We start from the raw sequence: 55,324 nt of genomic DNA, 5'->3' as shown, positions 1-55,324 counted from the left end.
AACCCGGCAAATGCCGGCGATCGTGGCGGGGAGCCAGAGATCAGGGGTCAGCAGAAAGTTGACGAAGGAACAGAACGATGGCTAGCAACTCGATCCTGACTAACCCGGAAGCCCTGGTCGCTCTTCGTAATCTGGAGCGGACCAACAATCTCCTCGCCACCACGCAGAATCGCGTCTCCACCGGCCTCAAGGTCACCGGAGCGATCGATGATGCCTCCAACTTCGCGATTGCCCAGGGCATCCGCGGCGACATCAAGGCGCTCGGCGCGATCAGCCAGGGCCTGAACAACTCCAAGGGCATCGCCAACGTCGCGATCGCCGGCGCCACCAGCATCTCGGACCTGCTCCAGACGGTGCGCCAGAAGCTGACGGAACTGTCGAACGAAGGCATCACCACGACCCAGCGGCAGATCCTGACCAACGATTTCACCGAACTGCTCTCGCAGGCGGCCAACTTCATCGACAACGCGGTGTTCAACGGCGTCAACCTGCTGGATACGGCCGGTGCCGCGCCGACCATCAACACCCTGTCGAACCTGGCGGGCGGTACGCTGACCCTGACCAACGCGGACCTGCGAACTCAGGTGCTGTCGCTGGCGGCCGTCGGCCTCGGCACGGCGAACGCGGCTCAGGGTGTGATCGCCAATGCCTACTCCAACCTGGAGTCGGTGGTGAACGCGGCGCTCGGCTCGCTCGGTGCGGAAGCCCGCGCCCTGGATCTGCAGACCACGTTCCTCGACCAGATCACCGATGCGACGGAAGAAGGTCTCGGCAACATCGTCGATGCCGACATGGCGCGCGAGAGTGCCCGACTGACCGCCTTGCAGGTGCGCCAGCAGCTCGGCGTCCAGGTTCTCGGCATCGCGAACCAGGCACCGCAGATCCTGCTCGGCCTGTTCCAGTAATCGGTGCCGGCTCAACCGGCACCGCTTGACCGCGTCCCGCTGCCGGATCGGGCAGGGTGGGCGACGGTCTCGACGGAGGACTAAGGAATGCGGGGATACGGTGCATACAAGAATACACAGGTGGCGACCGCCGTGCAGAACGGACGGGACCTGGAGTATCGCCTCCTGGCCCAGGTTACCGGCGGCCTGATGAAGGCCCGCGACGGCAAGGTCACCATCCAGGAGAAATACAACTGGATCCTTCAGAACGAGAAGGTCTGGGGTGTCTTCCTGGCGGATGTGAACGACCCGGCCAACGCTCTGCCGCAGCAACTCAAGGGCGGCATCGCAAGCCTGGCGCTCTGGGTCATGAAGGAAACCAAGCTCGTGATGTCCGACGACAGCGCGCCCTTGGACGATCTGATCGAGATCAACCGCCAGATCATGGCGGGCCTGAAACCCGAGCCACAATCGATGGCCGGCTAATCCAGGAGAGCGACACAGGGGGCGGCACGTTTCTTGCTTGTCAGTTTCCGTGTCAATCGTAAGGACCCGTCATGAGCCTCCTTTCCGCCCTTACCACCGCGACCAGCGGTCTGAATGCGGCCCAGGCAGGGATCGACATTGCTGCGCGTAACATCACCAACGCGAATGTCGATGGCTACACGAAGAAGACTCAGACCCAATCCACGCGGATCATCGACGGGCAGAGCAGCACGGTCCGGCTGGAGGAGATCACCCGCCTGGTGAACTCCCAGCTTCAGACCGACGTGCGCAACCAGACCTCCACGGTGGAGGAGCTGAAGGTCATCGACGATTTCCTCGGGCGCCTTGAGCTGGAGTTCGGCCGCCCGGAGGACAATGCCTCGATCTCGGCAAAAATTACCGACCTGAAGAAATCCTTCCAGGTCCTCGCGACCAACCCGGACGCGTCGACCGCCCAGTCGGACGTTCTGCGCGCGGCGACGGCCGTGGCGGAAGCGTTCCAGTCCCTGTCGGGGGCGGTCCAAGATCTTCGGGCCGAGGCGGATACCCGCATCGCGGAGTCGGTCGACAACATCAACGAGGCCCTGGCCAACATCGAGAAGATGAACGGCGAGATCGGCGCGCGCAGTGCCGTCGGCGAGTCGACGGCGGATCTGGAGGATGAGCGGGACCGCTGGGTCGCCAAGCTCTCCGAAGAGATGGATATTCAGACCTTCGACCGGCCTAACGGTACGATCGCCGTCATGACCGGCGGCAGCGACTTCCTGCTCGACCAGACCGCGGTGACCCTGACCTTCAACCCGACGAACACCGTCGGGCCGGACGTGGGTCTGAATGCCGTGTTCCTGGACAACGGGTTCAACGCGCCGTTCTCGATCAACGGCAGCATCAACAGCGGCAAGCTCGGGGGCCTGCTGGAACTTCGGGACACCGTTCTTCCGCTGGCGCAGGACCAGCTGGACTCGCTGGCCTTCGAGCTGGCCCAGCAGTTCGATACCATCAACGTCGGCGGCAATACCGCGAACATCGACCTGTTCGTCGATGCCGGCAACGCGATCCCGGGTGGCGATCAGGGCTTCTCGGCCCAGATCCAGGTCAACCCGACCGTTACCGCGACCCCCACCATTCTGCGTGACGGCAACGGCGGCACCTTCGTGTCGAGCGGGGTGAGCGACAACTCGCTGGCCCTGGCGGTCATCGACATGTTCGACACCGCCCAGGCCTTCGTGGCGGTCAACGGGCTCAACGGCACGGCCACGATCGAAGAATTCGCCGCCGACCTGGTATCCTATCAGGCCAATCAGAAGGCGGATTACGAAAGCCAACTCGGATTCCAGGATCAGGTCCGCAATCTCCTGGAAGAACGGCTTCGTGACGAGAGCGGTGTCAATGTCGACGAGGAACTCGCCAGCCTCATTCAGTTGGAAAGCGCGTTTGCGGCATCAGCGCGGGTGTTGTCGTCGGTGCAGGATGCACTCGACGAACTCCTGGCCGTTGTTCGATAACCGCGGAGAGGGCTAGATCATGCGTATTTCGACTCTGAGCCAGAACCTGAGGATCGACACCTCGATCACGTCGATTCAACGCCGGATCGCGGATGCCCAGCAGCAGATCTCCACAGGCAAGCGCAGTCAGGTCTACAGCGGCTTCAGCGGGCAGGACACGCGCCTGCTGATCACCCTGAAGGAGCAGCGGACGTCGGCGGACTCCTATATCAACTCGATCAACAACACGAAGGTGAAGACCGAGACGATCGACGCGACGCTGCAGCAGATGACGTCTGTCGCAGAGGATCTGCGCACACAGCTCTACGAGCAGGTCGAGGGTCTGTTCGAGCAGTCCTCGCTGGCGTTGTCGACCTTCGCCACCGCGGCGATCAACCAGATGTCGAACCTTCTGAACCAGACGACGGATGGCAAGTACCTGTTCAACGGCACCGATACGGACACCCAGCCGATCATCGATCCGGCGACCACCCAGGGTGCCTATGCCCAGCCGGCGCTCGCCGGCGGCTCCGCCGGCATCATCGCCGCCGCGGAGGCGTTCTTCGACGTGGACGCCAACTGGAACAACGTGACGACCCCGGCGCCAGGCTCGCTGTCGGTGCGCGTCGATCAGGGGGTCGATCTGGACTTCGGCGAGTTGGCGAATGACAGCGCGACCTTCGAAGAGGTCTTCGACGTGCTGTATGCCTTCTCCAACACGACTTTCACCGCAGGCGACGACGCCGAATACCGTAACCTGGTGAACTGGGGCCTCGGCAAGATCGAGGCCGCTATCGACCTGATGAACGACATGGTCGGGCAGAACGGCGTCGTGGGCAGCGAGATGGCCACCCGGCAGGAGGCCCACAAGGAGACGATCCTGCTGCTGGAGACCCAGATCGGCAAGATCGAAGATGTGGATCCCTACGAGGCGGTCGCCGAGTTCCAGACGTTGCAGGCCCAGCTTGAGGCGTCGTTCCAGACCACGGCCGTGTTGCGGAACCTGAGCCTTACGAAGTTCATTTAAGAGAGTCTTCCACGATCGATTTTCCGTCGACAGACATCGACGCACGCGTGGTCGGCCAAGCCGAATGGCTTGCAGCCTGACTTCTGAGTATTATATAAGTTAAATTAGTGTGAAGTATGGCATCGCTCCAGAATGGAGGAGCCCGTGGATATACGCAGTGTAACCGGTATAGCAGGCGCGGCAAGCGAGCCGCGGTCGGTTGCGCGCGAGTCCGCGACGTCGGGTACGTCTAACCGTGCCTCCATCGCGGGCGGCTCCTCGGACTCCCGCCAGTCTCCAGCCGCCGAATCCGTCAGCGCATCGTCATCCGGCCAGTTCTATGTCAGCCCGTTCCTGACGTTCGATTCGCGCTCCCTCACCGTGATTTTCCAGGTTCGCGACACGGAATCCGGGGACGTCACCCGGCAGTTCCCCGCCGAGTCCGCGGTCGAGCGCTACCGCCGTGATCCCTCCGCCCGCCCCTTCGTTCTTCCGGAAGCTGAGGCACGCCCGGATGAGCAGACCGGCCCGCCGCCGCCGACCATCGGCGGCCCGGTGACCCAGGCTCTGCGCGAGCAGGAAGCGGCGGATCCGGTCACCTCGGATCCGACCGCGCCGGATACCGGCGGCCCGTCGGGAGCCGAGGGCGCGGATACCCAGACCGGACAGTCCGGTCCTGCGCCGGCGGCGCCCACTGGCCGGACCCGCATCGACCTTGTTGCCTGATACCCGCCGTACCGGTCCCTGACCCGTATTGAGATTGCCTTTGATTGCGTGCTCCGTCTTGACAATATGTGGTACGTTTTCAGCTACCCGTATCCATCCGTGGCGGAGTGACTCTGCATGACCGTTGACGACGACCTGCAACCCAAACTCGTCGCCGCTGTCCGCCTTCACGAGGCGGGTGAGTTCGAGCAGGCTCGCGATCTCTATGTCGAGATTCTCAACGCCGATCCCCAGCATGAGCGCGCGCTGCATCTGGCCGGTTTGCTGTGTCTCCAATGCGGTGAGTTCGAGGGCGCGAAGGGGCTGCTGGCGGCCGCCGCGGATATCGATCCGACCAACGCAGCCTATCCCAACCATATCGGTACCGCCGATCTCAAGCTTGGCGACCTCGCGGCTGCCGATCGCCAGTTCGACAAGGCGATCGCCCTCGACCCGCACTATGTCGAAGCGCATTTCAACAAGGCCCTGACTCAGCGCGGCATGGACGACCTGCCCGGCGCGGCGGCCAGCCTCGAGCGGGCAATCGAAGCCGACCCGTCGGCCTCGGAAGCCCTGGTGTGGCGCGGCATTGTCGGCCGCGAGATGGGGGAGGGGGCCGACGCGGTCCAGTTCCTGATCAAGGCGGTCGAAATCAACCCGGACAATGTCAACGCCCTGTATCAGCTCGGTGAAGCGTTCGTCGATCTCGGCGAGCTGGAACAGGCGGAGAAATGTTTCCGCGCGGCCACCGATCGGGCGCCGAAGGTGACGGCCTTCCGGGGCAAGCTCGCGAGCTGTCTGGGGCAGTTGGGGCGGATCGACGAAGCGATGGCGGAGTTCGAGGGAGCCCTCGCCGGCAATCCCGACGATGCGGCCCTGCTGGGTGGACTGGCCTGGCTCAAAGCGGAGACAGGGGAGTTGATCGACGCCCGCAAGGCGGCGGTCCGCTCGATCGAGCTCGACCCGCAGAGCATCGACGGGCACTTCGCCATGGCGCGGATCCACACGCTCGCGGGCGAGGCAGATCTTGCCGAGGCGTCGCGGTCGCGGGTGCGCGAGCTGGCGCCGGACAACGCCCGCTATCTGGCTGAATTATAACCCTCGATCTGGCTGAAATATAAACTGAGCCCGACAATCCGACGGCGCACCGTCCGGCCGGCAGAATCTGCCGGGCGGTACGGGCGGATCGGACGGCGGTATCGCGTCAGAGCGTGCGGCTCATGAGCTGGCCGGAACTGCCCGAGGCAGCGTAGGCGCCATAGCCGCGCTGGATCGACGCCTTGCGGCCGGTATGCGCGGGAGCGTTCTCGGGCAGCCCCCGGGCCTTGCGGACGCTGCTGATGATGAGGTTGACCATCTTGTCGGTCGCATCCTGGGCCGCTTTCAGGGCCAGCATGTTCTCCGACAGGGTCTCGCGGAACACCTGATACAGGGAGCGGAGTTCGGAGCGCTCCTCGGTCGACAGAGTCTCCACCGCGCTCAGGTTCTCCTTGATCGCCCGCTGGTGGATCTCGAAGGCCTGGCTCAGCTTGACCTTGTGGCGCTGGATCTTCTCCACCTGATCGTACTGCTTGTTGCGCACCAGCTCGGTCTCCTGGCGCATCAGCGCCATCAGCTGCGTCATCGATTCCACGAAATGCTGGATCAGTTCACGGGGGTCCATCACACGGCCTCCTGCAGCGTCAGCAGTTGTCTTTCAATGGTATCCGCGAGGCCGATACCGCCCCGCGAGGCGAAGGACTTGGTGATTTCCTCGACGTAGAAGTCGCGCCAGGTCTCCTCGGCTTGCCCGCCGCCGAAGACGCCGTCGCTGCTGATGCCCTTGAACATGTGGCCCATCATCTGGGACAGGAACTGGGCCTCGAACTTCTCGGCGGTCGCCCGCACGGCCTCATTGTCCTTGGCGCGGGCGGCGGCCTGTATTTCGGCGGCGGTATGCGCCGTGTTGTTGCGGCTGCGGGTCATCGCCAGATCGGCGGTGCCGAGATTGGCCATGGAAAGGTTCGCGGTCATCGGTCCGTCCTCCCTCAGAGCACTTCGAGTTCGGCTTGCAGGGCCCCGGATGCCTTGATCGCCTGCAGGATCGAGATCATGTCGCGCGGACCCACGCCGAGGGCGTTCAGGCCGTCGACCAGTTCCTGCAGGGTCACCGTGGTCGGCAGCACCGTCAGGCGGTTGTCGCTCTCGTCGTCGATCTCGATCTGCGTGCGCGGCACCTCGACCGTCTCGCCGGTCTCGCTGAAGGGCTGCGGCTGGCTGACCTGCGGGGTTTCGGTGATGCGGATCGTCAGGTTGCCCTGGGCGATGGCGACGGTGTTGATGCGGACGTTCTCGCCCATGACGATGACGCCGGTCTGCTCGTCGATCACCACCTTGGCGATGTTGTCCGGGGTGACGCGGAGCTGCTCGATATCGGTGATCAGGGCGACCGCGTTGTTGCGGTAGGCATCGGGCACCAGCATCCGCACCGTGCCCGAGTCAACGGACTGGGCGATCGGGCCGCCGACGAAGGCGTTGATGGCCTGGGCGATGCGGCGCGAGGTGGTGAAGTCCGGATTGCGGAGCGCGATGCGCACCGTCTCCATCATGTTCAGCTTGAAGTCGATCTCGCGCTCGACGATCGCGCCGTTGGCGATCCGGCCGCCGGTGGGCACGCCGCGGCTGATCGAGGCGGCCTGACCCTGGGCGGAGAAGGCGCCGGTGGCGACCGGGCCCTGGGCCACGGCATAGACCTCGCCGTCGGCACCGACCAGCGGGGTCACCAGCAGCGTGCCGCCGAGCAGATCCTCGGCGTCGCCGATGGCGGAGATGCTGACGTCGATCCGCGTGCCCTGGGTGGAGAAGGGGGGCAGGGTCGCGGTGACCATGACCGCGGCCACGTTGTCGGTGCTCAGGCTGCTGTCGCGCGAGTTGACGCCGAGGCGCTCGAGCATGCCGACCAGGCTCTCACGGGTAAAGATTGCCGAGTTCAGCGAGTCACCGGTGCCGTTCAGGCCGACCACGAGGCCGTATCCGATCAGCATGTTCTCGCGCACGCCCTCGAAATCGACGATGTCCTTGATTCGCGTCTGGGCGCCCGCGGCGGTGGCCGTCAGCACCAGGGCGGTCAGCCCGGTCGCGATGCCTTTCAGGAAGCGTGTCAGCGTCATCGTCTCTGTCCCCGCGTTTCGCGCGTCTCGGCTCGAGTATCGTTTCTGCCGGGTTCTCCGGTCTGGCCATCTCTATGCGAGTTTCGTGCCAACCCGTGGTCCGGGCCGCTCCGCCGTTCGATGTCGCCGGTTCGTCTGCCGGTCGTGGTCGTGATATAAGGCAATCTATCCCTGGCGATGCGGTCTGATAGGGCCTGCGACGCCTGCATTTGCTCTGACGGTGAAAGAATTGCAGGATATAGGCCAGCGCCGCGTCGCGACCGCCACGGCAATTGAGGCTTCTCATGAAAGTTGATCCCACCAAGGTCAGCGGCGTTTCCCAGGCGAAACGCACGAAGAAGTCGTCGTCTACGGGCGGGTCGGCCTTTGCCGACATGATCTCGGAGACCGACGCGCCGGAGCGGGCCAGCGGCCCGGCGCCGACCTCGTCGGTCGACTCGGTTTTCGCCCTGCAATCGGTCGGCGACCGCGAGGGCAACGCGCGCAAGGCCAAGGAACGGGCCGAGCTCATGCTGTCTCGGCTGGAGGATCTCCGCGACGGCCTGCTGATGGGAATGGTGCCGACCGATCGTCTGCATGACCTGGCGACGGCGGCGCGCGAGCAGCGCGAGGAAATCGACGATCCGCGCCTTTCCGAAATCCTCGACGACATTGAACTCCGCGCACGAGTCGAGCTTGCGAAACTGGGTCGAAGCGTGTAACCCCACGCGCGTCGTCGTCGGCGGTATCGGCGCAAAGGCTCCGCCCATCGGCGATATCGGCAGGTTCCCCCGGAAAGCGATCCGCTTGTCGGGTTCTCCGAGGGAGCCGGCTGTGGTCGAAGACGCGTGGAGGATTTCGGATGAGCGTTACCTTGCCGCCGGACTATCAGCCGTCGGATGAAGAGGAGTTCATGAATCCGAAGCAGCTGGAATATTTCCGCCAAAAGCTGCTGCGTTGGAAAGCCGACCTCGTGAAGGAGGCCGGCGAAACCCTGAGCAACCTGACAGAACAGAATTTACAGCAGCCGGACATGGCGGACCGGGCCTCGCTGGAGACCGAGCACTCGATTGAACTGCGGACCCGTGACCGCGAGCGCAAGCTGATCAGCAAGATCGAGGCGGCGCTGAAGCGGATCGAGGACGGCACCTACGGCTACTGCGAGGAAACCGACGAGCCGATCAGCCTGCGCCGTCTGGAGGCGCGGCCGATCGCGACGCTGAGCCTGGAGGCGCAGGAGCGCCACGAGCGCATGGAGCGCACGCACCGCGACGACTGACTGATCCGGGCCCGCATCGGATCGCAGGAACACGAAGGCCGCCTCAAGGGCGGCCTTCTGTTTTCGAGGGTGGCGCCTTTGGGTGCCGCCGGGGTCGGATCAGCCTCAGAACGGCATGATGATGTCGAGTACCTGGCTGCCGTAGCGCGGCTGCTGGACATCGGTGAGCTGGCCGCGGCCGCCGTAGGCGATGCGGGCTTCGGCCATCTGGTCGTAGCTGATCGTATTACCGGAGGTGATGTCGGCCGCGCGGATCACGCCGCCCACGACGATCTCGCGCACTTCGAAGTTAACGCGCACTTCCTGCCGGCCGTAGAGGACAAGATTGCCGTTCGGCAGTTTCTGCGTGATCACCGCGGCGATGCGGATATTGATTTCTTCCTCGCGGTCGACCTCGCCGCTGCCGACGTTGCTGGAGTTGGAGCCGAGATCGACGAGGTTCTCGCCGGTCACCGACTCGGGGAAGACCTGGCCGAGAGAGCCTTCGTAGCCGAACAGGCCGCCGAGGCTGGCCCCCTCGCTGTTGGCACGGGTCCGCGTCGTGGTGTTCGTGACCGCGGCCTCATCGTTTATCTGGACCACGACGGTGATGATGTCGCCGATATCGCTGGCGCGCTGGTCCTTGAAGAACGCCCGGCTGCCTTCCTGCCACAGCGAGTTCGCCTGACGGGTCGCCACCACAGGTGCCGGCATCGGCATGCTGATCGGCTGGTAGCCCGGCGACTGGGTCGGATCCTGGATCCGCGACATCTCCGGCGCCTGGCCCAGGTTGGAAAGGCGGTCGATCGCGTTGCAGCCGGAGAGCAGGACCGCGGCGGCGGCGATGCCGAGCAGCGGGCGGATCCGGATGGGCGAGGATAGGCGGGTCATTTCTTCATCCTCCAAAGGGCGCTTCTGCACCCGGGTATCAAAAGCCGTGCCAAACACGGTCGCGGTCGCGGTTTCGACGGGCTCAGCCGTTCAGGGCGACCAGATTGGCCAGCGAAGCGGGCTCGACGATCGCCATGTCCGGGCCGATCACCCGGGCTTCGACGACCTTCTGGCTCTGGACGTTGGTCACGCGGATCACCGCGTTGCGGGTGCCGGATTCCAGGGCCTTGCCGCGGGCGGTGAGCGTCATCGTGCCGGTGCGCACCGTCAGGGTGATCAGCTCGCCCTTGGTGACCAGCAGGTTCGGCTTCAGGTCCGTCAGCCGGACCGGCACACCGGCGGTCAGCGGACGACGCGCGGTCTGTCCGACGATGTCGTCGCGCTGGGTGACGGTGGTCACGCTGGCGCGGCGGGCGGCGACCCGCTCCCAGGAGATCATGTCTTCGGTGATCACCTGGCCCGGCATGGCGTGCCGGCGGAGCATCGGGACTTCGACCATCGCGACGACCTTGCCGCTCATCTGGGTCATACGGCCGCCATTCGCGCTGACCGTCGCATCGAAGCGCTTGCTGCGCGGGTCGTAGCTGATCGAATGGATGTCGAGCTGCATGCCCTCGTTGGCGGCGATGAACATGTTCGACGAGCGGCCGAAGAGGTCGAGATCGAACTCGTCCTCGACATATTCGGTGGCCAGGCGCTGGGCGATCTTGTCGGCGATCGTCTCCATCGGAACCTCCAGGCTGGCCCGGGTCACGACGACGGCGATCTTGGAGCGTTCCGGCCGCCAGTTCAGGCCGAACGCCTGCGCGTACTGCCAGATCTGCCGGGCGCCGAGAACCATCCGTTCGCCCGGGGCGGGCGCGTCGGCGAGCCGCTGATCGAAGCCCTCGGGCAGGTTGGCAAAGACGTCGGAGAGCATCAGGTCGGCATGATCGAGCACGACCTTGTCCTTGAGGATCAGCGGCAGGTTCTGCCCAGCCTGCAAGGTCTGCCCAGCCCGCGGGGTCTGGCCGTTCGCCGCGAAGCCGGTCGACGGCAGGCCGAGGCCGGCCGCCAGCGCGGCGGCGAGGGTCAGGTGGGTGAGGGCGTGTCGCATCCGGATCATGGGGTTTCTCCAGTCGTCCCGGTCCCCGCCGTGCGGGGACCGCATGCTCAAAGAGGGGCGTCAGAGGACGTTATCGGACGTTATTGACCGTCGACATCATCTGGTCGGAGGTCTCGATGACCTTGGAGTTCAGCTCGTAGGCGCGCTGGGCGGTGATCAGGTTGGTGATCTCCTGCACCGGGTCGACGTTCGAGGATTCCAGGAAGCCCTGCTGCAGGCGGCCGAAGCCGGCGGCACCGGGCGCGCCGGCGCCGGGGGCACCCGACGCGGCGGTCTCCAGCAGGAGGTTGCCGCCGATATTCTCGAGGCCGGCCGGGTTCTGGAAGATCGCCAGCTGCAGCTGGCCGACATTCTGCTCGTCGACCTGGCCGTCGATCTGGGCGAAGACCTGACCGGATTCGTTGATCGTCACGCCCAGGGCATCGGCCGGAATGGTGATGCCCGGCTGCACGGTGTAGCCGTCGGGGGTCACCAGGCTGCCGTTCTGGTCGAGCTGGAAGGAGCCGGCCCGGGTATAGGCGGTGTTCCCGTTCGGCATGGTGATCTGGAAGTAGCCTTCGCCGCGGATCGACAGGTCGAACTGGTTGTCCGTGAGGATCAGCGCGCCCTGCTCGTTCACCCGGTAGGTCGCGGCGGTCTTCACGCCGAGGCCGAGCTGAATGCCGGAGGGCACCACCGTACCGGCGTCGGAGGAGGCCGTACCGACCCGGCGCTGATCCTGGTAGATCAGGTCCTGGAACTCCACACGCTGACGCTTGAAGCCGGTGGTGTTCATGTTCGAGATGTTGTTCGAGATGACCTCGACGTTCATCTGCTGGGCGTTCATGCCGGTGGCGGCGATGTTCAGCGACTGCATAGTTCTACTCCCTGGATGACCGCGTCGGGTCCTGTCTCGTCTGGTCTGGGGCGGGGCTCAACGCGGCCGATCACCCGTAAATTCGATTAAACGGAGCCTTGCACAGGGCGTGCCAGACGCTTGACCGCGTCCTGCTCGCGCTCGCTTTCCTTGGAGATCAGGTTCTTGACCGCCTCGTACATGCGGCTGACTTCGATCATCGTGGTCAGCTCGGCGATCGGGTTCACGTTCGAGGATTCGATCAGGCCCTGCTGCACGTCGCTGTTTTCGGCGGGGCGCGGCAGCTCGTCGGACTCGAACAGGGTGTCGCGGGTCTTCTTCAGGGCGATCGGGTTGTCGAACTCGACCACGGCGATGCGTCCGAAGACCTCGTCGCCCAGCTTCACGCTGCCGTCGGTCTCGATGATGATCTTCTCGTCGGACCGGGGCACGAAGATCGGCTCGCCTCCCGCATTGAGCACGAGATGACCCTGGTTGGTGACGAGCTGGTTGAACTCGTCCAGGGCGAACGTGCCGTTGCGCGTGTAGAACGTGCCGGTGCCGTCATCGACCTGGAAATACCCGGGCCCGTCGATCGCCAGATCGAAGGTGTTCCCCGTCTTGCGCATGGCGCCCGGCTGGTGGTCGGTCGCCGTGCCCTTGTCGATGACGAAGTCGTTGGTCTGGGCGAACGGGACCTTGGTCTCGTAGGCCTGATAGATCATCAGCTCGCGCTTGAAGCCGGTCGTGTTCATGTTCGCGATGTTGTTCGCGACCTGGCTCATCTGCCGGCGCAGTGCCGCTTGGCGCGACAGGCCGATATAGATCGAGTTCTCCATCACTCTCTCCTTGCGTTCGCAGGCCCGTTTCGGGCTCTTGTCTGCTGGCCGTCGGGTCCAGCCCGCGGTCTCGGAGATCGGATATGCAGGCTCCGTGCCAACCGCGGACGAGCGCTACGCAGGGAGCGCATCGCGGCGCCGAAGGCCGGGAATGGACTGGCCTTTTACCGACGGCCCCATTTCTGTAGAATCAGGGTGAGTCGGCATTGCGGTTGCATAGGCTGATCGGACTGGCAGGGTCGTCCCGCGGCATGCGTGGCGGCAGGATGTGCCGGTGGCTCCGCGGCGACGACCGCCGGATCCGGTGAACACCAGGGCCCGATGAATCGGCCCGAGGGAGTGTCTGATGGCTGATGAAGCCCTCGACGATATGGATGGTGCCGGCGAGGGGCCGGAAAAGAAACGCGTCAGCGGCAAGCGGCTGATCATCTTTGCCGCCATCATCGTGCTGTTCCTCGTAGGCGGGGGGGTCGGTGCCGCGTTCATGCTCGGCCTGTTCGGCGGCAGCGAGCCGCCGCCGGCCGAAGCCGCCACCGAAGGCGAGGCGGCGGCACCCGCGGCACCGCCGCCGCCGCAGGACACCCGCGCCTTCTTCTTCGAGGTGCCGGATCTGATCGTGAACCTGAACACCAACGGCCGGAAGTCGACCTTCCTGAAGATCAAGATCGCGCTTGAGCTGGAAGGGCCGCAGGATACCGACCGGATCAACGAGGTGCTGCCGCGCATCGTCGACAACTTCCAGGTCTATCTGCGCGAGCTGCGGGTCGACGACCTGAACGGATCGGCCGGTATGTACCGGCTGCGCGAGGAATTGCTGAGGCGGGTCAATCTTGCCGCCCGGCCGGTGCGGGTGCGCGACGTGCTGTTCAAGGAAATGCTGGTCCAGTAGGGCGGAGCGCAGGTCCGGCCCGCGGGGTCGGCACAGAGGCAGACGAGCCGGAAAGAGATGAGGCTGGGCTGATGGCAACCGATGACGATCTCGCCGCCGAATGGGAGGCGATGGGAGATGACGAAGAAGAGGATGTCGGCGCTGCGCGTGTCCTGAACCAGGACGAGATCGACAGTCTGCTCGGTTTCGACGAGACCACCAGCGGCGAAAGCGACACCTCGGGCATCCATGCCATCGTCAACTCGGCACTCGTTTCCTATGAACGTCTGCCGATGCTCGAGGTCGTGTTCGACCGCCTCGTGCGCATGATGTCGACCAGTCTGCGAAACTTCACCTCCGACAACGTCGAGGTCTCGCTGGACAACATCACCTCCATCCGCTTCGGCGATTATCTGAACTCGATCCCGCTGCCGGCGATGCTGTCGGTGTTCAAGGCCGAGGAATGGGACAACTACGGCCTCCTGGTGGTGGACAGCGCGCTGATCTACTCCATCGTCGACGTGCTGCTCGGCGGCCGGCGCGGCACGGCGGCGATGCGCATCGAGGGACGGCCCTACACCACGATCGAGCGCAACCTGGTGGAGCGCATGGTCAACGTGGTGCTGAGCGACCTGTCGGCCGCCTTCGATCCGCTGAGCCCGGTCACCTTCCGCTTCGACCGGCTGGAGACCAACCCGCGCTTCGCCACCATCGCCCGCCCGGCCAACGCAGCCGTTCTGGCGCGCCTGCGCATCGACATGGAGGATCGCGGCGGTCGCCTGGAACTGATGCTGCCCTATGCCACGCTGGAGCCGGTGCGCGAACTGCTGCTGCAGATGTTCATGGGCGAGAAGTTCGGCCGCGACTCGATCTGGGAAACCCACCTGGCGAACGAACTCTGGAACACCGATGTGGAGCTCGACGCGGTGCTCGACGAGGTCGTCATGCCGCTGAACGACGTGCTCAACCTCAAGCCGGGCAGCCGGATCCTGCTGAACGCGATGCCGAATTCGACCATCGACATGCGATGCGGGAACGTCTCGCTGTTCAATGGTAAGATGGGGCGCAAGGGCGGCAATATCGCTGTGCGGATCAGCCACCGCCTGCGCAAGATGTGACGGTCGTCCTTGTCGGCATCTGCACGAGGCGGCGAGAGGACGGACGCGTGATGACAGGGCAACAAGGTGAGGGAGCGTAGATGAACCTGGCGCTGATCCTCGACGTCCTCCTGATCATTCTGCTCCTGGCGACGATCGTCTACGCCATGGTCTTGCATCGGCGCCTCTCGATGCTCAGATCCGAGAAAGAGGGTCTGGAAACCTTTCTGGAGAAGATGAACCAGGCGACCATGAAGGCCGATGCCAGCCTGAAGGGCATCCGCCAGTCCGCCGAGCAGGCCCAGGCGCTGCTCAACGATCCGATGGTGAAGGCCCAGGCGCTGCGGGACGAGCTTCTGTTCCTGATCGAGCGGGCCGATGGATCGGCCGAACGTCTCGCCGGGAGTGCCAGCGGCAAGGCGCGCGAAGAGCCGGAGCCTCAGGCGCCGGCCCGCAAGCCGGCACGGCGCGCCGCACCCGCCGCCGCGCCTCAGCCGGAAAAGGGTGAGGATGACGGTGCGCGCTCCCAGGCCGAGCGCGACCTGATGAACGCTTTGAGGAACGTGCGCTGAGATGAGCTACGACCGACTTGGACGACGGGCCGCTGCGCCCTCGCAGGATGACGACGCCACAGCCGGCGGCACCTTCGCGCCGGTGGCCTCGCATCCGGCGACACCGAACGCGGAGCGTCTGGCCCGGGGCCGGGCGGCGGCGGCGGCCATGCGGGCCGCCCAGCAGCAGAACCGCGAACCGCAGGCCCCGGCCGGCAAGGCGGCAAAGCCCGCAAATCCCAAGAAGCGGGGCGCGGCCGCCCTGCGGATCCTGCCGCTGACCGCCTTCGCGGCGGCGCTGGTGCTGTCGGTCAAGGTCGCTGACCTGTGGGAGCGGCGCGAGAGCTTCGTGCAGGCCGTCACTTTCGGCACCGTGGCGGTCGCCGCCGGGCCGGCGCAGTCGGAGGCCGAAGACACGTCGAACAGTCCCGTCATGAAGGCGGGTTCCCCCGAGGCATCGCTGCCGATGATGCAGCTGGCCCAGGCCGACACGACAACATCCGGCGAGAAGGTCGATCCGTTCAACCTCGGCAAGTCCCAGATCGAACTGCTGCAGAGTCTGGCCGATCGGCGCGAGGAGCTCGAGGAACGGGAGCGTACCCTGGTCCAGCGCGAGGGGCTCCTCGCCGCCGCCGAGCATCGCATCGACCGGAAGATCGGGGAGCTGAACGGCATCAAGACGGAGATCGAAGATCTGATCCGCAAATATGACGAGCAGGAAGAAGAACAGCTCGGAAGCCTGGTGAAGATCTATGAGACGATGAAGGCGAAGGACGCGGCCAAGATCTTCGACGCCCTGGATATGGATGTCCTGCTGCAGGTCATCGAGCGGATGAAGGCCTCGAAGACCGCGCCGGTGCTTGCCGAAATGACGCCGGAGCGGGCGAAGGAGGTGACCACGCGGATCGCCGAGCGGCGGAAGATGCCCGACATCAACTGATCCAGCTGTAACCGCTATGGCGGTAACCGATCCCGCGGCGGCGCGCCGAAATCTGCTGCGTTGACAGGCGGTACCCTCTAAATTACGCCAGCATCATCACTAATCTCGTTTACAACGTTTTAACCCCCCTGGCATACGTTGTGCCCACTTCGGCAGGGGTCCGCGCGTCCAGGGGCGGGCATCAGAGACTTTAGGAGACGGGATATGGCGGTTGATATGAACATGTCGATTCTCATCGTCGACGACTACAAGACGATGTTGAGGATCATCCGAAATTTGCTGCGTCAGCTCGGCTTCGCAAATGTGGACGAAGCGTCCGATGGAGCGACCGCCCTGCAGAAGCTGCGCCGCGGCGAGTTCGGTCTGGTCATTTCCGACTGGAACATGGAGCCGATGACGGGCCTCCAGCTCCTCAAGGAAGTCCGGACCGACGCCAAGCTGAAGTCGACCCCGTTCATCATGGTCACCGCCGAGAGCAAGACGGAGAACGTCATCGCCGCCAAGAAGGCCGGCGTGAACAACTACATCGTCAAGCCGTTCAATGCCGCCACCCTCAAGACCAAGATGACTGCGGTCATCGGCGAGTTCTGAGCATGAGCGCGGGCGGGGCGGGGTGAAGTCGGGCGTCGATGACAACGGTGCGGCTGCCCGCGCCTTGTCCGAAATAGCGGCAGCGGACGGCGAGCTGCAGGATGCGTTCGACCGCGTTCTGGAGGCCGCCGAGCAGCTGATGGATACCGGTGAGTCCGCCGGTGGCGCCGTCGGTGACGCCATTGCCGCCGCCACCGGATCGATCTTCGAAGCCTCCGCCATGCGGGACATCCTGGGCCAGCGCCTCAGCGCGATCCGCGAGGCCGTGACGCTTCTCGACACCTCGACTGCATCTGCGCTCGAAACAAAACGTGACAAAGCGCGGGAAATAGAGGAAAAAAGAGAAGACGGGTCGGCTTCGGAGAGCGGGTTGCTCAACGGTCCACAGTTGCCGGGAGCGGCCACGAGCCAAGCGGAGGTCGACGCGCTGTTCGATAACCTCGATTAGGCGCGAATGACATTCAGCCGGGCAGAGCGACGGGAACCCGACAAGGGAAGCAGCCAGCCGCTGTTCCTCAGTCTGTTTCTGTTGCTGCTGGCGTTCTTCATCATGCTCAACGCCCTCTCCACGGTCGAGCAGGGCCGCAGCGACCGGGTCATGGAGAGCGTGAAGCGTGCCTTCCCCTCCGCCGTCCGCAAGAACATCGCCGACGATCCGCTGGATGCCGACCCGGGCCAGGTGATCGGCGAGTCCGTTCGCTCGGCCCTCGGAACGGTGTTCCGCGAGGTTCTGCCGGCCGTGGTCGTCGAGGTCGAGGCCAGCGGCAACCCCATTTTCGTGACTATTCCCGCGCGACAGGTCTATGCGCCGGCCGCCGGCGGCATCACCCCGGTGATGGAGAAGCTGGCCGCCCGGCTCGCGCCGATCCTCAACAATCCGCCGGCGGGCAGCGTTCTCGATCTGCAGATCCTGTACGGCGTGGACGACGCGGTTTCCCAGCCGCGGCGGGAGGAACTCATCTTCCGCGCCAGCGAGACGGTGCGCACCTTCGTCGATCGGGAGGTCGACCCGTCGGTCCTGTCCGCGGGTCTCGAACCCTTCGACCCGGACTCCGTACGGCTGATCTTCCGCACGCGTCCGGCCGGCGCCAGCGGGCCGGCGCTGGAGGATGGGGCGTCGTGACGGTTCAGCTTTCCCGCGTGCGCTCCATGGTGGTCCGGGGTGAGCGCAAGCTCGGCCGTCGGGCCGGCCGCAAGTATGGCGGCGGCGCAAGTTGGATGGTCACGCTGGTGGACCTGGTGTCCCTGATGCTGGCGTTCTTCGTACTGCGTTTCGCGATGACAAACATCGACACCCCGAGTTTCCAGGCGGCTGCGGGGTCGATCGCCCTGGTTCTCGGCCAGGAGGTGTCCGTTGTCGGGGAGACACCGCCGGTCGAGCTGAGCGTGTCCGCCGAACGCACGCGGCGCGGCTTTTCCCTCAGCTACCTGGAGCCGATCCTCGACGCCAAGATGTCCGCCGACCCGGTCCTGAACCAGGCGAAGATCGCCGCGGCCGGCGAGCAACTCGTCATCGCCCTGCCGGCCGATCTTCTGTTCTCCGTCGGGGAGGCGGAGCTGACCCGCGAGGCGCGCGTCGCCGTCGGGGTCCTCTCGACCGCCTTGTCGACGCTGCCGAATCGGATCGACGTGGTCGGATACGCCGACCCGCAGCCGATGACCGGCAGCGGACGCTACGCGACCAATTGGGAGCTCTCCCTGGCCCGGGCCGATGCCGTCGCCACACGGCTCGTTCAGACCGGCTTTCCGCGACAGCCCACGGTGGAGGGGCGGGGGGACAGCCGGTTCAGCGAGGTGGCGCCGACCCTCGACATGGATCGTCGATACGCCCTGGCGCGTCGGGTCGATGTGGTGATCTTCCCGGAGCGCGCGCCATGATCCGCGCGCTGACCCGCTTCGTCCTGGTCCTGGCCGTCGCGTTGCTGACGGTAACCGGCTCCGCCGGGGCCGTTCCCGTGCAGGTGAGCGGCGGCAGTACCGAGACATCCGAACGGCTCGTCTTCGACTGGCCCCGCTCGGTCGATTATTCGGCGGAGCGGTTCGGCGATTCCCTGGTGATCCGCTTCTCCCAGCCGATCGAGGGCGACGTCGCCGGCGCGGCGACCGGCCTCGGCAGGTTCATCTCCGGCGGCCGGGTCGGCAGCGATGGCCGAAGTGCGGTGATCGAGCTGACCGGCAATCACCGCCTGCGCACCACCCGGGACGGCAACCGGATCGTCATCGACCTGTCGGACCGGACCAGCGCCCCGACCCCCTTGCCGGCTCCCAGTCAGCCGGCGTCCAGTCAGGCGGCTCCCGCGCCGCCCCCGGCCGCCGCCGCACCGCCACCTGCCCAGGCTGCCCCCACCCAGACGGCGCCCACCCAGACGGCACCTGCCCAGGTTGCGCCCGCCGCGCCGTCGGGTCCGGAACTGGCCGTGCGGACCGGCAGGCACGCGAACTACGACCGGATCGTCTTCGACTGGCCGGCATCGGTGGACTTCGAAGTCGAGCCGGACGCGGGGGCCGCCCGCATCTTGTTCGCCCGTCCGGCCCGGATCGACGACAGTGCCGTGCGCCGCCAGCTGCCCGAAGCGTTGCGCGGTTTCGCCAGCACGCCGTCGGCCTCCGGTCTGACCGTCACCGTGCCCGTGCCGGACGGCCGCTCGATCAACGCCTTCCGCTCCGGCCCGAAGGTGGTCGTGGATGTGCTGCGCGACACCAGTGGCACGACCGTGGCCCCGGCCGGATCCCAGCCCGCTCCGCCGCCGGCCCAGGCGCAACCGGCGCCGCAGACCGAGCCGCAGACGGCGCAGCAGACAGCGCCGCCACCCGCCGCTGACGGTGTTCCGGCCGCCCGTGCGCAGGCCCCGACTCCGGCTCCGGATCAGACCCCGAGCCCGGCCGCGCCGGCGGCGACCCAGGGTCAGGCACCGGCGCCCGCCGCCGCGCCGGTACCGGCGACGCCGGAGGTTACGGCGCAGAACAATGTGCGCAGCCAGACCGCTCCTCGACCCGCCGGTGCCGCTCCCTCCGACCCGACGACGGCCGTCACGCAGCTGCCCGACGTCCGTTCCAGCATGCCGGCGGCGCAGTCCGACGGCGAGTCGAGCCTGGACGACGCGATCCGTCTCAATGCCGCCCCGACCGAAGCGGCACAGCCGATTACCGGGCCACCGCTGGCGATCACCCGGCTGAACAACGCCGACGCGATCTCCCTGCGCTTCGCCTTCGAGGAAGAAGCGGCCGCCGTGGTCTTTCCGCGCGCCGGCTATGTCTGGGTCGGGTTCGACCGGCCCGCCGCCTTCGATACCAGCCAGCTCGCGGGCCTGGCGAACGAGATCGTCGGCCAGCCCGAGCAGGTCGCCGCATCCACCGGATCGGTCGTGCGCATCCCTGTCGTGGAGGGGGTGAATCCCCGGGTGTGGCGCGACGGGACCGCGTGGGTGCTGGACCTGCAGCCGCAGCTGTCGCGCCCGGACGTGCCGCTGCGCATCGACGCGCAGATGGTCAGCCCGCAGGGGCCGCGCCTGTTCATCCCGGTCGAGGGGGTGGGCGAGCCGATCGTCGTCAACGACCCCGAGGTCGGCGACAGCCTGTTCCTGATCCCGATCACCCCGCTGTCCCGTGGCATCGACGGCAACCGACGCTATCCGGACATGGAGATCCTCGCCTCGCTTCAGGGCGTGGTGGTGCGGCCGAACCGGTCGGACCTGGCGATCCGTGTCCTGCCCGACGGCATCGCCATCACCCGCGAGGAGGGCATGGTCCTGTCCGGCCCCGCGCCCCGGTCCGCCGACGACGTCTATACAGGCGGACGGTTCGAGGGGCTGACTGCCGGGTTGCCACCCGGACGGATCTTCGACATGGCGAACTGGCGGCTCGGTTCGGACGCCGAGTTCCTGGAGCGGCGCCAGGCCCTGCAGCTCCGCATTTCCGAGGCCACGAGCATTTCCCGCAACGGGCCGCGGCTGGAACTCGCCCAGTTCTATTTCGCCCGGGGACTGGCGGCGGAGGCCATCGGTCTGCTGCGGACCATCGCCCAGTCGGACGAGGACCTGGCGAACCGGCCGGACGTGAAGGCCCTGCGTGGCGCGGCCAGCTTCATGCTCGGCCGCAATGCCGAGGCCGAGGAGTATCTCGACGACCCGGCCCTCAACGGGTTCTCGGAGGCCGAACTGTGGCGCGGCGCCGCCACCGCCGGCCAGGGCAAATGGGACGAGGCGGTGGAGCATATCGCCCGGGCCGGCGAGATCCCCGGCGGCTACCCGCGCAACTACACCACCGAACTGGCGATGCAGGCCGCCGAGGCGGCGATCCGGGCGGGCGACTTCCGCGGGGCCGGCGCCTTCCTCGACGTCATCGCCGAGGGCGACCCCACGCCGGGCGAGCGCGCGCGTCTCGATTTCCTGCGCGGCCGGGTGCTGTATGCCTTCGGGGATACCGAGGCGGCCCTGGATATCTGGAACCAGCTGGCCGAGGGCGAGGACCGCTGGGCGCGCGTGCGCTCCGAACGGGAACTCATCCAGCACCGTCTCGATGACGGCCGCATCACTCCCATGCAGGCGGCCGACCGTCTGGACGAACTCCGCTACGCCTGGCGCGGCGACCGCGTCGAGTTCGAGCTGCTGCGCGACCTGGGTCGCCTGCGCCTGCAGGAGAACGAGTTCGAGGAAGGGCTCGCCGCCCTGCGGCAGGCCGTGACCTTCTTCCCGGACAATCCGGAATCCCGCGACCTGGCCTTCGAGCTGACCGAGGCCTTCAGCGAGATCTTCACCAGCGGCATCGCCGAGGCGATGACCCCGCTTCAGGCGTTGGCGCTGTATGACGAGTTCCGCGAGCTGACCCCCGTGGGGGCGGCCGGCGACAAGATCATCGAGGCGCTGGCCGATCGGCTGGTGAAGGTCGACCTGCTCGATCGCGCCGCCCGCCTGCTGGACCGCCAGGTCAAGTTCCGCCTGCAGGGGACGGAGAAGGCACGGGTCGGCGCCCGTCTCGCGCTGATCCTGCTGCTCGACCGCCAGCCGGAAAGCGCCATCGCCGCCCTGGACGAGAGCGTGGCCCCCGGCCTGCGCCCGGATCTGGCGGCGGAGCGCCGGCGGCTGCGGGCCCGGGCGATCTTCGATCTCGGCGACGCCCAGGGCGCGCTCAAGCTGCTGGTCGACGACACAAGCCGCGAGGCCGACCTGCTGCGCGCCGATATCTACTGGCGCACCCAGGACTGGGTGGAGGCGGCCAAGACCTTCCGCAGCCTGGTTGCCGAGGCGGGCCGCGACGGCCGCCGCCTGACGCCGGAACAGGCCAACTACATCGTCAACTGGGCGGTGGCGCTGGCGCTCAGCGACAACGACAACGGCCTGAACCGGCTGCGGCAGATCTACGGCACGCAGATGGACGACACCCCGTTCCGCGAGGCGTTCCGTCTGATCACCAACAACACCGACAGCGGGCCGGACGAGTTCCTGCGCCTGACGGAGCGGTTCGAGGAGATCGGCCGGTTCCAGGCCTTCCTGTCGAGCTATCGCGACAAGCTGAAACAGGGCCCGCTCAGCGCCACCAACTGAGGAGGCGCGCCTCTCCCCGAGTTCCGGGATTCAGGGTGCCGCGTGTCGGAGCCCGTCCGAACCGGATCGGGTCCGCGAGACGGGACGCGCCCCGCTACGTCGCGAAGCTGCGGACCAGGGTGCCGGCGACCATGTACCAGCCGTCCACCAGCACGAAGAAGATCAGCTTGAACGGCAGCGAGATCGTCACCGGCGGCACCATCATCATGCCCATGGACATCAGCACCGACGCGATCACCATGTCGATGATCACGAACGGCAGATAGAGCAGGAAGCCGATCTCGAAGGCGCGCCGCAGCTCGCTGATCATGAAGGCCGGCACCAGCACCTGCAGCGGCGCGTTCAGCCCGGTCTCGGCGGGCCCGACCTCGGCGATGTCCTCGAAGAGCTGCAGGTCCTTCTCGCGGACCTGGGCGAGCATGAAGACCCGGAAGGGGGCGGTGGTCTCGCGGAACGCCTCCTCCTCGTCGATCTGCTCCTCGATCAGCGGCCGCACCCCGTTCTGCCAGGCGGTCTGGAAGGTGTCGGCCATGATGAAGGCGGTCATGAACATCGCCAGGCTGATCGCCACGATGTTCGGCGGCGCCTGCTGGGTGCCGAGCGCGGAGCGCAGCAGCGAGAACACCACGATGATGCGGGTGAAGGACGTCACCATCATCAGGATGCCCGGCGCCAGGGACAGGACCGTGACCAGGGCGACGAGCTGGATGATGCGCGCGGTTGTGGAGCCGCCCGGCTCGCCCACATCGAGGGTGAGGGACTGGGCGAGGACCGGCGCGGCGTAGAGGGCGCCGCCGAGGCCGGCCAGAACCGACAGGAGGACGAGCAACCGCCGTGCGGTCATCGATCGGCTCCGTCGCCGGTGGTTTGGGGCACGGGCAGCGGCGGTGCCGGGATGCCGGTCTCCACGACCATGTCGCTCTCTCCGCCGATCACCAACAGATGCTCCACCTCGTCACGCCGGACCAGAATCAGCCGCCGGCGCCCGTCGAGGACGCGGTTCTCGACGATCCGGAGGCGCGGCGTCTTGCCGACATTCATCGCCAGGCCGAAGCGCTCGACCGCATACCGCCGTACCAGCCAATAGCATATGCCGATCAGCCCTAGAACAAAGGCGAAGGCCAGGATGAAGCGGATATAGTCGAACAGACCCATGGCGCATTGTCGGCTGCGGGTCGGGCCGTGCCAAGGCTGCAGGGAGGTGCGGCGGCCGGGCGATATCAGAACCCACGCCGGCGGCGGGTCTGTCCGGCGCCATAGGCGGCGGCGGCGGAGCGGGCCGAACGGGCCGGGGGCGGCGAATCGCCGCCGTCGCCCCGCTGCTGGATCGCCGTCGCCGCGGCGTCGAGCCGCGCGATCAGCTGTTCCAGAACCGGCAGCAGGGCCTTGGCCTCCGCGGGCGGGCGGGCCAGGACGGCGTCGCAGAGCCGCGAGACCCGCTGCTCCAGCGCGGCGCGATCGGTGGTGCCGGCCGCCAGGTCGTCGATCTGGGCGGCGACGGCGGCGATCTCCACCTGCAGCTCCGGCGGGGCCGCGGGATCATCGGTCATCGCGGGGCTCTCCCTCCCGGTTTTCGACTTTCATCCGGTCGTTCGCGCGGTAGACATAGGTCAGGATCTCGGCCACGGCGGCGAAGGCCTCCAGGGGAATCTCGCAATCGACCTCCACGACCTCGAGGATCTGGGCGAGATCCGGGTCGGTCCGCACCTTCACGTCGTTGCGGAAGGCGAGATCGAGAATCTTCTCGGCCATCTCGCCATAGCCCTTGGCCACCACGGTCGGCGCGAGGCCGCTGACGATATCGTGGCTCAGGGCGATCGCGATCTGCCGCTCTGGCGCGCTGCCGCGGGGACTGGCCGGGGTGTTGGGTCGCCGTGTCATGGGGTCAGTATACCGATCCTCGCGCCCTCTCGCATCCGGCCCGCGCACCACGGTTGGCACGGTGCTTGCTTGTCCATTGGCGACGCTCACCGCCAACCGGTGGACGTCACCGAAAGAAGCAAATCCGTCGAGATTGCTCAGAAGGGGACGAGAGATGAAGATGTCGGACATGAGCCTGTTTCGGATGGCTCGTCAGCAGATGGACTGGTTGGGCGACCGTCAGACCGTGCTGGCCCAGAACATCGCCAACGCCGACACCCCGAACTACCGCGCCAAAGACCTCAAGGCGCTGAGTTTCGAGCGGGAGCTGCGCGACATCAAGCAGGTGAGGATGCAGGCGACCAGCGGCACCCATCTGCAGGGAACGGTCCAGAAGCCGGACTTCCGGGTCGAGGAGCTGCGGGCCCGCGACGTCTACGAGACCAACCCGAACGACAACGGCATCGTCCTCGAAGAGCAGATGATGAAAGTGTCCGACACCCAGATGAAGTACCAGCTGGCGTCGAACGTCTATCAGAAGAACATGACGATGCTGCGGACCGCCATCGGGCGTAACGGGCAATAAGCGGAGAGGACGGACCCATGGAACTGATCAACGCCATCAAGATCTCCGCTTCCGGCATGAAGGCCCAGGGCACGCGCCTGCGGGTCGTGGCCGAGAACGTCGCCAACGCCGACTCGATGGGCAACAAGCCGGGCGACGATCCCTATCGCCGCAAGACCATCACCTTCCAGGACCAGCTCGACCGGACGCTCAACGCGGATCTGGTGTCGGTGAAGAAGATCGGTCGCGACATGAGCGACTTCGATCTCTCCTACGAGCCGTACCATCCGCTGGCCGACGAGAACGGCTACGTCAAGAAGCCGAACGTCAACTCGCTGATCGAACTGACGGACATGAAGGAGGCCCAGCGCGGCTACGAGGCCAACCTGAGCGTGATCGACAGCTCCAAGGCGATGATCCAGCGCACGATCGAGCTGCTGCGCTGATAGGCGCGCAGAAACCCCGTAAGGCGCTGTTTCGCCGGACGGATCCATCGCGTAGAATGGCACCCATGGAGGTACCGTCATGGTGACACGTATCGGAGACATCACGCCGCCGATCCCCGGAGTGGGTGGCGGTGCTGCGGACAAGCCGCTCGCCGGCAAGGATTTCGCCAGCTTCGTCAAGGACGCGGCCGAATCCTCGATCGACACGATGTATAAGGGCGAGACCCTGTCCAAGGCCGGTATCGCCGGCACGGCCGACCTGACCGACGTGGTCGCCGCCGTGAACGATGCGGAACTCACCCTGCAGACCGTGACCGCTCTGAGGGACAAGCTTGTCTCAGCCTATCAGGAGATCATCCGCATGCCGATCTGAGGTGGTCGCCGCGGTTTCGGCGACCATCGGGAGCGACAGGGCGGCAGGAAGCGACCCGGCAGGTTTTGCCGGGCATTCGGCATTGGGAGGAAGCAAATGACCGAGGCCGATGCGATCGACGTGTCCCGGGAAGCGGTTCTGGTGCTGCTGACGATGTCCCTGCCGGTCATGCTGATCGCGCTGGGGGTCGGTCTGACCATCGCCCTGTTCCAGGCGCTCACGCAGCTTCAGGAGATGACCCTGGTCTTCGTGCCGAAGATCCTGGTGGTCTTCGGCTCGCTGCTGCTGCTGCTGCCGTTCATGCTGGCCACGATCACGACGTTCTTCGACGGATTGGCCGACAAGATCATCGGGCTCTCGTAGGAGCGCGGCCGGTGCCGCTTCAGGAGTATCTCCCGGTCCAGGCCTATGCGCTGATGCTGGTCATCGCCAGGCTGGGCGCTATGGTGTTCCTGCTGCCGGGAATCGGTGAGTCCTTCGTCTCCTCGCGCATCCGCATGATGTTCCTGCTGACCATGGCGTTGGTCGTCTCGCCGACGGTCATGACCTATCTGCCGACCGTCCCGCCGTCGCTGCCGGAACTGTTCCTGCTGGTCTTCATCGAGGTCATGATCGGCAGCTTCTTCGGGCTCGTCGGCCGCACGCTGCTGCTGACCCTGTCCTCGGCCGGCATGATCCTCTCGTTCTCCACGGGGCTGGCGAACGCCCAGGTGTTCAACCCGTCGATCCAGGGGCAGGGAACGTCGATCAGCCTGCTGCTCAGCGTGCTGGCGATCATGGTGGTGATGGCGGCCGACATGCACCACATGCTGATCCTGGCGCTGATCGACAGCTACACCCTGTTCCCGCCCGGCGCGCCGCTGCCGATCGACGACATGTCGCTGGCCTTTACCAGGCTGGTGGCGGATTCCTTCGAGATGGCCGTGCAGCTTTCGGCGCCGTTCATCGTGTTCTCGCTGGTGTTCTTCGTCACCCTCGGCGTGGTGTCCCGGCTGATGCCGCAGCTTCAGATCTTCTTCATCGGTCTGCCGATACAGATACTCATGGGCTTCACCATCATGATTGCGATTCTCGGCACGATGGTTGAGGTGTTTCTCAGGTACTATGAGGACGGGATCGCCTCCTATCTCGTTCCCGGCTAACCGCGACAAGGCGACGGCGCATCCATGTCGGACCAGGACCAATCCGAAAAGACGGAAGAACCGACTCCGAAAAAGCTGTCGGAGGCGCGCAAGAAGGGTCAGATCGCCAACAGCAAGGAGGTGAACAGCTTTGCCGTGCTGCTGGGCGCGACGCTGGTCGTCGGCATCATCGGTCCGTTCGTTGCGCTGCGGGTCTACAGTCCGCTGGCCGGAATCATGGAGAAGGCCGGCACGATGCCGATCGATCATGGCAGCACCGGCCAGATCCTCTTCGACGTCTTCGCCTCGGTCCTGATCGCGTTGTCGCCGGTCTTCGCGGTGTTCATGGTGCTGGCTCTGGCCGCCAGCCTCGGCCAGTCCGGGATCCTGTTCACCACCGAACCGATCTCCCCGAAGTTCGACAAGATCTCGCCGATCAAGGGCTTCGGCCGGCTGTTCTCGCTGCGGTCGATCGTCGAGTTCCTGAAAGGCATCGCCAAGATGGGGGTCGTCGGCGCCGTCGCCCTGGTCCTGGTCTTGCCGGAACTCGACAGGCTCGAGACGATCGTCCAGATGGATGTCCGCCAGTTGCTGGAAGAGATCCAGACCCTGCTGATCCGCCTGCTGTTCGGGGTCTCCGCGGTCATGGTCGTCATCGCCGTGGCCGACTACGTCTATCAGAAGTACGAGCATATCAAGCAGCTCAAGATGAGCCGCCAGGAGATCCGCGACGAGCACAAGCAGTCGGAAGGCGACCCCCACGTCAAGGCGCGGCTGCGCCAGATCCGTCACGAGCGGGCGCGTCAGCGCATGATGTCGGCGGTGCCCCAGGCGGATGTCATCGTCACTAACCCGACACATTTCGCCGTCGCGTTGAAATACGACACCTCGGTGATGGCGGCGCCGACCGTGGTCGCCAAGGGCGTGGACAATGTCGCGTTCCGGATCCGCGAGGTGGCGGAGGCGAACGGCGTGCCGATCGTCGAAAACCCGCCGCTGGCGCGGGCGCTGTTCGGCGGCGTCGAACTGGACCAACAGATCCCGGAAGAGCACTATCAGGCGGTGGCGCAGATCATCTCCTACGTTTACCGCCTCCAGGGTAAGCGGATGTCGGCCTAGAGCGCGATCGGTTCAGATCGAAACGATCTGAACCGTGAATCGCCCTCTAACCCATTAAAGATAGAGCAAGTTCACACGAGCAGATGTTTCCATCTGATCGTGATTTGCTCTAAGGCGGCTCGCGCTCTAGATGGTCGTCCGGATGGGCCGGGCAGCGGAGGCGCTGGCGGAGCGCAGGATTTTGCGGAGGGGAAGCTGTTTTCTGGCGAGGGTTTGAGGGGGTTTTCCCTATGGCGCGCCCTGATCGGCGGACCGTCCGAACGCGGCAGCGATGCCGCCGACAGACGGATACCCGACGGCGACGGAGGGCCGGCGGAGGACGCGGTCGATCGTGGTTGCGTTCGCCTGGGCGCGGACGGCCGCTTCCTGGATGCCGATGCCGGGGCGGTGGCGCTCCTGGGCGAGTCGGCCTCGACGGGAGAGGGCAAACCCGTGGCGCGCCTGCGCCTCATGGTCCTCAAGCGCGATGTCTCCGACAGCGAAGTCACGGACAGTTTCGAGCATGACGGGCGGAGCGTTTCCGTAACGCTGACCGCGGTTCCGGAGGGAGTCGTCCGGGCCGATCTCTGCGCCGCCCGCAAGCCGGCCGATGCACCGCAGGAGACGGTGCTGGAACTGGTGGTCGACGCCCTGGAATACGCGCCCATCGGTGCACTGAGGATCTCCGACGAGGGACGGATCGTCGGCCATAACCGCTTCCTGTCCGACTGGCTCGGCCCCGGCGGCAGCAACGCCATGCTCGGCTTCGAGTTCCTGCCGCTGGTCGCCGAGCACGACCGCGACCGGGTGCGGCAGGTGATCGCCGGCGCCGATGCGAGCGGCGAGACCTCGCGGCCGATAGACGTGACCGTGGGCGGGGGCGATACCGAGCGCGTCGCCTCGATGTTCGTGCGGCGGCCCCGCGGCAACCCGAGCCAGCGGGTGGTCTATCTGATCGATGTCAGCGAGCAGCGCTCCCTGGAGGTGCAGTTCGCCCAGTCGCAGAAGATGCAGGCGGTCGGCCAGCTGGCCGGCGGCGTGGCCCACGATTTCAACAACCTGCTGACGGCGATGACCGGCTATTGCGACCTGCTGCTGCAGCGTCACCGCGCCGGCGACCAGTCCTTCGCCGATGTCATGCAGATCAAGCAGAACGCCAACCGGGCGGCCAACCTGGTGCGCCAGCTTCTCGCGTTCTCCCGGCAGCAGACCCTGATCCCCCGGGTCGTCGACCTGACCGAGATCCTGTCGGACCTGTCCCACCTGCTGCGCCGGCTGATCGGCGAGACCGTCGTCCTGGAACTGGAGCACGGCCGCGACCTGCGCCCGGTCCGGGTCGATCCGGGCCAGCTCGAACAGGTGATCATCAATCTCGTGGTCAATGCCCGCGACGCCATGCCCGGCGGCGGGCGGATCTCCATGCGCACCGGCCTGACCGAGACCGTCCGGCCGCTGCGCCAGGGCGACGAGGTCATGCCGCCCGGCGAATACGTGCTGATCGAGGTGATCGATACCGGCACCGGGATGCCGCCGGATGTGCAGAAGCGGATCTTCGAGCCGTTCTTCACCACCAAGGACCTGGGGCAGGGCACCGGGCTCGGCCTGTCGACCGCCTTCGGCATCATCAAGCAGTTCGGCGGCTACATGTTCGTCGACAGCACCCAGGGGGTCGGAACCACCTTCTCGATCTACCTGCCGGCCTGGACCGGCGCCCTGGAAGCCACCGCGGCCGACGGACCCCGGCGGCTGGACACCGATCTTTCGGGGACCGGCACCGTGCTGCTGGTGGAGGACGAGGATCCGGTGCGCCTGTTCGCCGCCCGGGCGCTGCGGGGCAAGGGCTACACGGTGCTGGAGGCGCGCTCGGGCGAGGCGGCTCTGGAGCTGCTGCGCGGCGAGAATCCGCAGGTCGACCTGATGGTGACCGACGTGATGATGCCGGGAATCGACGGACCGACCCTGATCCGCGAGGTGCGCAAGGACCGGCCGAGCCTGCCCGTGGTCTGTATTTCGGGGTATTCCGAGGATGCGTTGCGCCAGCGGATCGCCGACGCCGAATCGGTGGCGTTCCTGCCGAAACCGTTCTCGCTGAAGCAGCTCGCCCAGGCGGTGAAGCATGCTTCGCTCCCGATCGATCCCGGATCTTGAGGTCGATTCAGGCAAGACCGCTAGATCTGGACGAGAACAAAAGTAGAAAATCCGCTTGTGAATGAGAACAAAATAAGTACAATCCGTCTCTAGAGATCGTTCACCTCGCACCGGCACCGACGTCAGTCCCAACGGGTCACACCCGTTGCCCCGTACCGGGCGCGCACGATAGAAGGAGGCGGAAATGAGCGCTGCACTCAAGCTTGTTGAGAAGGACGGCATGGACAAGTCGAAAGCGTTGGAAGCCGCACTCAGTCAGATCGAGCGTGCGTTCGGCAAGGGCTCCGTGATGAAGCTCGGTGCGCGCGAAGCCGGGGTCGAGATAGACGCGGTGTCGACCGGCTCGCTCGGCCTGGATATCGGCCTCGGCATCGGCGGCCTGCCGCGCGGCCGCATCGTCGAGATCTACGGTCCGGAGAGCTCGGGAAAGACGACCCTGGCCCTGCATGTGGTCGCCGAGGCGCAGAAGGCCGGCGGCACCTGCGCCTTCGTCGATGCCGAGCATGCGCTCGATCCGATCTATGCCCGCAAGCTGGGCGTGGATGTGGACGAGCTGCTGATCTCCCAGCCGGATGCCGGCGAACAGGCGCTGGAGATCGCCGACACGCTGGTGCGCTCCGGCGCCATCGACGTGCTGGTGATCGATTCCGTGGCCGCCCTGGTGCCCCGGGCCGAACTCGAGGGCGAGATGGGCGACACCCATGTGGGCCTGCAGGCGCGGCTGATGAGCCAGGCGCTGCGCAAGCTGACCGGCTCGATCTCCAAGTCGCGCTGCATGGTGATCTTCATCAACCAGATCCGCCAGAAGATCGGCGTGATGTTCGGCAACCCGGAGACCACCACCGGCGGCAACGCGCTGAAGTTCTATGCCTCCGTGCGCCTCGACATCCGCCGCATCGGCGCGATCAAGGACCGCGACGAGGTGGTGGGCAACCAGACCCGGGTGAAGGTGGTGAAGAACAAGCTGGCTCCGCCGTTCCGGGTCATCGAATTCGACATCATGTACGGCGAGGGCATTTCCAAGCTGGGCGAGCTGCTCGATCTTGGCGTCAATGCCAGCATCGTGGAGAAGTCGGGCGCGTGGTTCTCCTGCGACGGCCAGCGCATCGGCCAGGGCCGAGAGAACGCCAAGCAGTTCCTGAAGGCCAATCCGGACATCGCCAACGGCATCGAGCGGCGGATCCGCGAGAATGCCGGGCTGGTGGCCGAGGCCATGCTGGTCGGCGACCCGGAAAGCGGGCCCGAGGACGCCGCGGGCGACGACGCCTGATCGCATTTAGGAGGGCGGCCGGTCACCGGCCGCCTTCGTCCTTCGGGTGGGACGTCCCCCGCCGGCCGGTCCTCCGGCGTCGATAGCGGGACGGCGACCCGACCCGTCCGGCGGGCATCCGCTGGACAGCGCCGGGTGGCCTCGATAAAACCGGGGACTTTTGACGGCGCCGTTTCCGCGCGTGGGGCGCGGGGCCGGCCGCCAAGTCGCCGGAGACAGGGCCATGGCCACGACGAACGACATCCGCCGCGCGTTTCTCGACTATTTCTCGGCCCGCGGGCATGCCGAGGTGGCCTCCAGCCCGCTGGTGCCGCGCAACGATCCGACGTTGATGTTCACCAACGCCGGTATGGTGCAGTTCAAGAACGTCTTCACCGGCCAGGAGACCCGCGACTACAACCGGGCCGTCACCTCGCAGAAATGCGTGCGCGCCGGCGGCAAGCACAACGACCTGGACAATGTCGGCTACACCGCCCGCCACCACACCTTCTTCGAGATGTTGGGGAACTTCTCCTTCGGCGACTATTTCAAGGCCGAGGCGATCGAGTTCGCCTGGACCCTGATCACCGGCGAGTTCGGCCTGCCCAAGGACAAGCTGCTGGCCACCGTCTATGCCGAGGATGACGAGGCGGCCGCCCTCTGGAAGAAGATCGCCGGCCTGCCGGAAGAACGGATCATCCGCATCCCGACCTCAGACAATTTCTGGGCGATGGGCGATACCGGACCCTGCGGCCCGTGTTCGGAGATCTTCTTCGACCATGGCCCGTCCATCCCCGGCGGCCCGCCGGGCTCGCCGGACGAGGATGGCGACCGGTTCATCGAGATCTGGAACCTAGTGTTCATGCAGTACGAGCAGGTGACGCCCGACGAACGGGTCAACCTGCCGCGGCCGTCGATCGACACCGGCATGGGCCTGGAGCGCATCTCCGCCGTTCTGCAGGGCAAGCACGACAACTACGACATCGACACCATGCGCCGCATCATCGAGGCCTCGGCCGAGGCCGCCGGCGTGGATCCGGACGGTGAGTTCAAGGTCTCGCACCGGGTGGTCGCCGACCACCTGCGGGCCAGCACCTTCCTGATCGCCGACGGGGTGCTGCCGTCGAACGAGGGCCGCGGCTACGTGCTGCGCCGGATCATGCGCCGGGCCATGCGCCACGCCCATATCATGGGCTGCACCGACCCGCTGCTGCACCGGCTGGTGCCGACCCTGGTGCGCGAGATGGGCGAGGCCTTCCCGGAACTCGGCCGCGCCCAGGCGCTGGCGACCGAAACCCTCAAGCTGGAGGAGACCCGGTTCAAGGAGACCCTGGACCGCGGTCTGCGCATCCTCTCCGAGGAGACCGGCAAACTCGGCGAGGGCCAGGCCCTGAACGGCGAGGTCGCCTTCAAGCTCTACGACACCTACGGCTTCCCGGTCGATTTGACCGCCGACATCCTGCGCGGCCAGGGCCGGGCGTTGGACCAGGCCGGTTTCGACGCGGCGATGGAGCTCCAGCGTGCGGCCGCCCGCAAGTCCTGGTCGGGTTCGGGCGAGGCTGCGACCGACCGCACCTGGTTCGAGGTCCGCGACAAGGTCGGCGCCACCGAGTTTCTCGGCTACGACACCACCTCGGCCGAGGGCGTGGTCAGCGCCCTGATCGTCGACGGCAAGCAGGTCGACAGCGTCGAACCGGGGGCCCAGCCCGGCGGCGACGTGCTGGTCGTGGTCAACCAGACCCCGTTCTATGGCGAGAGCGGTGGCCAGATGGGCGATACCGGCACCATCCGCACGGCCGCCGGCGCGACCCTCGCGGTGACGGATACCCAGAAGAAGCTGGGCGACGTCTTCATCCATGTCGCCACGCTGCAGGACGGCCCGGTGAAGGTCGGCGAACCGGTGGAACTGCTGGTCGATGCCGACCGCCGCGACCGGCTGCGGGCGAACCACTCGGCCACCCACCTGCTGCACGAGGCCCTGCGCCGCCGGCTCGGCGACCATGTGGCCCAGAAGGGCTCCCTGGTGGCACCGGAGCGCCTGCGCTTCGATTTCAGCCAGCCCACATCCATCGCGCGGGAGGACCTGGCCTGGGTGGAGAGCGAGGTGAACCGGCGGGTGCGTCAGAATTCCCCGGTCACCACCCGCCTGATGACCCCGGATGCGGCCATCGGCGAGGGGGCCATGGCCCTGTTCGGCGAGAAATACGGTGACGAGGTCCGTGTCGTCTCCATGGGCGGCGACCTCGAGGCGGGCGGCAAGTCGGCCTGGTCGGTCGAGCTCTGCGGCGGTACCCATGTGGGCCGCACCGGCGATATCGGCCTGGTGAAGATCGTCGCCGAAGGCGCGGTCGCCGCCGGCGTGCGCCGGGTGGAGGCGGTCACCGGCATCGGTGCGCTGGACTGGCTGAACGCCCGCGAAGCCGCGCTGGCCGAGGCGTCGGCCGAGCTGAAGACAACGCCGGAGGACCTGCCGGCCCGCGTCCATGTCCTGATCGAGGAGCGCCGCCGGCTCGAGCGCGAGCTGGTGGAGACCCGTAAGAAGCTGGCCTCCGGCGGTTCCGGCGGCGGCGCGACCAAGACCGTCTCCGGCGTCACCTTCGCCGGCCGGTCGCTTGACGGCGTGCCGGCCCGCGAGCTGAAGGGCGTGGCCGACGGCCTGAAGCAGGAGATCGGCTCGGGAGTCGTCGCCGTGGTCAGCAACGACGACGGCAAGGCCTCCCTGGTGGTCGCCGTGACCGACGACCTGACCGGCCGGTTCAGTGCCGTCGATCTGGTCCGCGCCGGCTCGGCGGCTCTCGGCGGCAAGGGCGGCGGCGGCCGTCCAGACATGGCCCAGGCAGGCGGCCCCGACGGCACGGCCGGCGACAAGGCCCTGGCGGCGATCGAAGCGGCCTTGGCCTCCGCCCCCGCCGCCGCGTAAGGTCCGGGACGACCCGGTGCCGGGGCGGCGACGCTCTGCCCCGGTTTCGTCGCAGTTTCGACCCACGGTGCTTCCCCGCGAGTGCCGCGCGCACAACCCACCCGGCATGAAGCCGTCTGGCGAGGTGAGATGAACGAGATGCAGCAACCCACCCGCTTCGAGGGCAGCGACAGCTACGTCGCCACCGCCGACCTGCGTGTGGCCGTGAACGCCGCGGTACAGCTTGCCCGTCCGCTGCTGGTCAAGGGCGAGCCCGGCACCGGCAAGACGGTGCTGGCCCGCGAGGTGGCGGACGCTCTCGGCATGCCGCTGATCGAGTGGCACGTGAAGTCGACCACCAAGGCGCAGCACGGCCTGTACGAGTACGATGCGGTCGCCCGCCTGCGCGACGGTCAGCTCGGCGACGAGCGGGTGCGGGACATCTCCAACTACATCCGCCGCGGCAAGCTGTGGGAGGCGTTCACCGCCCCGGAGCAGGCGGTGCTGCTGATCGACGAGATCGACAAGGCGGATATCGAGTTCCCGAACGACCTGCTGCTGGAACTCGACCGCATGGAGTTCTTCGTCTACGAAACCGGCGAGACGGTGAGGGCGAAGCACCGCCCGATCGTCATCATCACCTCGAACAACGAGAAGGAGCTGCCGGACGCCTTCCTGCGCCGCTGCTTCTTCCACTACATCCGCTTCCCCGATCCGGAGACCATGGCGGCGATCGTCGAGGTGCATTTCCCCAAGTTGAAACAGGAAATGCTGCGCGCTGCCCTGAACGCGTTCTTCGAGATCCGCGAGGTCCCGGGGCTGAAGAAGAAGCCGTCCACCTCGGAGCTGCTGGACTGGCTGAAACTGCTGCTGATCGAGGACATCCCGCCGGAGGCGCTGAAGGTCACCGACAAGAAGGACCTGATCCCGCCGCTCTACGGCGCCCTGCTGAAGAACGAGCAGGACGTCCACCTGTTCGAACGCCTGGCCTTCCTGGCCCGGCGCGAGGGGCGGGCGTGATGCGCGCGCTGGTCCTGGCCGCCGCCCTTTCCTTCGCCGCCACGCCCGCCTTTGCCGGCAAGCTGCTGGAGGCGGCGCCCGAGGCAATGAAGAGCTATGCCGAGCAGGCGGGCTACATCCTGAGTTCCATCGCCGTGTGCGGCGGTGATGCGGAGGAGGAGACGTATTTCCGCTCTCTGGCCCGCGACAACCTTGTGCAGCTCGGCGCCGATGACGAGGATCTGGGCTTCCTGGAATACAACATGGAAGCGGCCGCCCGGACCGCCAAACCGCGCAAGCGGGACTGCGGCGAGGATGGCGCGGTGCCCGTGGCCTCCGACCTGTTCCTGTACAGGAACATCATCGAGAAGGCGCTGAAAGGCGGCTGAGCCCCCCAGGTAGCAAGCAGGAAGCAAGAGGTCATGTTCACCCGCTTCTTCACCGAGCTGCGCGACGCCAAGCTGCCGGTTTCCATTACCGAATACCTGACGCTGCTGCGGGCGGTGCGCGGCGGGGTGGCCGGCGGGTCGGTGGACGATTTCTACTACCTGTCGCGCGCCACCCTGGTGAAGGACGAGCGCCATCTGGACCGGTTCGACCGGGTGTTCGGCAATGTCTTCCAGGGCATGGAGGCGCTGGACGAGCTGTTCGGCGCCGAGATCCCCGACGAGTGGCTGCAGAAGCTGGCCGAGCTGAACCTCTCCGACGAGGAGAAGCGCCAGATCGAGGCCATGGGCGGCTGGGACAAGCTGATGGAGACCCTGCGCCAGCGCCTGGAGGAACAGAAGGGTCGGCACCAGGGCGGCAGCAAATGGGTCGGCACCGCCGGCACCTCGCCCTACGGCGCCTACGGCTACAATCCGGAGGGCGTGCGCATCGGCCAGGACGGCAACCGCAATTTCCGCGCGGTGAAGGTCTGGGACAAGCGCGAGTTCCGCAATCTCGACGACAGCGTGGAGATCGGCACCCGGAACCTCAAGGTCGCCCTGCGCAAGCTGCGCCGGTTCGCCCGCCAGGGCCGGCCCGACGAGCTCGATCTGGACGGCACGATCCGGCAGACCGCGAAGAACGGCGGCTGGCTCGACCTGCAGATGCGGGCCGAGCGGCAGAACGTGGTCAACGTGATCCTGTTCTTCGATGTCGGCGGCTCGATGGACCCGTATGTGAAGGTCTGCGAGGAGCTGTTCTCCGCCGCGCGCAGCGAGTTCAAGCACCTGGAGTTCTTCTACTTCCACAACTGCCCCTACGAGCGGCTGTGGAAGGACAACCGGCGCCGCCACGTGGAGCGGATCGACACCGCCGAGGTGCTGCGGACCTACGGGCCGGAATACAAGGCGGTGTTCATCGGCGACGCCTCCATGAGTCCCTACGAGATCGCGGTCGCCGGCGGCAGCGTGGAGCACATGAACCCGGAGCCGGGCGGGGTGTGGATCAAACGTCTGACCGAACATTTCCACCGCTCGGTCTGGCTGAATCCGGTGCAGGAGCGGTTCTGGCAGTACACCCAGTCCGTCGCCATGGTGAAGGAGCTGCTGGAGGACCGGATGTATCCGCTGTCCCTCGACGGCCTCGACCGGGCGATCAAGGAGCTGAACTCGTGAGCGTGGCCGAGACCGAGCGGCTCGACCCCCGGGTGAACGCCTATCGCACGGACCTGGCGGACGCCCGGCTGGAGGGCCGGGTGAACGCCGCGCGGTTCGTGGCGGGCGAGCCGGCGCGCATCGCCACCGGCACCGCTTCCCTGCGCGAGGCGCCGTTCGAGGAGGCCCGCCAGGGCTCCGAACTGCTGTATGGCGAGCGTGTCGCCGTGTTCGAGCGCAAGCGCGGCTGGGCCTGGGTGCGCAACGAGACCGACGGCTATGTGGGCTATGTGCGCGAGGAGAGCCTGGGCGCGGCGGAGACGGCCGCACCCAGCCACCGGGTGGTCGCCCTGCGCAGCTATCTGTTCGACGCCCCGGACCTGAAGACCATCCCCCGTGCCGTGGTGCATCTGACCTGCCGGGTGACGGTGACCGACCGGCATGGCGACTGGGCCCGGGTAGCCGATGACGGCTGGCTCTGGGCGATGCATCTGGCCCCACTGGGCGAGGTCGAGCGAGATCCGGTGGCGGTCGCCCGGCGCTTCATGGGGGCGCCTTATGCCTGGGGCGGGCGGTCGACCACCGGGCTGGACTGTTCCGCCCTGGTGCAGCTTGCCCTGGCGGCCTGCGGGATCGCGTGTCCGCGCGACAGCGACATGCAGGAAGCGGGGTTGGGCACGGTGGTGCCGTCGCTGGACGAGGCGCGGCCGGGCGACCTGCTGTACTGGCCGGGGCATGTGGCGTTCCTGCTGGAGGGCAACCGCATTCTGCACGCCAACGGTCATCACATGGCGGTGGCCGAGGAGCCCCACGCCGACTTCCGCGCGCGCAACATGGCCAAGATCGGCGATGTCCGCACGGTGCGCCGGATCGGGTGACGCCTCTGCCCGGTTATCCGCCCGTTCCGTCGTCCCGGACCTGATCCGGGACCAAGCCCCAGGCGCCGGTGCACCGCAGATCCAGACGTTCGTCAGGATGACGGGCAGGGTTGTGGGACGTGCTGCATCCATCCCCCTAACGCCGTCATCCCGGACGGCCCCGGACCTGATCCGGGGACGGGCCGGGACCCAGGCGGGGCGCTGGAGGCTCGGTCCCGGTCTTGTCCCGGATCGAGTCCGGGCCAAACCGGGATGACGGGAAAGAGAGTGGCAGGGGGAAGGAGAGGGCTTCTTATGCCCCCACCCTGATGTCCAGCCACCGCCGCGGCGTGCAGGTCGCCACGTCGCCCGCCCGCAGCAGAACCGTGGTGGTGCTCGCCTCCACGATCGCCGGCCCCGGCACCTCCTGTCCGGGGGTCAGATCGTCGAAGCCGTAGATCGGCGCGTCGACCCAGCCGTCGAGATAGACCGGACGCGTGCCCGTCGGCTCGGCCGGCGCCCCTCCCTGGGCTTCCGGTTCCTGTGGCGGGGCCGGGAGTTGACCGATGGCGGCGACCTTGGCGTTGACCAGAACCGGCGCACGGTCGGGCAGGCTGTAGGTGTAGAGCGCCTCGTGCCGCGCCTCGAACATCGCCTTCAGCCGGTCCAGCACGTCCGGCGCGTCCAGGTCCAGCTCGTCCAGCGGCACGTCGATCTCGTAGACCTGCTCGCCATAGCGCATGTCGGCGGAGCGCGAGGTCGTCACCGCGCCGTCGAACCAGGAGGAGAGGTAGTCGCGCCCTTCCTTCTCCATGCCCCGGAACAGGGCGCGCACCGCATCGGCCTGCAGGCCCTCGGTGTCGCCGATATGGGTGCGGATGGTCTCGTAGCGCAGGTCGGTGGTCAGCATGCCCCAGGCCGACAGAACCGAGGCGACCCGCGGGACGATCACGCGCTGCAAGTCGAGCATCCGGGCGAGGCCGGTCACATGCAGCCCGGCGGCGCCGCCGAAGCCGAACAGGGCGAAGCGGCGCGGATCCACCCCCCGGCGCACGGTGGCGAGACGGATGCCCTCCGCCATCTGGGTGTTCACCACCCGGTGCACGCCGGCGGCGGCCTCCACCATCGACACGCCCAGCGTCTCGCCGAGCCGTGTCAGGGCGGCTTCCGCGCCGGAGCGGTCGAGCTTGTCGGCGCCGCCAAGGAAGCCCGACGGGTCGAGATAGCCCAAGACCACGTTGCTGTCGGTCACCGTCGGCTCGGTGCCGCCGCGGCCGTAGCAGACCGGGCCGGGTACGGCACCGGCGCTGTGCGGGCCGACCTGGAGCAGGACGGCGCCGTCGACGCGGGCGATGGAGCCGCCGCCGGCGCCCAGCGTGACGATGTCGAGGCTCGGCAGGGCGATGCGCTCGCCGGCGATGGCCCGGTCGGAGGCGAGCGCGATCTCGCCCGCATCCACCAGGGAGATGTCCGAGGAGGTCCCGCCCATGTCGAACGGGATCAGGTTCTCCACCCCGGTCAGCTCGGCGGCGTGGCGCGCGCCGGCAAGGCCGCCGGCCGGGCCGGACAGCACGGTGGCGACGGCCGAGCGGATGGCTTCGGAGATCGGCGCCACGCCGCCATGCGACAGCACGATCAGGGTGGCGTTTCTGTATCCCGCCTCGTCCAGCCTGGCCTCGAGGCGGCGCAGATAGCGCTGCAGGGCCGGGCCGACATAGCCGTTCACCACGGTTGTGGAGACCCGCTCGTACTCCTTGATCTGCGGCAACACGTCGGCCGACACGCAGACATAAGCGTCGGGCAGGGCGGCGCGGATCGCCTCGGCGGTCGCGCGCTCATGGGCGTCGTTGGCGTAGCTGTGCAGGTAGCAGACCGCCACAGACTCGACCTTTTCCGCCTTCAGCGTCTCGATGGCGGCGGCCAGCGACGCATCGTCAAGCGGCGCCTCCACTGAGCCGTCGTGGCGCATGCGCTCCTTGACGCCGAGCCGCAGGTGGCGCGGCACCAGGGCCTCCTGGCGGGGCAGGCGCAGGTTGTAGCGGTCGGGCTTAAGCCCCTCGCGCATCTCCAGCACGTCGCGGTGCCCCTCGGTGGTCAGCAGAGCGAGCTTCGCCCCCTTGCGCTCCAGCAGGGCGTTGGTGGCGACCGTCATGCCGTGGACGATCCGCTCGGTCTTGGCCAGCAGGGCGGCGCGCGACAGGTCGAGCATTCCGGCCAGTTTCTCCAGCCCGTTCAGCAGGCCGATGGACTGGTCTTCCGGCGTGGACGGGGTCTTGGCGAAGGTCACGGTGCCGGCATCGTCGACCGCGACGAGGTCGGTGAAGGTGCCGCCGATATCGATGCCGATGCGATAGGTCATGGTGTCCTGGTTGGTCATGTCCGTGTCTGGCCCTCAGCGCTGGGCGAGGGGAGGAAGGCCGGCGCGCGTGTCGGCGGCGCGGTCCTCTGCGGTGCGCTTGGCGGGATCGCCCCAGCCGCCGCCGCCGGCGGACTGCACATGGAAGACCGAGCCGGCGGGAACCTGCAGTCCCTCGCGCTTGGTCTTCAGGACAACCGGCTCTCCCGACGGCGGGTGCATGGTGTAGAGGTGGACGGCGCCGTCCTCGCCGCCGGCGCGGCCCTTGGACGGCACCCGCGCGCCTTCGCCGGCCGTATTCACCACCGCGTCCTGCGCGGTCTCCAGGCGCAGGCGCAGCTCGCCGCCGGCCCCGCCGACATACTGGCCGTCGCCGCCGGAAGCCGGGCGGAACTCGTGGGTCTCGAAGAACAGCGGGAAGCGGGCCTCGGCCACTTCCACCGAGCCGAACTTGAGCCCGCCCGCCGAATGCCACTCGCCGGAACTGTGCCAGCCGTCGCCGCCCGGCGAGGCGCCGCCGCCCGGACGGGCGTGGAACATGTGCCAGATGAACGGCCGGTCGCTGCCCGGATAGGTGCCCTTGATGGCGAGGCGGAAGCGCTTGCCCCAGCCGGCCATGGCCCGGTCGGGGCAGGCGGGGGCGATGGCGTCGACGATCGCCTCGACGATCTCCTGGCTGCAATGGGAGGTGCAGAGCGTGACCGGCGCGCCGGGCCGGGCCCAGACCACGGTGCCCTCCTTGGCGACCACCTCGACCGGCCGCATGGAGCCCTCGTTCTTCGGGATCTCCTTGTCCAGCAGGAAGGCGATGGCCATGGCCACGCCGGAGCGCATGTTGGCGAAGGAGGAGTTGATGAAGGAGGTGACCTGGGGCGACGACTCGGTCAGGTCGACCGAGATGCCGCCGCCCTTGATGGTCACGGTGGCGCGCACGACCACGTCGGTATTGCCGCGCCCGTCATCGTCCAGGGGCGCCTCGCCGCGATAGGTGCCCTCTTTCCAGGTGGAGATCACGGCGCGGGCCTGGCGCTCGGAGCCGTCGAGGATCTGGGAGACGGCGGCCAGGACGGTATCGGCGCCGAACTCCCCGATCAGCGCCTGCAGCCGGCGCTCGCCCAGATGGACGGAGCCGGTCTGCGCCGCCAGATCGCCCAGGAAGTCGCGAGGATGCCGGACGTTGATCGACAGCATGTGCAGCAGGTCTTCCCGCGTCTTGCCCTTGTCGGCCAGGCGGATCGGCGGGATGCGGATGCCCTCCTGCCAGATCTCGGTCGCAGCCGCGTTGTAGGCGCCGTGGGTAGCACCCCCGATATCGGAATGGTGGGCGCGGTTGACGGTCCAGAACACCAGCCGGTCGCCGGCGAAGACCGGCACGAAGGCGGTGACGTCCGGCAGGTGGCTGCCGCCGAAATACGGGTCGTTCAGCAGGAACACGTCGCCCGGATGCACGTCGTCGCCGAAATACGCCACCACGGCCCGGGTCGCCCAGGGCATGGCACCCACATGGACCGGGATGTGCTCCGCCTGGGCCACCAGATCGCCGTCGGCGGCGCAGATCGCCATGGAGAAGTCGCGGCTGGAATTCAGGATCTGAGAATAGGAGGTGCGCAGCATCGCCTCGCCCATCTCCTCGACGATGCCGACCAGCCGGTGCTGGACGACGGAGGTGGTGATGGGATCGATATCGGCTCGGGGTTCGGTCATCGCGGCGATCCGTTGGGACTGCGGGGAAGGGAGGGACCCGAGCTTAGGACCCCTGCTGCGGTGCGTCATCCCGTGAAAATGCGCCGTCGAGTGGATTGACGTTCGCGTCAAGATATCGGACGCTCTTCCCATGGCCGACCGTTACACCATGACCCAGCTCGTGCGCGACCTCGGGCTGACCAGCCGGGCGATCCGGTTCTACGAGCAGCAGGGGTTGATCTTTCCCGGGCGCAACGGGCGCTCCCGCGTGTTCTCCGGCAGCGACCGGACCCGGCTGATTCTGATCCAGCGCGGCCGGCGGCTCGGCTTCTCCATCGCCGAGATCCGCGAGATCCTCGATCTCTACGATCCGACCGAGGGCGAGCGGGCGCAGCTCGTCCACCTGCTGCGCAAGATCCGCGACCGCCGCGCCCAGCTCGAGGCGCAGCGCCGCGACATCGAGGCGATCGAGGCCGAGCTGGCGGCGCTGGAGAATACCTGCCTGGACCGTCTGTCGGAGGATGCGGCGTGACCGAATCTAATGACGCAGACGTCAAGAACCGGGTCGCCAACCCGGCCTATGCCGACCGGGTGCGGAGCTCCTTCGGACGCCAGGCCTTCATGCATTTCATCGGCGCCGAGATCAGCGAGGTGGCGCCGGGTGCGGTCGAGATCCGCCTTCCCTATCGCCCGGAGCTTGCGCAGCAGCACGGGTTCTTCCACGGTGGCATAGTCGGCACCCTGGCGGACAACGCCTGCGGCTATGCCAGCTTCTCGCTGGCCGCCGCCGACGCCTCGGTGCTGACGGTGGAGTACAAGCTGAACCTCATGGCGCCCGCCGCCGGCGATCTGCTGATCGCGCGCGGCCGGGTGCTGCGGCCGGGCCGGACCCTGGTGGTGGCCCAGGCCGACGTCTTCGCGGTTCGCGACGGTCGCGAGAAGCAGGTGGCGACGGCACTCGCCACCCTGATGCTGATGGCCGGCATGGCCGACGAACCGCATGCCCCGAACTCGCAGAGCCACAAGTCCCCTAGAATGGACGGAACCCCATGATCCCCAACGACTATCCGAGCCTGAACTTTGATCTCGGCGAGACCGCCGACATGATGCGCGACAGCGTGCGCAGCTTCTCGGCCGACCAGATCGCGCCGCGCGCCGCCGAGATCGACCGCGAGAACACCTTCCCCCACGACCTTTGGCGCAAGATGGGCGAGGTCGGCTTGCTCGGCGTGACCGTGGGCGAGGAATACGGCGGCGCCGGCATGGGCTACCTGGAGCACTGCGTGGCGATGGAGGAGATCAGCCGCGCCTCGGGCTCGGTGGGGCTGAGCTACGGCGCCCATTCCAATCTCTGCGTCAACCAGATCAACCTGAACGGTACCGAGGACCAGAAGCAGCGCTACCTGCCGAAACTGATCAGCGGCGAGTATGTCGGCGCCCTGGCGATGAGCGAGCCGGGGGCCGGCTCCGACGTGGTGTCGATGAAGCTGCGGGCGGAGAAGAAGGGCGACCGCTACGTCCTCAACGGCTCCAAGATGTGGATCACCAACGGCCCGACCGCCGACGTGATCGTCGTCTACGCCAAGACCGATCCGGAGAAGCACCAGCACGGCATCACCGCCTTCCTGGTCGACACCAAGGCCAAGGGGTTCTCCGTCGCCCAGAAGCTCGACAAGCTCGGCATGCGCGGCTCCGACACCGGCGAGTTGGTGTTCGACAATGTGGAGGTGCCCGAGGAGAACGTGCTTGGCAAGCTCAATGGCGGGGTGCGGGTGTTGATGAGCGGCCTGGACTACGAGCGCGCGGTGCTCGCCGCCGGGCCGACCGGGCTGATGCAGGCGGCGATGGACGTGGTCCTCCCTTACGTCCACGAGCGCGAGCAGTTCGGCCAGCCGATCGGCACCTTCCAGATCATGCAGGCCAAGATCGCCGACATGTACGTGATCATGAACGCGGCCAAATCCTACGTGTACACCGTCGCCAAGGCCTGCGACCGGGGCGAGGTCACCCGCAAGGACGCCGCCGGTGCGATCCTCTACGCGGCGGAGAAGGCGACCTGGATGGCGCTGGAGGCGATCCAGTGTCTGGGCGGCAACGGCTACACCAACGACTACCCGACCGGCCGCATCCTGCGCGACGCCAAGCTCTACGAGATCGGCGCTGGCACCAGCGAGGTCCGCCGCATGCTGATCGGCCGGGAGCTGTTCAAGGAGACGGCTTAGGAAACCAATCCACAGCCGTCATCCCGGACGGCCCCGGACCTGATCCGGGGACGGGCCGGGATCCAGCGGAGGCTTGGGAGGCATGGTCCTGACTTTCGTCAGGACGACGGGATGGTTTCTACGCCACCCCCACCGTCATCCTGACCCACGTCAGGATCAAGCCGAGGACCCCGGGCAGCAAGGTCCCGGCCCGCTCCCGGATCAATTCCGGGCGCGTCCGGGATGACGCTAGATTTTTAATTTCGACCTGATCTTCTCCGCGATCTCGCAGTAGGTCTCCTCCGCCAGCAGCGGCAGCTTCGTCTCCGGCATTGGCGGCGGGCCGCCCCAGTACCCGTCGTCCCGGTACCGCGGGATGAGTTGCCAGTGCACATGCGGCTCGACATTGCCGAAATTGGAGTAGTTGATCCGGTCGGGTCGGAACGCATCCCGCACCGCCCGGCCCAGCCGCCGCAGGTCGTCGTTCAGCGCTGCATGGACGTCGTTCGGCACCTCCAGCACATCCACGTAATGCGGCTTCAGCACCAGGATGCAGCGGCCGCGGAACGCCTGCTGGAAATGCACCACGGCGACCGAGTGCTCGAACTCCGCGATCCGGTTGGCGGCGTCGGCGCCGTTGCGGACGACATCGCAGAACAGGCAGTCGGTCATGTTTTGTTCTCCTCATGGGCGCGGGGTTATGCTAGCACCGGATGGCAGATGTTCACGATCGCTCGGCCGGAGATTTTCCGATGGCACTCGACGACACCACGCCCCGCTGCACCTGGCCGGGCGAGCATGCCGATTACATCGCCTATCACGACGACGAGTGGGGCCGGCCGGTGCGCGACGACATCCGGCTGTTCGAGAAGATCTGCCTGGAAGGGTTCCAGTCCGGTCTGTCCTGGCTGACCATCCTGCGCAAGCGCGAGGCGTTCCGCGCCGGATTCGCCGGATTCGATTTCCGCGAGGTCGCTGGGTTCGGCGAGGCGGATGTGGAACGGCTGCTGGCCGACAAGGGCATCGTGCGCCACCAGGGCAAGATCCGCTCCACCATCAACAATGCCCAGCGGGCCGTGGAACTGGCGGCGGAGGCGGGATCGCTCGCCGCTTTCATCTGGAGCTTCGAACCCACGGCCGAGGTCCGGCCCGACCGGTTCGACCGGGAGACCCTGAACAAGATCACCACCTCCGACGCCTCCACCGCCCTGTCCAAGGCGCTCAAGAAACGCGGCTGGAGCTTCGTCGGGCCGACCACGATGTATGCCTTCATGCAGTCGGTCGGCATCGTGAACGACCACCTGGACAGCTGCGCCTTCCGGGCTGCCTGCGAACGCGACCGGGCGGCCTTCGCGCGTCCCACCCTCTGAGACGGGAGACAAAACCATGATCGGCCGACGCATCTATTCCGGCGCCCCGTTCGAGGAGATGGCCGGGTACGCCCGGGCGGTGGTGGATCCGCCCTATGTCTTCGTGTCCGGCACCACCGGGTTCGACCCGGACACGCTGGAGTTTCCCGAGGACGTGGAGAGCCAGTGCGAGAACTGCTTCCGTATCATCGAGCGGGCGCTGACCCAGGCCGGCTCGCGGATGGACCATATGATCCGGGTGCGGGTCTTCGTGGCCACGCGGGAGGAGTTCGAGCGGATCAAGCCGATCATCAAGCGCCACTGCGACGCCGCGCGACCGGCCAACACGACCATCCTGGCGGAGCTGGCCGAGCCGTATATGCGGGTCGAAGTGGAGGTGACGGCGAAGCTGGAGGATAACCGCCGCTAGTCGGGGGGCGCCAACCCCGTCGCCGACGGCGGCTACCAACCCGTGGCGCCGGCGGCGGCTGCCAACCCGTCTAGCCTCCGCCCCCAAGGGCTTGTTAGGCTCCGCCGTCTAAACAGAGGGCTGACGGCATGAGCGACGGCGCAACCACCATTCCCGCCCGCAAGGGCAAGGCCGCCCGGCTGTCCGCCGGGCAGGCGATCAAGGTCATCAACACGCCGGGATCCCAGGTGGTCGATACCTGGGCTTTCGTCGAGGACGACATGACCGAGTTCATGTCGATGGAACACAGCAGGGCCTACATGAACCGGCTGACGCCGAAGACCGGCGACACCCTGGTCACCAATCACCGGCGGCCGATCCTGATGCTGGTGGAGGATACCTCCGGCGAAGTGCACGACACCTTCATCGCCGCCTGCGACCGCTGGCGCTACGAAGGCCTGGGCGTGGAGGGCTTCCACGATAGCTGCCAGGACAATCTGCACAACGCGCTGCAGGAGATCGGCCTGGAATCGGCCGAGACGCCGAGCCCGCTGAACCTGTTCATGAACATTCCCTGGGATATGGAGGGCAAGATCGACTGGAAGCCGCCGGTGAGCGAACCGGGCGGCTATGTCGTGCTGAAGGCGCTGGTCGACTGCGTCATGGTCTTCTCCTCCTGTCCCCAGGACATCATCCCGATCAACGGGATCAACTGCACCCCGCAGGATGCGCATTTCGTCGTGACCGACGGCGCCGCATTCTGAGCCTGAACGCGAGAGGGAGACATCATGCCAACAGTCCTGATCACCGGCGCGAACCGAGGGATCGGCCTCGAACTCGCCCGCCAATACGCGGCCGACGGCTGGCGGGTCATCGCGACCTGCCGCAACCCGGGCGCGGCCGACGAGCTGAACGAGATCGACGGCGACATAGACGTCTATCCGCTGGACGTGGACGACACCTCGACCCTGGACGCGCTGGTCATCAGCCTGAAGGGACAGACGATCGACGTTCTTTTCAACAATGCCGGCATCAACATCAACAAGGTGCCGTCGGTCGGCGACATCGACTACGACGCCTGGGCGAAGACCATGGAGACCAACGTCTTCGCGCCGATCCGCGTGGCCTGGGCCTTCAAGGACAACGTGCTCGACAGCTCCCGGAAGGTGATGGCCTTCACCAGCTCGCTGATGGGCTCGATCGAGCGCAACGGCGGCGGAAATGCCGTCTATCGGTCGTCCAAGACCGCACTGAACATGGCCGCCCATTGCCTGTCGCTGGAACTGGCCGACAAGGGGGTGACGGTGGCCCTGCTGCACCCGGGCCATGTGCGCACCGACATGGGCGGGCCGAACGCGCCGGTGACCGCGGTGGACAGCGCCGCCGGGATGCGCAATGTCATCGCCAACCTGACGCCGGAAGACAACGGCTGCTTCCGCAACTACGACGGCACCGCGTTCCCCTGGTAAGGAGGCGGGCCGCATCTGGGAGGACCTGACATGACCGAGGCTGATACGGCGGAGGACGAGCCTAAGGGGCCGATCGACTTCTATTTCGACTTCTCCTCGCCCTACGGCTACCTGGCCGCGCACAAGATCGACGAGATGGCCGGGCTCTACGACCGCGCGGTCGACTGGAAGCCGGTGCTGCTCGGCGTGATCTTCAAGACCACCGGCGCCCAGCCGCTGCTCGACATCCCGATCAAGGGCGTCTACGCCCGGCGCGACATGGAGCGCACGGCCCGGATGATGGGCCTGCCCTTCACCCTGCCGGAGGTCATGCCGTTCCCGTCGGTTTCGGCGGCCCGCGCCGTGTACTGGGTGAAGGACCAGGACCCGGCCAAGGCGGTGGCCCTCGTCAAGGCGCTGTATGACGAGGCCTTCGCCAAGGGCGGCGACATCCGCGACGCCGAGGCGGTGGTGCGTGTCGCCGGCGAGACCGGCATCGACCCGGCGGCCCTGTCCGCGGCGCTGGGCGAGCCGGCGGTGAAGGAGCGGCTGAAGACCGAGATCGAATCGGCGATGCAGGCCGGCGTCTGCGGCTCGCCGTTCTTCGTGGTCGATGGTGAGCCGTTCTGGGGCGCCGATCGCTTGGATCATGTCGAGCGCTGGCTCGCCACCGGAGGCTGGTAGGCCCGTGTCCGTCATCCGCTCAATCGTCGACACCCGCTCGGACGCCTTCAGGCAGAACGCCGAGCGGACCTCCGCCCTGGTGGAGGAACTGCGCGAGAAGGTTCATGCGGTGAAGCTCGGCGGTGGCGAACGGGCACGCGAGCGGCACCTGTCCCGCGGCAAGCTGCTGCCCCGCGACCGGGTGCGGTCGCTGCTCGATCCGGGCGCACCGTTCCTGGAGTTCAGCCAGCTCGCGGCCGACGGCATGTATGGCGGCGATGTCCCCGGGGCCGGCATCGTCACCGGCATCGGCCGGGTCGGCGGGCGCGAATGCGTGGTGGTCTGCAACGACGCCACGGTGAAGGGCGGCACCTATTACCCGATCACCGTGAAGAAGCACCTGCGGGCCCAGGACATCGCGCGGGAGAACAACCTGCCCTGCGTCTATCTGGTGGACAGCGGTGGGGCGAACCTGCCGAACCAGGACGAGGTGTTCCCCGACCGCGACCATTTCGGCCGCATCTTCTACAACCAGGCCCAGATGTCGGCGGAAGGCATCCCGCAGATCGCGGTGGTGATGGGAAGCTGCACCGCCGGCGGCGCCTATGTGCCGGCCATGGCCGACGAGAGCATCATCGTGAAGGGGCAGGGGACGATATTCCTCGGCGGTCCGCCCCTGGTGAAGGCGGCCACCGGCGAGGTGGTGTCGGCCGAGGATCTCGGCGGCGCCGACGTCCATTCCCGGATCTCCGGCGTGACCGACCACATGGCTCAGAACGATCCCCATGCCCTGAGCCTCGCGCGGCGGATCGTGGAGAACCTGAACCGGCGCAAGCCGGCCAATGTGGAGATGCGCGACCCGGAGCCGCCGGCCTACGACCCGGCCGAGCTCTACGGCATCATGCCGGACGACCTGCGCAAGCCGATCGAGATCCGCGAGGTGATCGCCCGCATCGTCGACGGCAGCGAGTTGGACGAGTTCAAGCCGCTCTACGGCACCTCCCTGGTCACCGGCTTCGCGCGGATCCACGGCTATCCGATCGGCATCGTCGCCAATAACGGCATCCTGTTCTCCGAATCCGCCCAGAAGGGCGCGCATTTCATCGAGCTCTGCGCCCAGCGCGGTATCCCGCTGCTGTTCCTGCAGAACATCACCGGCTTCATGGTCGGCCGGAAATACGAGGCCGGCGGCATCGCCAAGGACGGCGCCAAGCTGGTGACGGCGGTGGCGACGGCGGCCGTGCCGAAATTCACCGTGATCGTCGGCGGCTCCTTCGGCGCAGGGAACTACGGCATGTGCGGGCGGGCCTTCGGGCCGCGGATGCTCTACACGTGGCCGACCGCGCGGATCTCGGTCATGGGCGGCGAACAGGCGGCCAATGTGCTGGGCCAGGTCCGGCGCGACGGGCTGGAGGCACGGGGCGAGAGCTGGAGCGCGGAAGACGAGGAAGCCTTCAAGGCGCCGATCCGCGAGCAGTACGAGACCCAGGGCCATCCATATTATGCGACGGCCCGGTTGTGGGACGACGGCATCCTCGACCCGGCGGAGACCCGCACGGTGCTCGCCCTGTCCCTGTCGGCGGCGCTGAACCGGGAAATCGGCCAGACGAAGTTCGGCCTGTTCCGGATGTAATCCGGCGCGATCTCGCGCTCCAAGCTCGCTCCCGGCCTTGTTTGCGGCAGACCGCGATGACAAGTGTTGGCCAAAGAAGATTTCAGACAGGGACACCGCAATGCTTCGCTACGACATCAAGCGCCCGGAGACCATCCAGCTCGAGCATGACGACAGGGGGGTGGTCCGGCTCACCCTGAACCGGCCGGATATCCGCAACGCCTTCGACGACGTGCTGATCCAGGACCTGACGGAAACCCTGGAACGGCTGGCGGGCGACAGCTCCATCAAGGCGCTGGTGGTGACCGGCGCGGGGGCCGCCTTCTCGGCCGGTGCGGAGATCGGCTGGATGAAGAAGGCTGGCGGCCAGGGCGATCACGACAACTTCCAGGATGCCATGAAGCTGGCCGGCCTGATGAAGCGGCTGGACAGGATGCCGATGGCGACCATCGCCCGGGTCAACGGGGCGGCGCTGGGCGGTGGCGTCGGGCTGACGGCGACCTGCGACATGGCCGTGGCGGTCAGCGACGCGATCTTCGCCTTCAGCGAGGTCAAGCTCGGCATCATACCGGGCGCCATCAGCCCGTATTCCCTGCGGGCCATCGGCGAGCGCGCGGCGCGGCGCTATTTTCTCACCGGAGAGCGCTTCGATGCCGAGGAGGCGTTGCGCATCGGTCTGGTGCACCAGGTCGTCGCCGACGAGGCGGCGCTGGACGAGGCGGTCGACAGCCTGCTGAAGCACATCACCGGCTCCGGCCCGACGGCGGTGCGGGCCTCCAAGGACCTGATCGGTCACGTGGCCGGCAAGCCGATCGACGATCTGCTGGTGCGCGACACCGCCCAGCGGATCGCCCATCAGCGCGCCTCGCGGGAGGCGAAGGAAGGCCTCAGCGCATTCCTGGAGAAGCGCAAGCCGGAGTGGTGAAGGCTTCCGCCGCGGACCTTATTCCGTGGTCGTACCGCCCTGGATCGGTGCCGGCGCCACGTTCGGGGGCGTCGACTTCGACTTGTCGATCTCGCCGATCTTCTGCTGGAGCTCCTCGATCTTCTCCGCGAAAAGGTCGGTTTCGGTGTCCAGGTTCTCCGCCTGGAGATACTTGGCGAGGGCGTCCTCGTACTCGCCCATGGCGGCCAGACTCTCGCCCCAGCTCGCCAGGAATTCCGCGCCTTCCATATTGAGGCGCGCCGCGGTCTCGAAACGCTCCACCGCCAGCGGCATATTGCCGGCCTTGGCCAGGCCGCGGGCGAAGCTGACGAATTCCTGGCCCACGTCGCTGTCCAGGGCCAGGGCTTCTTCGTAGCGCTTCTGCGCGGCGTCCTCCTGATCCAGACGGCGCAGCACATCGCCCAGGAAGGCGGTGGCCACGGCGTCCTTGCCGCTGATCTCGTTGGCGGTCTGAAGATCTTCGAAGGCGGCGCGGGCGTCTCCGGCATTCAGGTTGGCGAGGCCGCGGATCGTGTGGCCGACGCGAATATTGGCCTGGGTGCAGATGAAGGTCGGCGCGCTGTCGCAGCCGCGCAACAGGGCGGAGGTGGTGGCGATCGTCTCCGAATAGTCTCCGACCCGCGAATCAGCGACCAGGTCGTGGGCCGCTCCCTCGAACGGGGACAGGAACGAGATCGTGTGATGGGCCAGGGTCTCGAAGAGCTGCTCGGTGCTTTGGGTGTCCAGTTTGCCGGATCGCATGGTCGGCCCGTAGAGGGCATGGTTGCCGCGGACCCGCCAAAAGGCGGTCTTGTCGCGCTGGATGACCTCCAGCTCGATTCGCGGCGGCGCCAGGCCGAAGCTTTCCTGGCCGGCGCGGATCAGCTCGGTGACGCCGAAATAGCTGGCGACCTCTTCGGCCGGCGTGACCTTTCCGGTCTTCACGACGTCGGTCTGGGATTCCGATGCGGTCTCGAGCCGGATGTCGTCGATCTGATCGATCACATGATTGACGAAGATCTTCGGCGTGTAGCCCTGGTCGGCCAGATAGGGCGGGATCGCCTCGGCCTCGATCTCCCAAAGCCCGAAATAGGCGTAGGTGCTGAGCGCCAATACCCCTGCATAGACCGAGATGCCATACGCGATGAGCGAGAAGTCCATGCGATCCCCCTTGCGATCCCGGTCGAACCGGCGCCCTGCCGGTGTCGTGTGATGTAGAACCGCAACGCTTGGGACTGGCGGCGGTTGCGACGGCTGCTCCGATTTTAGCAGATCGCGGCGGCTTTAAGAGGCTCGACAATAGCGCAGGGAGAGGCAGGACATTCCGCCATCCACCTTCGCCGCTTCGGAATTCGGCAGCGCCACGACCCGGTACCCCGCCTGGTTCAGGAGTTCCGCGGTGCGGGGGTAGCCGGCCGGGAGCAGAACCACGTCGTTGACGCGCACCGCATTGGCCGCCGCCTCTTCGCTCTCGGCCACGTGGATCAGGCGGTAGCCGTCCAGATGGCCGCCGGCGGCGAGGCGCCGCGTGGTCAGGATCGTTTCGCCGTCCAGCAACCCGCAATCGGTCTTGAAGTGCAGCACCTCGGGCGGGGTGGCGAGTTCGCGCACGGTGTAGCCCCAGGCGCGTACCACCTCCCGCAATGCCTCGATCCCGGCGCCGTTGGTCCGCGCCGACCGGCCGACCAGGATCTCCCGGTCGGTCACCAGCACGTCGCCGCCCTCGATCCGTCCATGCCCGTGGTCGCCCAGCGAAGGCAGGTGGCGCACCTCGTCGAACGCCTCGCGCAGCGCAGGCTCGATCATCACCGCCTCGCCGAGCCGGGTCGGGGCGCCCGGCCGCATCACCACGGCCCCCTCGGGGAGACACAGGGCGGCGTCCTCCACGAACACGCTGTCCGGAAACTCCTGCAGCGGACCCAGAACCGTCGTCGCCAGCCCCGCCGCCTCCAGCGCGTCGCGATAGGCGGCGTGCTGCGCCCGGAACAACGCCACATCCGGCGCACCGGTATCCACCGCGCGCAAACCGTCGACGATGCTGTCGGCGGGTTCCCGCAGGAGGGCATGGGTGAAGCGGAAGGAGCGTCCGGGCGTGGGCATGGGGCGACTCGCGGTCGGAATGGGGTGATCTCATATGTCCGAGTCGGGCCGCCTTCGTCCACTACCCCGTGCGGAATCGGCCGGGATCGCCGCCGCGGCGACCAGTCCGATCGCCCCTCCCATAGTGCCCTTTGAATTCCCGGCTCCGCCTTCCTATGCTCAGCGTCCCGTGACGCCTGGGACCTGAGCCGATGTTCTCCAGCCTGCTGATCGCCAACCGCGGCGAAATCGCTGTGCGGATCGCCCGCACCGCCCGCGCCATGGGCCTGCGCACGATCGCCGTCTTCTCCGATGCGGATCGGGACGCCCCCCATGTACGCGCCTGCGACGAGGCCTGGCCGATCGGCCAGGCGCCCGCGGCCGAGAGCTATCTGGTCGCCGAGCGCATCCTGGAGGTGGCCCGCCGCGCCGGCGCCGAGGCGATCCATCCGGGCTACGGGTTCCTGTCGGAGAATGCCGGCTTCGCGGAAGCCTGTGCCGCGGCCGGCATCGCCTTCGTCGGCCCACCGGCCGGCGCGATCGAGGCCATGGGCTCCAAGGCCGGAGCCAAGGCGCTGATGGAGAAGGCGGGGGTGCCGCTGGTCCCCGGCTATCATGGCGACGACCAGTCCGTTGAGCGCCTGTCCGCGGCGGCCAGGGACATCGGCTTCCCCGTGCTGCTCAAGGCGTCGGCCGGCGGCGGCGGCAAGGGGATGCGGGTCGTGCGCGGCGCCGACGAGCTGAAAGCCGCCATCGAAGGCGCCCAGCGCGAGGGCAAGGCGTCCTTCGGCGACGACCGGCTGATCGTGGAGAAGTACCTGGAACGGCCGCGGCACGTGGAGGTCCAGGTCTTCGCCGACAGCCACGGCAACACCGTTCACCTGTTCGAGCGCGACTGCTCGGCCCAGCGCCGTCACCAGAAAATCCTGGAGGAGGCCCCGGCCCCCGATCTCGATCCGGACCTGCGCCGGGAGATGGGGGCGGCGGCCGTCGCCGCGGCCGAGGCGGTCGGCTATGTCGGCGCCGGCACGGTCGAGTTCATCATGGACTCATCCGGGTCGTTCCATTTCATGGAGATGAACACCCGCCTGCAGGTCGAGCATCCGGTGACCGAGCTGATCACCGGTCTGGACCTCGTCGCCCTGCAGCTCCGGGTCGCCGCCGGCGAGGCGCTGCCCTTCGGCCAGGACGACCTGAGCATCACCGGCCATGCGGTGGAGGTCCGGCTCTATGCCGAGGATCCGGCGCGGGACTTCATGCCCCAGACCGGCCGGCTGGTGCATCTGCGGTTCCCCGAGGGCGAGGGGGTCCGGGTCGATTCCGGTGTCGAGCAGGGCGGGGTGGTGAGCGTCCATTACGACCCGATGATCGCCAAGGTCATCGCCCACGGGTCCGACCGCCGCCAGGCCCTGGCCCGACTCGCCGCCGCCCTGGGCCGCTGCGAGGTGGTCGGGGTGACCACCAACCGAGATTTCCTGAAGACCCTGGTCGAGCATCCCGAGGTGGTGGCCGGACCGATCGATACCGGCTTCGTCGGCCGCGAGATCGACAGCCTTGCGCCGCCCCCTCCGGCTGCGCCCGACGGGGTGCTGGCCCTGGCCGGGCTGGCCGAGATGCGGACCCTGGCCGCTGCGGCCTCGGCCCGGGCGGCGGCGACCGGCGATCCGCAGTCGCCCTGGGCCCGGGCCGATGCCTGGCGCCTGAACGACCGAGCCCACCACACCCTGCGTTTCCGCCAGGGCGAGGATGAGGTGGCGGTGGACATGCATGCCGACAGGGTCGGCTGGCGCGCCGATATCGCGGGCCGGTCGGTCTCGATCGCGGCGGACGACGGCCCGGACGGCGCCCTGCTGGCCACCATCGACGGGGTGCGCCGGCCGGTGCGGGTCGTCGCCGACCGGGACCGCCGGACGGTTCTGGCCGAGGGACGTTCCTGGACGATGGTTCTGGTCGACCCGCTGGCCGGCATCGACGACGCGGCGGAAGCCGGCGGGCGGCTGGTCGCACCGATGCCGGCCAAGGTGGTCTCCGTCGCCGTGTCCGAGGGCAATGCGGTGAAGAAGGGAACCACGCTCATCGTCCTGGAGGCGATGAAGATGGAGCACACCATCTCCGCTCCGGCCGACGGAACGGTCGCCGGCCTGCCCGTCGCCGCCGGCGATCTGGTGGAGGAGGGGGCCGATCTGGTGGTCTTCGAGGCCGACGGCGACAAACCGGAGAAAGGCGCGTGACCGCCTCGCTCCGCCACACCGTCACAATCGTCATCCTGGCGGCGATCTCCTGCACCCTGTGGTTCATGCCGGTGCCCGAGGGGGCGTCGCCGGAGATCATGCGCGCCGCCGCCCTGGTGGTGCTGGCGATCGGCGCCTGGGCCTCGGTGCTGCTGCCCGAGCATCTGGTGGCCGTGGCGTTCTTCCTCGCCGCCATGATCCTGCACGTCTCCAGCCCGCCGGTGATCTTCTCCGGATTCGCCAGCCCGGCCTTCTGGCTGGTGTTCGGCGGGCTGATCATCGGTGCCGCGGTCGACCGCACGGGGCTCGGCGGGCGCATCGCCCGCACCCTGGTGCGGCGCTTTACCGGCGGTTATCTGGCGACGGTGGCCGGCGTGGTCACGGTCTGTCTGGCCCTCGGTTTCCTGATGCCGTCGACCATGGGGCGGCTGGTGCTGCTGCTGCCGATCGTGCTCGCCCTGGCCGACCGGCTCGGCTACCTGGCCGGATCGCGGGGGCGCACCGGACTGGTGATCGCCACCGGCTTCGGCTCCTATCTCGGTCCCGTGGCCATCCTGCCGGCCAATGTGCCGAACAACGTGCTGCTCGGCGCCGCCCAGACCTTCCACGGCATCCAGATCCAGTATTTCGACTGGCTGCTGATCCACTTCCCGGTGCTCGGCCTGCTGAAATCGATCCTGCTGGTCCTGGTGGTCTGGCGCCTGTTCAACGACACGCCGATCCGCGGCGAAGAGGCGGCGGAGGAAGCGTCGGAGCCGTCCTACTGGAGCCGCGACGAGCAGCGGCTGGCCCTGCTGCTGGCCGCTGCCCTGGCCCTGTGGGCGACCGACGCGGTGCACGGCGTCTCACCCGCCTGGATCAGTCTGGCGGCCGGCCTGATCTGTCTGCTGCCGGTGGTCGGGCTCGTGCCGCCCCAGACCTTCCGCGACAAGGTGCCGATCAACCCGCTGATCTACGTGGCC

General features: G+C 67.2%; 58 protein-coding genes (1 of these 58 cut by a window edge). 42 read left to right on the top strand and 16 right to left on the bottom strand.

Features of this window, described 5'->3' with window-relative positions; translation table 11 throughout:
* Window positions 1-77 precede the first annotated feature (77 nt).
* From G578_RS0115525 to G578_RS0115500, 6 genes are all read left to right on the top strand, one after another.
* Window positions 78-905: a flagellin gene (locus tag G578_RS0115525; protein WP_028795017.1), complete on the top strand. Its 828-nt coding sequence runs from the start codon at window positions 78-80 to the stop codon at window positions 903-905.
* A gap of 87 nt (window positions 906-992) precedes the next feature.
* Entirely contained in the window at window positions 993-1,370 is a 378-nt protein-coding gene (gene flaF / locus G578_RS0115520; RefSeq protein ID WP_038015123.1) for a flagellar biosynthesis regulator FlaF, read from the top strand.
* A gap of 71 nt (window positions 1,371-1,441) precedes the next feature.
* Window positions 1,442-2,875, top strand: a complete 1,434-nt coding sequence (flgK, locus tag G578_RS0115515; RefSeq protein WP_028795015.1) for a flagellar hook-associated protein FlgK — start codon at window positions 1,442-1,444, stop codon at window positions 2,873-2,875.
* A gap of 19 nt (window positions 2,876-2,894) precedes the next feature.
* Window positions 2,895-3,881 carry a flagellin gene (locus G578_RS0115510; RefSeq protein WP_028795014.1) on the top strand — a complete coding sequence of 329 codons (987 nt, stop codon included), beginning with the start codon at window positions 2,895-2,897 and terminating at the stop codon, window positions 3,879-3,881.
* 144 nt (window positions 3,882-4,025) lie between these two features.
* Entirely contained in the window at window positions 4,026-4,586 is a 561-nt protein-coding gene (locus tag G578_RS29590) for a hypothetical protein (protein ID WP_139189398.1), read from the top strand.
* A gap of 117 nt (window positions 4,587-4,703) precedes the next feature.
* The gene (locus G578_RS0115500) at window positions 4,704-5,663 is read left to right on the top strand and encodes a tetratricopeptide repeat protein (protein ID WP_028795012.1); all 960 of its coding nucleotides are present in this window, start codon (window positions 4,704-4,706) and stop codon (window positions 5,661-5,663) included.
* 106 nt (window positions 5,664-5,769) lie between these two features.
* Here G578_RS0115500 and G578_RS0115495 read toward each other — a convergent pair whose 3' ends face one another.
* The 3 genes from G578_RS0115495 to G578_RS0115485 are packed head-to-tail and all read right to left on the bottom strand — an operon-like array spanning window position 5,770 to window position 7,714.
* A complete protein-coding gene (locus G578_RS0115495) occupies window positions 5,770-6,228 on the bottom strand; it encodes a hypothetical protein (RefSeq protein ID WP_028795011.1) in 459 nt (152 codons plus the stop codon).
* Window positions 6,228-6,578: a rod-binding protein gene (locus G578_RS0115490; RefSeq protein WP_028795010.1), complete on the bottom strand. Its 351-nt coding sequence runs from the start codon at window positions 6,576-6,578 to the stop codon at window positions 6,228-6,230. Before G578_RS0115490 ends, G578_RS0115495 begins: the two co-directional genes overlap by 1 nt.
* 14 nt (window positions 6,579-6,592) lie before the next feature.
* Complete coding sequence (locus G578_RS0115485; protein WP_038015122.1) at window positions 6,593-7,714, bottom strand: flagellar basal body P-ring protein FlgI; 1,122 nt, start codon at window positions 7,712-7,714, stop codon at window positions 6,593-6,595.
* Window positions 7,715-7,998: 284 nt separating this feature from the next.
* On the opposite strand from G578_RS0115485, the gene G578_RS0115480 reads away from it, so the two are divergent.
* Window positions 7,999-8,415, top strand: a complete 417-nt coding sequence (locus tag G578_RS0115480; protein ID WP_028795008.1) for a flagellar assembly protein FliX — start codon at window positions 7,999-8,001, stop codon at window positions 8,413-8,415.
* Window positions 8,416-8,555: 140 nt separating this feature from the next.
* Window positions 8,556-8,972, top strand: a complete 417-nt coding sequence (gene dksA / locus G578_RS0115475; protein ID WP_028795007.1) for an RNA polymerase-binding protein DksA — start codon at window positions 8,556-8,558, stop codon at window positions 8,970-8,972.
* A gap of 105 nt (window positions 8,973-9,077) precedes the next feature.
* On the opposite strand, the gene flgH is transcribed toward dksA, so the two are convergent.
* The 4 genes from flgH to flgF all read right to left on the bottom strand — a co-directional run bounded on the left by flgH (window position 9,078) and on the right by flgF (window position 12,621).
* Window positions 9,078-9,842 (bottom strand): flagellar basal body L-ring protein FlgH, encoded by a 765-nt coding sequence (flgH, locus tag G578_RS0115470; RefSeq protein ID WP_051244906.1) that lies wholly within the window; start codon window positions 9,840-9,842, stop codon window positions 9,078-9,080.
* 82 nt (window positions 9,843-9,924) lie between these two features.
* On the bottom strand, window positions 9,925-10,947 hold the full coding sequence (gene flgA, locus G578_RS0115465; RefSeq protein WP_028795005.1) for a flagellar basal body P-ring formation chaperone FlgA: 1,023 nt from the start codon (window positions 10,945-10,947) through the stop codon (window positions 9,925-9,927).
* 70 nt (window positions 10,948-11,017) lie between these two features.
* Window positions 11,018-11,803: a flagellar basal-body rod protein FlgG gene (flgG, locus tag G578_RS0115460; RefSeq protein WP_028795004.1), complete on the bottom strand. Its 786-nt coding sequence runs from the start codon at window positions 11,801-11,803 to the stop codon at window positions 11,018-11,020.
* Window positions 11,804-11,889: 86 nt separating this feature from the next.
* Entirely contained in the window at window positions 11,890-12,621 is a 732-nt protein-coding gene (gene flgF / locus G578_RS0115455; RefSeq protein WP_028795003.1) for a flagellar basal-body rod protein FlgF, read from the bottom strand.
* A 346-nt stretch (window positions 12,622-12,967) separates the two neighbouring features.
* On the opposite strand from flgF, the gene G578_RS0115450 reads away from it, so the two are divergent.
* The 9 genes from G578_RS0115450 to G578_RS0115410 all read left to right on the top strand — a co-directional run bounded on the left by G578_RS0115450 (window position 12,968) and on the right by G578_RS0115410 (window position 22,211).
* On the top strand, window positions 12,968-13,510 hold the full coding sequence (locus tag G578_RS0115450) for a flagellar basal body-associated FliL family protein (protein WP_028795002.1): 543 nt from the start codon (window positions 12,968-12,970) through the stop codon (window positions 13,508-13,510).
* Between the two features lie 71 nt (window positions 13,511-13,581).
* Entirely contained in the window at window positions 13,582-14,607 is a 1,026-nt protein-coding gene (gene fliM, locus G578_RS0115445; RefSeq protein WP_028795001.1) for a flagellar motor switch protein FliM, read from the top strand.
* Between the two features lie 80 nt (window positions 14,608-14,687).
* Window positions 14,688-15,158: a DUF6468 domain-containing protein gene (locus G578_RS0115440; RefSeq protein ID WP_028795000.1), complete on the top strand. Its 471-nt coding sequence runs from the start codon at window positions 14,688-14,690 to the stop codon at window positions 15,156-15,158.
* Window position 15,159: 1 nt separating this feature from the next.
* Window positions 15,160-16,077 carry a MotE family protein gene (locus tag G578_RS28545; protein ID WP_051244905.1) on the top strand — a complete coding sequence of 306 codons (918 nt, stop codon included), beginning with the start codon at window positions 15,160-15,162 and terminating at the stop codon, window positions 16,075-16,077.
* 204 nt (window positions 16,078-16,281) lie between these two features.
* Window positions 16,282-16,668: a response regulator gene (locus tag G578_RS0115430; RefSeq protein ID WP_028794999.1), complete on the top strand. Its 387-nt coding sequence runs from the start codon at window positions 16,282-16,284 to the stop codon at window positions 16,666-16,668.
* A gap of 22 nt (window positions 16,669-16,690) precedes the next feature.
* Window positions 16,691-17,116, top strand: a complete 426-nt coding sequence (locus G578_RS28540; RefSeq protein ID WP_051244904.1) for a hypothetical protein — start codon at window positions 16,691-16,693, stop codon at window positions 17,114-17,116.
* A gap of 6 nt (window positions 17,117-17,122) precedes the next feature.
* Window positions 17,123-17,791: a hypothetical protein gene (locus G578_RS26580; protein ID WP_038015121.1), complete on the top strand. Its 669-nt coding sequence runs from the start codon at window positions 17,123-17,125 to the stop codon at window positions 17,789-17,791.
* Window positions 17,788-18,546 carry an OmpA/MotB family protein gene (locus tag G578_RS0115415; protein WP_028794998.1) on the top strand — a complete coding sequence of 253 codons (759 nt, stop codon included), beginning with the start codon at window positions 17,788-17,790 and terminating at the stop codon, window positions 18,544-18,546. The genes G578_RS26580 and G578_RS0115415 overlap by 4 nt, the downstream gene beginning before the upstream one ends.
* On the top strand, window positions 18,543-22,211 hold the full coding sequence (locus G578_RS0115410) for a tetratricopeptide repeat protein (RefSeq protein WP_028794997.1): 3,669 nt from the start codon (window positions 18,543-18,545) through the stop codon (window positions 22,209-22,211). Before G578_RS0115415 ends, G578_RS0115410 begins: the two co-directional genes overlap by 4 nt.
* A gap of 94 nt (window positions 22,212-22,305) precedes the next feature.
* On the opposite strand, the gene fliP is transcribed toward G578_RS0115410, so the two are convergent.
* The 4 genes from fliP to G578_RS0115390 all read right to left on the bottom strand — a co-directional run bounded on the left by fliP (window position 22,306) and on the right by G578_RS0115390 (window position 24,263).
* On the bottom strand, window positions 22,306-23,055 hold the full coding sequence (gene fliP / locus G578_RS0115405; protein WP_028794996.1) for a flagellar type III secretion system pore protein FliP: 750 nt from the start codon (window positions 23,053-23,055) through the stop codon (window positions 22,306-22,308).
* Window positions 23,052-23,366 (bottom strand): FliO/MopB family protein, encoded by a 315-nt coding sequence (locus G578_RS0115400; RefSeq protein ID WP_028794995.1) that lies wholly within the window; start codon window positions 23,364-23,366, stop codon window positions 23,052-23,054. Before G578_RS0115400 ends, fliP begins: the two co-directional genes overlap by 4 nt.
* Window positions 23,367-23,431: 65 nt before the next feature.
* Window positions 23,432-23,761, bottom strand: coding sequence for a hypothetical protein (locus tag G578_RS0115395; protein WP_028794994.1), 330 nt, complete (start codon window positions 23,759-23,761; stop codon window positions 23,432-23,434).
* Window positions 23,751-24,263, bottom strand: coding sequence for an EscU/YscU/HrcU family type III secretion system export apparatus switch protein (locus G578_RS0115390; RefSeq protein WP_342664900.1), 513 nt, complete (start codon window positions 24,261-24,263; stop codon window positions 23,751-23,753). Before G578_RS0115390 ends, G578_RS0115395 begins: the two co-directional genes overlap by 11 nt.
* On the opposite strand from G578_RS0115390, the gene flgB reads away from it, so the two are divergent.
* The 13 genes from flgB to G578_RS0115325 all read left to right on the top strand — a co-directional run bounded on the left by flgB (window position 24,262) and on the right by G578_RS0115325 (window position 37,427).
* Window positions 24,262-24,657, top strand: a complete 396-nt coding sequence (gene flgB / locus G578_RS0115385; protein WP_169400864.1) for a flagellar basal body rod protein FlgB — start codon at window positions 24,262-24,264, stop codon at window positions 24,655-24,657. The genes G578_RS0115390 and flgB overlap by 2 nt on opposite strands.
* 17 nt (window positions 24,658-24,674) lie before the next feature.
* Window positions 24,675-25,082 carry a flagellar basal body rod protein FlgC gene (flgC, locus tag G578_RS0115380; RefSeq protein WP_028794991.1) on the top strand — a complete coding sequence of 136 codons (408 nt, stop codon included), beginning with the start codon at window positions 24,675-24,677 and terminating at the stop codon, window positions 25,080-25,082.
* Window positions 25,083-25,161: 79 nt separating this feature from the next.
* A complete protein-coding gene (gene fliE, locus G578_RS0115375) occupies window positions 25,162-25,455 on the top strand; it encodes a flagellar hook-basal body complex protein FliE (protein ID WP_028794990.1) in 294 nt (97 codons plus the stop codon).
* A 96-nt stretch (window positions 25,456-25,551) separates the two neighbouring features.
* Window positions 25,552-25,818: a flagellar biosynthesis protein FliQ gene (fliQ, locus tag G578_RS0115370; protein ID WP_028794989.1), complete on the top strand. Its 267-nt coding sequence runs from the start codon at window positions 25,552-25,554 to the stop codon at window positions 25,816-25,818.
* 11 nt (window positions 25,819-25,829) lie between these two features.
* Window positions 25,830-26,597: a flagellar biosynthetic protein FliR gene (fliR, locus tag G578_RS26575; protein WP_038015120.1), complete on the top strand. Its 768-nt coding sequence runs from the start codon at window positions 25,830-25,832 to the stop codon at window positions 26,595-26,597.
* 24 nt (window positions 26,598-26,621) lie between these two features.
* Complete coding sequence (gene flhB, locus G578_RS0115360; RefSeq protein ID WP_028794988.1) at window positions 26,622-27,695, top strand: flagellar biosynthesis protein FlhB; 1,074 nt, start codon at window positions 26,622-26,624, stop codon at window positions 27,693-27,695.
* A gap of 213 nt (window positions 27,696-27,908) precedes the next feature.
* Entirely contained in the window at window positions 27,909-29,822 is a 1,914-nt protein-coding gene (locus G578_RS26570; protein ID WP_051244903.1) for a response regulator, read from the top strand.
* Window positions 29,823-30,006: 184 nt separating this feature from the next.
* Window positions 30,007-31,092, top strand: coding sequence for a recombinase RecA (gene recA / locus G578_RS0115350; RefSeq protein WP_028794987.1), 1,086 nt, complete (start codon window positions 30,007-30,009; stop codon window positions 31,090-31,092).
* 223 nt (window positions 31,093-31,315) lie between these two features.
* Window positions 31,316-33,991, top strand: coding sequence for an alanine--tRNA ligase (gene alaS / locus G578_RS0115345; protein WP_028794986.1), 2,676 nt, complete (start codon window positions 31,316-31,318; stop codon window positions 33,989-33,991).
* Between the two features lie 138 nt (window positions 33,992-34,129).
* Window positions 34,130-34,990 carry an AAA family ATPase gene (locus G578_RS0115340; protein WP_028794985.1) on the top strand — a complete coding sequence of 287 codons (861 nt, stop codon included), beginning with the start codon at window positions 34,130-34,132 and terminating at the stop codon, window positions 34,988-34,990.
* Window positions 34,990-35,358 carry a hypothetical protein gene (locus tag G578_RS0115335; protein WP_028794984.1) on the top strand — a complete coding sequence of 123 codons (369 nt, stop codon included), beginning with the start codon at window positions 34,990-34,992 and terminating at the stop codon, window positions 35,356-35,358. Before G578_RS0115340 ends, G578_RS0115335 begins: the two co-directional genes overlap by 1 nt.
* Before the next feature lie 33 nt (window positions 35,359-35,391).
* Window positions 35,392-36,570, top strand: coding sequence for a vWA domain-containing protein (locus G578_RS0115330; RefSeq protein ID WP_028794983.1), 1,179 nt, complete (start codon window positions 35,392-35,394; stop codon window positions 36,568-36,570).
* The gene (locus G578_RS0115325) at window positions 36,567-37,427 is read left to right on the top strand and encodes a C40 family peptidase (RefSeq protein ID WP_028794982.1); all 861 of its coding nucleotides are present in this window, start codon (window positions 36,567-36,569) and stop codon (window positions 37,425-37,427) included. Before G578_RS0115330 ends, G578_RS0115325 begins: the two co-directional genes overlap by 4 nt.
* A gap of 292 nt (window positions 37,428-37,719) precedes the next feature.
* Here G578_RS0115325 and G578_RS0115320 read toward each other — a convergent pair whose 3' ends face one another.
* Window positions 37,720-39,783, bottom strand: a complete 2,064-nt coding sequence (locus G578_RS0115320) for a hydantoinase/oxoprolinase family protein (protein ID WP_028794981.1) — start codon at window positions 39,781-39,783, stop codon at window positions 37,720-37,722.
* Between the two features lie 15 nt (window positions 39,784-39,798).
* On the bottom strand, window positions 39,799-41,466 hold the full coding sequence (locus tag G578_RS0115315) for a hydantoinase B/oxoprolinase family protein (protein ID WP_028794980.1): 1,668 nt from the start codon (window positions 41,464-41,466) through the stop codon (window positions 39,799-39,801).
* Between the two features lie 130 nt (window positions 41,467-41,596).
* On the opposite strand from G578_RS0115315, the gene G578_RS0115310 reads away from it, so the two are divergent.
* Genes G578_RS0115310 through G578_RS0115300 form a run of 3 tightly spaced genes read left to right on the top strand, consistent with a single transcriptional unit; the run spans window position 41,597 to window position 43,667 of the window.
* Window positions 41,597-41,977, top strand: coding sequence for a MerR family transcriptional regulator (locus tag G578_RS0115310; protein WP_028794979.1), 381 nt, complete (start codon window positions 41,597-41,599; stop codon window positions 41,975-41,977).
* The gene (locus tag G578_RS26565) at window positions 41,974-42,498 is read left to right on the top strand and encodes a PaaI family thioesterase (RefSeq protein WP_051244902.1); all 525 of its coding nucleotides are present in this window, start codon (window positions 41,974-41,976) and stop codon (window positions 42,496-42,498) included. The genes G578_RS0115310 and G578_RS26565 overlap by 4 nt, the downstream gene beginning before the upstream one ends.
* Window positions 42,495-43,667 carry an isovaleryl-CoA dehydrogenase gene (locus G578_RS0115300; protein WP_028794978.1) on the top strand — a complete coding sequence of 391 codons (1,173 nt, stop codon included), beginning with the start codon at window positions 42,495-42,497 and terminating at the stop codon, window positions 43,665-43,667. Before G578_RS26565 ends, G578_RS0115300 begins: the two co-directional genes overlap by 4 nt.
* Window positions 43,668-43,895: 228 nt before the next feature.
* On the opposite strand, the gene G578_RS0115290 is transcribed toward G578_RS0115300, so the two are convergent.
* Window positions 43,896-44,318: an HIT family protein gene (locus G578_RS0115290; RefSeq protein WP_028794977.1), complete on the bottom strand. Its 423-nt coding sequence runs from the start codon at window positions 44,316-44,318 to the stop codon at window positions 43,896-43,898.
* A gap of 80 nt (window positions 44,319-44,398) precedes the next feature.
* On the opposite strand from G578_RS0115290, the gene G578_RS0115285 reads away from it, so the two are divergent.
* The 7 genes from G578_RS0115285 (at window position 44,399) to G578_RS0115255 (ending at window position 50,052) form a co-directional block, all read left to right on the top strand.
* The gene (locus tag G578_RS0115285) at window positions 44,399-45,016 is read left to right on the top strand and encodes a DNA-3-methyladenine glycosylase I (RefSeq protein ID WP_028794976.1); all 618 of its coding nucleotides are present in this window, start codon (window positions 44,399-44,401) and stop codon (window positions 45,014-45,016) included.
* Between the two features lie 16 nt (window positions 45,017-45,032).
* Window positions 45,033-45,425, top strand: a complete 393-nt coding sequence (locus G578_RS0115280; protein WP_028794975.1) for a RidA family protein — start codon at window positions 45,033-45,035, stop codon at window positions 45,423-45,425.
* Window positions 45,426-45,553: 128 nt separating this feature from the next.
* On the top strand, window positions 45,554-46,168 hold the full coding sequence (locus G578_RS0115275) for a DUF1989 domain-containing protein (protein WP_028794974.1): 615 nt from the start codon (window positions 45,554-45,556) through the stop codon (window positions 46,166-46,168).
* Window positions 46,169-46,192: 24 nt separating this feature from the next.
* A complete protein-coding gene (locus G578_RS0115270; protein ID WP_028794973.1) occupies window positions 46,193-46,873 on the top strand; it encodes an SDR family oxidoreductase in 681 nt (226 codons plus the stop codon).
* A gap of 30 nt (window positions 46,874-46,903) precedes the next feature.
* Window positions 46,904-47,536, top strand: a complete 633-nt coding sequence (locus G578_RS0115265) for a 2-hydroxychromene-2-carboxylate isomerase (protein WP_051244901.1) — start codon at window positions 46,904-46,906, stop codon at window positions 47,534-47,536.
* Window positions 47,537-47,540: 4 nt separating this feature from the next.
* Window positions 47,541-49,148 (top strand): carboxyl transferase domain-containing protein, encoded by a 1,608-nt coding sequence (locus G578_RS0115260; RefSeq protein ID WP_028794971.1) that lies wholly within the window; start codon window positions 47,541-47,543, stop codon window positions 49,146-49,148.
* A 100-nt stretch (window positions 49,149-49,248) separates the two neighbouring features.
* Entirely contained in the window at window positions 49,249-50,052 is an 804-nt protein-coding gene (locus G578_RS0115255; protein ID WP_038015119.1) for an enoyl-CoA hydratase-related protein, read from the top strand.
* An 18-nt stretch (window positions 50,053-50,070) separates the two neighbouring features.
* On the opposite strand, the gene G578_RS0115250 is transcribed toward G578_RS0115255, so the two are convergent.
* Both G578_RS0115250 and G578_RS0115245 read right to left on the bottom strand, forming a co-directional pair.
* The gene (locus G578_RS0115250; protein ID WP_028794969.1) at window positions 50,071-51,213 is read right to left on the bottom strand and encodes a tetratricopeptide repeat protein; all 1,143 of its coding nucleotides are present in this window, start codon (window positions 51,211-51,213) and stop codon (window positions 50,071-50,073) included.
* Window positions 51,214-51,336: 123 nt separating this feature from the next.
* Window positions 51,337-52,152, bottom strand: coding sequence for a dimethylarginine dimethylaminohydrolase family protein (locus G578_RS0115245; RefSeq protein WP_028794968.1), 816 nt, complete (start codon window positions 52,150-52,152; stop codon window positions 51,337-51,339).
* Between the two features lie 191 nt (window positions 52,153-52,343).
* On the opposite strand from G578_RS0115245, the gene G578_RS0115240 reads away from it, so the two are divergent.
* Both G578_RS0115240 and G578_RS0115235 read left to right on the top strand, forming a co-directional pair.
* Window positions 52,344-54,362, top strand: coding sequence for an acetyl/propionyl/methylcrotonyl-CoA carboxylase subunit alpha (locus tag G578_RS0115240; RefSeq protein WP_028794967.1), 2,019 nt, complete (start codon window positions 52,344-52,346; stop codon window positions 54,360-54,362).
* Window positions 54,359-55,324, top strand: partial view of an SLC13 family permease gene (locus G578_RS0115235; protein ID WP_051244900.1) — the 5' portion only. Its footprint extends 429 nt past the window's final position; only the first 966 of its 1,395 coding nucleotides appear in the window; it begins with the start codon at window positions 54,359-54,361; the stop codon falls past the right edge of the window. The genes G578_RS0115240 and G578_RS0115235 overlap by 4 nt, the downstream gene beginning before the upstream one ends.

It is taken from the genome of Thalassobaculum salexigens DSM 19539 (assembly GCF_000423805.1).
Taxonomy (GTDB): domain Bacteria; phylum Pseudomonadota; class Alphaproteobacteria; order Thalassobaculales; family Thalassobaculaceae; genus Thalassobaculum; species Thalassobaculum litoreum.
The sequence above is the reverse complement of the archived record's forward strand: the minus strand, read 5'-3'. Positions and strand labels throughout refer to the sequence as shown.

Excerpts from the sequence above, each read along its gene's own strand:
- flgH (WP_051244906.1), bottom strand. The coding sequence starts at position 9,842 with ATGACCCGCCTATCCTCGCCCATCCGGATCCGCCCGCTGCTCGGCATC.
- fliP (WP_028794996.1), bottom strand. The coding sequence starts at position 23,055 with ATGACCGCACGGCGGTTGCTCGTCCTCCTGTCGGTTCTGGCCGGCCTC.
- G578_RS0115245 (WP_028794968.1), bottom strand. The coding sequence starts at position 52,152 with ATGCCCACGCCCGGACGCTCCTTCCGCTTCACCCATGCCCTCCTGCGG.
- G578_RS0115330 (WP_028794983.1), top strand. The coding sequence starts at position 35,392 with ATGTTCACCCGCTTCTTCACCGAGCTGCGCGACGCCAAGCTGCCGGTT.
- G578_RS0115340 (WP_028794985.1), top strand. The coding sequence starts at position 34,130 with ATGCAGCAACCCACCCGCTTCGAGGGCAGCGACAGCTACGTCGCCACC.
- G578_RS28545 (WP_051244905.1), top strand. The coding sequence starts at position 15,160 with ATGAGCTACGACCGACTTGGACGACGGGCCGCTGCGCCCTCGCAGGAT.
- G578_RS0115390 (WP_342664900.1), bottom strand. The coding sequence starts at position 24,263 with ATGTCCGACATCTTCATCTCTCGTCCCCTTCTGAGCAATCTCGACGGA.
- G578_RS0115275 (WP_028794974.1), top strand. The coding sequence starts at position 45,554 with ATGAGCGACGGCGCAACCACCATTCCCGCCCGCAAGGGCAAGGCCGCC.
- dksA (WP_028795007.1), top strand. The coding sequence starts at position 8,556 with ATGAGCGTTACCTTGCCGCCGGACTATCAGCCGTCGGATGAAGAGGAG.
- G578_RS0115480 (WP_028795008.1), top strand. The coding sequence starts at position 7,999 with ATGAAAGTTGATCCCACCAAGGTCAGCGGCGTTTCCCAGGCGAAACGC.
- G578_RS0115310 (WP_028794979.1), top strand. The coding sequence starts at position 41,597 with ATGGCCGACCGTTACACCATGACCCAGCTCGTGCGCGACCTCGGGCTG.
- G578_RS0115265 (WP_051244901.1), top strand. The coding sequence starts at position 46,904 with ATGACCGAGGCTGATACGGCGGAGGACGAGCCTAAGGGGCCGATCGAC.
- G578_RS0115410 (WP_028794997.1), top strand. The coding sequence starts at position 18,543 with ATGATCCGCGCGCTGACCCGCTTCGTCCTGGTCCTGGCCGTCGCGTTG.
- G578_RS0115335 (WP_028794984.1), top strand. The coding sequence starts at position 34,990 with ATGCGCGCGCTGGTCCTGGCCGCCGCCCTTTCCTTCGCCGCCACGCCC.
- G578_RS0115315 (WP_028794980.1), bottom strand. The coding sequence starts at position 41,466 with ATGACCGAACCCCGAGCCGATATCGATCCCATCACCACCTCCGTCGTC.
- G578_RS0115400 (WP_028794995.1), bottom strand. The coding sequence starts at position 23,366 with ATGGGTCTGTTCGACTATATCCGCTTCATCCTGGCCTTCGCCTTTGTT.
- G578_RS0115285 (WP_028794976.1), top strand. The coding sequence starts at position 44,399 with ATGGCACTCGACGACACCACGCCCCGCTGCACCTGGCCGGGCGAGCAT.
- flaF (WP_038015123.1), top strand. The coding sequence starts at position 993 with ATGCGGGGATACGGTGCATACAAGAATACACAGGTGGCGACCGCCGTG.
- fliE (WP_028794990.1), top strand. The coding sequence starts at position 25,162 with ATGGTGACACGTATCGGAGACATCACGCCGCCGATCCCCGGAGTGGGT.
- G578_RS0115510 (WP_028795014.1), top strand. The coding sequence starts at position 2,895 with ATGCGTATTTCGACTCTGAGCCAGAACCTGAGGATCGACACCTCGATC.
- flgB (WP_169400864.1), top strand. The coding sequence starts at position 24,262 with ATGAGCCTGTTTCGGATGGCTCGTCAGCAGATGGACTGGTTGGGCGAC.
- flgF (WP_028795003.1), bottom strand. The coding sequence starts at position 12,621 with ATGGAGAACTCGATCTATATCGGCCTGTCGCGCCAAGCGGCACTGCGC.
- recA (WP_028794987.1), top strand. The coding sequence starts at position 30,007 with ATGAGCGCTGCACTCAAGCTTGTTGAGAAGGACGGCATGGACAAGTCG.
- G578_RS0115255 (WP_038015119.1), top strand. The coding sequence starts at position 49,249 with ATGCTTCGCTACGACATCAAGCGCCCGGAGACCATCCAGCTCGAGCAT.
- G578_RS0115490 (WP_028795010.1), bottom strand. The coding sequence starts at position 6,578 with ATGACCGCGAACCTTTCCATGGCCAATCTCGGCACCGCCGATCTGGCG.
- flhB (WP_028794988.1), top strand. The coding sequence starts at position 26,622 with ATGTCGGACCAGGACCAATCCGAAAAGACGGAAGAACCGACTCCGAAA.
- G578_RS0115290 (WP_028794977.1), bottom strand. The coding sequence starts at position 44,318 with ATGACCGACTGCCTGTTCTGCGATGTCGTCCGCAACGGCGCCGACGCC.
- G578_RS26580 (WP_038015121.1), top strand. The coding sequence starts at position 17,123 with ATGACATTCAGCCGGGCAGAGCGACGGGAACCCGACAAGGGAAGCAGC.
- flgC (WP_028794991.1), top strand. The coding sequence starts at position 24,675 with ATGGAACTGATCAACGCCATCAAGATCTCCGCTTCCGGCATGAAGGCC.
- G578_RS0115300 (WP_028794978.1), top strand. The coding sequence starts at position 42,495 with ATGATCCCCAACGACTATCCGAGCCTGAACTTTGATCTCGGCGAGACC.
- G578_RS0115250 (WP_028794969.1), bottom strand. The coding sequence starts at position 51,213 with ATGGACTTCTCGCTCATCGCGTATGGCATCTCGGTCTATGCAGGGGTA.
- G578_RS0115430 (WP_028794999.1), top strand. The coding sequence starts at position 16,282 with ATGGCGGTTGATATGAACATGTCGATTCTCATCGTCGACGACTACAAG.
- G578_RS0115495 (WP_028795011.1), bottom strand. The coding sequence starts at position 6,228 with ATGGACCCCCGTGAACTGATCCAGCATTTCGTGGAATCGATGACGCAG.
- G578_RS0115450 (WP_028795002.1), top strand. The coding sequence starts at position 12,968 with ATGGCTGATGAAGCCCTCGACGATATGGATGGTGCCGGCGAGGGGCCG.
- G578_RS0115270 (WP_028794973.1), top strand. The coding sequence starts at position 46,193 with ATGCCAACAGTCCTGATCACCGGCGCGAACCGAGGGATCGGCCTCGAA.
- G578_RS0115240 (WP_028794967.1), top strand. The coding sequence starts at position 52,344 with ATGTTCTCCAGCCTGCTGATCGCCAACCGCGGCGAAATCGCTGTGCGG.
- G578_RS0115395 (WP_028794994.1), bottom strand. The coding sequence starts at position 23,761 with ATGACCGATGATCCCGCGGCCCCGCCGGAGCTGCAGGTGGAGATCGCC.
- flgK (WP_028795015.1), top strand. The coding sequence starts at position 1,442 with ATGAGCCTCCTTTCCGCCCTTACCACCGCGACCAGCGGTCTGAATGCG.
- flgG (WP_028795004.1), bottom strand. The coding sequence starts at position 11,803 with ATGCAGTCGCTGAACATCGCCGCCACCGGCATGAACGCCCAGCAGATG.
- G578_RS0115320 (WP_028794981.1), bottom strand. The coding sequence starts at position 39,783 with ATGACCAACCAGGACACCATGACCTATCGCATCGGCATCGATATCGGC.
- G578_RS0115485 (WP_038015122.1), bottom strand. The coding sequence starts at position 7,714 with ATGACGCTGACACGCTTCCTGAAAGGCATCGCGACCGGGCTGACCGCC.
- G578_RS0115525 (WP_028795017.1), top strand. The coding sequence starts at position 78 with ATGGCTAGCAACTCGATCCTGACTAACCCGGAAGCCCTGGTCGCTCTT.
- G578_RS0115280 (WP_028794975.1), top strand. The coding sequence starts at position 45,033 with ATGATCGGCCGACGCATCTATTCCGGCGCCCCGTTCGAGGAGATGGCC.
- G578_RS0115440 (WP_028795000.1), top strand. The coding sequence starts at position 14,688 with ATGAACCTGGCGCTGATCCTCGACGTCCTCCTGATCATTCTGCTCCTG.
- G578_RS0115500 (WP_028795012.1), top strand. The coding sequence starts at position 4,704 with ATGACCGTTGACGACGACCTGCAACCCAAACTCGTCGCCGCTGTCCGC.
- fliQ (WP_028794989.1), top strand. The coding sequence starts at position 25,552 with ATGACCGAGGCCGATGCGATCGACGTGTCCCGGGAAGCGGTTCTGGTG.
- alaS (WP_028794986.1), top strand. The coding sequence starts at position 31,316 with ATGGCCACGACGAACGACATCCGCCGCGCGTTTCTCGACTATTTCTCG.
- fliM (WP_028795001.1), top strand. The coding sequence starts at position 13,582 with ATGGCAACCGATGACGATCTCGCCGCCGAATGGGAGGCGATGGGAGAT.
- flgA (WP_028795005.1), bottom strand. The coding sequence starts at position 10,947 with ATGATCCGGATGCGACACGCCCTCACCCACCTGACCCTCGCCGCCGCG.